This is a genomic window from Streptomyces sp. NPDC001781, assembly GCF_053596035.1.
This window is the reverse complement of the sequence record NZ_JBSFFI010000032.1, coordinates 1-57031: the sequence shown is the minus strand read 5'-3', so window position 1 is coordinate 57031 and position 57031 is coordinate 1. Positions and strand designations below refer to the sequence as shown.

The window sequence follows — 57031 nt, the reverse complement described above, 5'->3', positions numbered from 1 at the left end:
GACATGGACCTGGGCGGCGACGACATCACGTCCGTCCAGTACCAGAACGCCAACAACTCGGTCCGCGTGAACGACGAGTTCATGCGCGCGGTCGAGAACGGCACCGACTTCGGCCTGCGGGCCCGTATGACCGGTGAGGTCATCGAGGAGGTCGACGCCAAGGCGCTCTTCCGCAAGATCGCCGAGGCTGCCTGGGCCTGTGCCGACCCGGGCATCCAGTACGACGACATGATCAACAACTGGCACACCTGCCCCGAGTCCGGCCGGATCACCGCGTCGAACCCGTGCAGCGAGTACATGCACCTGGACAACACGTCCTGCAACCTGGCCTCGCTGAACCTGATGAAGTTCCTGAAGGACGACGGCAAGGGCAACCAGTCCTTCGAGACCGAGCGCTTCCAGAAGGTCGTCGAGCTGGTCATCACCGCGATGGACATCTCGATCTGCTTCGCGGACTTCCCGACCCAGAAGATCGGCGAGAACACCCGCGCCTTCCGCCAGCTCGGCATCGGCTACGCCAACCTCGGCGCCCTGCTGATGGCGACCGGCCACGCGTACGACTCCGACGGCGGCCGCGCCCTCGCCGGCGCCATCACCTCGCTGATGACCGGCACGGCCTACCGCCGCTCCGCCGAACTGGCCGCGGTCGTCGGCCCGTACGACGGCTACGCCCGCAACGCCGACGCCCACAAGCGCGTCATGAAGCAGCACGCCGACGCCAACGCCACGGCCGTCCACATGGACGACCTGGACAACCCGGTGTGGGCCGCCGCCACGGAGGCGTGGCAGGACGTGATCCGCCTGGGCGAGAAGAACGGTTTCCGTAACTCGCAGGCGTCCGTGCTCGCCCCGACCGGCACCATCGGTCTGGCGATGTCCTGTGACACCACCGGTGTCGAGCCGGACCTCGCGCTGGTGAAGTTCAAGAAGCTCGTCGGCGGCGGTTCGATGCAGATCGTCAACGGCACCGTGCCGCAGGCCCTGCGCCGCCTGGGCTACCAGGAGGAGCAGATCGAGGCGGTCGTCGCCCACATCGCCGAGAACGGCAATGTCATCGACGCCCCCGGTCTCAAGCCCGAGCACTACGAGGTGTTCGACTGCGCCATGGGCGAGCGCGCCATCTCCCCGATGGGCCACGTCCGCATGATGGCCGCGATCCAGCCCTGGATCTCCGGTGCCATCTCCAAGACGGTCAACATGCCGGAGACGGCGACCGTCGAGGAGGTCGAGGAGATCTACTTCGAGGCGTGGAAGCTGGGCGTCAAGGCGCTCGCGATCTACCGCGACAACTGCAAGGTCGGCCAGCCGCTCTCCGCCAAGAAGAAGGAGGAGGAGAAGGTCGAGGTCACCGGCAAGGCCGAGGCGACCATCCGCGAGGCCGTGGAGAAGGTCGTCGAGTACCGCCCGGTCCGCAAGCGCCTGCCCAAGGGCCGTCCCGGCATCACCACGTCCTTCACGGTCGGTGGCGCCGAGGGCTACATGACCGCCAACTCCTACCCGGACGACGGTCTCGGCGAGGTCTTCCTGAAGATGTCCAAGCAGGGCTCCACGCTCGCGGGCATGATGGACGCCTTCTCCATCGCCGTGTCGGTCGGCCTCCAGTACGGCGTGCCGCTGGAGACCTACGTCTCGAAGTTCACCAACATGCGCTTCGAGCCGGCCGGTATGACCGACGACCCGGACGTGCGGATGGCGCAGTCGATCGTCGACTACATCTTCCGCCGCCTGGCGCTGGACTTCCTGCCCTTCGAGACCCGCTCCGCGCTCGGCATCCACTCCGCCGAGGAGCGTCAGCGTCACCTGGAGACCGGTTCGTACGAACCGTCCCTCGAGGAGGACGAGGTCGACGTCGAGGGTCTGGCCCAGTCCGCTCCGCGTCACACCGAGCTGACGGCCGTCGCCCCGCCGAGGACCGAGCCGGAGGCCGCCAAGCCGGCCCCCAAGCAGGCCCACACCAGCGCCGAGCTGGTCGAGATGCAGCTCGGCATCCAGGCCGACGCCCCGCTCTGCTTCTCCTGCGGCACCAAGATGCAGCGCGCCGGCTCCTGCTACATCTGCGAGGGCTGCGGCTCGACCAGCGGTTGCAGCTGATCAACGGCTGAGCCCGTGACACGGGCCCGGTGAAGGGGCGTCGGCCGGTGGGCCGGCGCCCCCTTCGCCGTCAGGATCCTCAGATACGGCGTTTGGAGCCCATGACCCGGGTGAAGGTCGCCGGGTCCTCGTCGAAGCCGTGGACGCCCGCGCGGAGGGACCACTCACCGGAGGTGTCGCGGGTGAACTCGGCGACGACGGCCGCCGTGGCGTCCCGGGCGGCGGTGAAGTCGGCCTCGAAGAGGGTCGTGTGGCCCTCGGTGACACGCACCGCCGGGTTCAGGACCGAGGCGAACGTGGAGCGGCTCCGGCCCTGCTGTATGACGACACCGACCACCACGCGCGTGTAGCGGGCGTCCAGGCGGCCGAGTTCGAGCTTCATGACCTCGTCCCAGCCGAACCCCTTGCCGTCGGGGCTGTCCCGGTTGAGGAAGATCGTGCCGTCCGGGGAGCGGCTGTCGAAGTGCACCAGATAGGCCGGTTCCCCGTACGCGTCCGCCGCGGTGAACGTCGCGGCGACGATGTCCAGGTCGGCGGGCGGCCGCCCAGCCGGACTGGGGTCCCACTTGAGCGCGACCTCGACCTCGCGGATTCCCTTGCTGACCCCGGTCACCGGACCTCCCCTTCCCTCTGCAGCGCCATCGTCCCCAACTCCCTTGTCGCTGGGACCTTTTCCCATCGTGTCATGCATGCGGCACCGGTGCGCGGGCGAACTCCGCCAGAGCGTGACCGACGCCACGCCCGGTGGCCTTACGATGGCGCGGTGCTGGTCAAGTGGATTCGCTGCACCGTGGTGGACCGTCGCGGGTTCGAGCGCGGGCAGCGGAAATGGGCGGGGCTTCTGGGGGAGCCGGGGTTTCGGGGACAGGGCGGGGGCTGGAGCCGGCACCGGCCGGGAGTGGCGCACATCTTCGCCTTCTGGGAGAGCCGCGCCTTCTACGACTCCTTCATGGCCCGCTCGCACGACCGGCTGGCCGCGTCCCAGTCCGGGACGTTCAAGGACTCCCAGGCCAGGCTGTTCGAGTACCGCTTCGACGTGAAGACCGGCTTCGAACCCCGCTTCACCGACGCCGACCTGGTCCGGGTCGCCCTGTGCCGGGTCCACGAGGAGCGCGTCGAGCATTTCACGCTGATGCAGGAGAAGGTCTGGAACCCGGCGATGGCCGGATCGCCCGGCATGATCCGGGGCATGTTCGGGGAGGCGGAGCGCGACTTCCTGGTGCTGTCGATGTGGCGCGCGGCGGCCGAACACGGAAAGTACCGCACCGAACGCGTGGAGCGGCTGGCGCTGCGCGCCCAGACCGAGGCCGACATAGCCTCTCTCACCGGCGACATCGTGGAACTCGAGCCCTCCTGGACGGTCTGACCCCGGCGAGCGGTGTGACCTACGCTGTATGAGGGCCGTACGAGTGTCCGACCCCGTCCCGCTCCCCGTAGGGTTTCCGACATGGCACGACCACGGCGCATCGTCCTTGTCCGGCACGGGGAGTCAGTGGGCAACGTCGATGACTCCGTGTACGAGCGTGAGCCCGACCACGCCCTCGCGCTCACCGACCGCGGCCGGAAGCAGGCGGAGGAGACCGGCGAGCACCTGCGGGAGATCTTCGGCGACGAGCGCGTGAGCGTCTACGTCTCCCCCTACCGCCGCACCCACGAGACCCTGGACACCTTCCGGCTCGACCCGGACCTCATACGCGTGCGCGAGGAGCCCCGGCTGCGCGAGCAGGACTGGGGCAACTGGCAGGAACGCGACGACGTGAAGCTCCAGAAGGCGTACCGGGACGCGTACGGGCACTTCTTCTTCCGCTTCCCGCAGGGCGAGTCCGGTGCCGACGTGTACGACCGGGTCGGCGGCTTCCTGGAGAGCCTGTTCCGCAGCTTCGAGGAGCCCGACCATCCGCCGAACGTCCTCCTGGTGACGCACGGCCTGGCGATGCGGCTGTTCTGCATGCGGTGGTTCCACTGGACGGTGGCCGAGTTCGAGTCCCTGTCGAATCCGGGGAACGCCGAGGTGCGCACGCTCGTTCTCGGGGAGGACGGCAAGTACGCCCTCAACAGGCCCTTCGAGCGCTGGCGGGACCCGGTCCCGCACTGGATCGACCGATAGGCTGGCGGGAAGATGACCCCTGACTCCTCCCCCCTCCCCTCCGGGCGCCTGGAGCGCGCCCTGGCCAGCCTGCGCGGCCTCGCGGTGGGTGACGCGCTCGGCTCCCAGTTCTTCGTCCCGGTGAACCACCCGCTGCTCAAGCGGCGCGAGCTGCCCGCCGGGACCTGGCAGTGGACCGACGACACGGAGATGGCCTGCTCCGTCGTCTCGGTCCTGGTCACCCACCGGATGGTCCACCAGGACGAGCTCGCCCGGTCCTTCGCCCAGCACCACGACTTCGACCGGGGCTACGGTCCGGCCGTGAACCGCCTGCTCCGGCTCGTCCGCGAGGGCGCCGACTGGCGTGAACTCGCCGCCCAGCTCTTCGACGGCCGGGGCTCCTGGGGCAACGGCGCCGCGATGCGCATTGCGCCCCTGGGCGCCTGGTACGCCGACGACCCCGAGCAGGCGACCCATCAGGCCGAGATCTCCGCCTACACCACCCACCAGCACCGCGAAGCGGTGGCCGGCGCCATGGCCGTGGCCGCCGCCGCCGCGCTGGCGGCCGCTCCGGGCGGCCCGCCGGCTCCCGAGGCCCTCCTGGACGACGTGATCGCCCTGGTGCCCCGGAGCGCCGTGGGCGCCGGTCTGCGCCGTGCGCGGGACATGCTCGACTACGGGGACGCGGCCACCGTGGCGGCCGTCCTCGGCTGCGGGCGCCGGACCAGCGCGCACGACACCGTCCCGTTCGCCCTGTGGTCGGCAGCGCGAGCCCTCGGTGACTTCGAGCACGCCTTCTGGACCACCGCCGAGGCCGGTGGTGACGTGGACACGACGTGCGCGATCGTCGGCGGTGTCCTGGCCGCCGGCGCGGCGGGAACGCCGCCCGCGCGGTGGCTGGAACGGACCGAGTCGCTGCCGGCGTGGGTGCCGCACCGCGTGTGAGGCCCGGGCCTGGGATGTGACGTTCCCGGCTGGGAGGGACCGGGGTGTCGGGGTGGCAGCGGGGCGGCGTAGGCTGGGTGCGCCATGCCGTACGAACCACCCACTCATACCGTCGAGCGCTCCCTTCGCGCCACGACCGGGGCGAAGGTCATCGCCGGCGTCGACGAAGTGGGGCGGGGCGCCTGGGCCGGCCCCGTCACCGTCTGCGCGGCGGTCACCGGACTGCGCCGCCCGCCCGAAGGGCTCACCGACTCCAAGCTCCTGACGGTCAAGCGCCGTGCGGAACTGGACGGGATACTGCGCTCCTGGGTGACGGCCTTCGCCCTCGGTCACGCCTCCCCGGAGGAGATCGACGACCTGGGCATGACCGCCGCCCTGCGGCTGGCCGCCGTCCGTGCCCTTCAAGCCCTGCCGGTCAGGCCGGAGGCCGTCATCCTCGACGGCAAGCACGACTACCTGGGCGCGCCCTGGCAGGTGCGCACGGTGATCAAGGGTGACCAGTCCTGCGTGGCCGTCGCGGCGGCCTCGGTGATCGCCAAGGTGTACCGCGACAAAATGATGGCCGAACTCGGTGCCGGCCATGCAGACTTCGGATTCGCGGACAACGCCGGGTATCCGTCGCCGGTGCACAAGGCCGCACTGGAGGAGCGGGGCCCCACCCCGTACCACCGTCTGTCATGGGCGTATCTTGATGCGCTGCCCCGGTGGCGGCACCTCAAGAAGGTCCGCAGCCTCGTGGACGGCGGCGTTCCGGTGATCGAGGGCCAGCTCGGCTTCGATTTCTGACGCTTCCGCCCGCCGCCGATGTGCCACCCGGCCGTCGGCGTCGTACCAACGTTTGATAAAAATCAGCTCATGCCTCTCCTTCCCGAGGAGCCTCAGATTTACGAGAGTGCCCAGGGTCCCGTCGCGACTCCGGCCAGCAGCCGCGTCGCACCGACCCCTCGTCCCGTACCCGGCCCCCGCCCCGCGGCTCCGGCCCGCCCCGGCCGGCCCGGCCCCCCGCGGCCCGCGCCGCCGGCGCAGCGCGCGCCGCGTGACGTGGCCCCGGCCAAGCCGGGCCCGTCCGGCCCGGCCGTTCCCGCCACCCCCGCTGCCGGTCCCCAGATCCAGCTGATCCCGGCCTCGCCCGAGGGCGCGCTCGACGCCGCCGAGGAGGCGCTGGACCTGCTGCTCGACTCCGGCCGCGCCCCCGGCGAGGTGCTGGTGCTCACCACGGGTGCCAGGCACCCGTGGGCCGAGCACGAGCTGTCCTTCGGCGAGGCGTCCTACTGGGCGCAGCACGACGCCGGTGACGACGTGTTCTACGCCGACGGCGCCGTGGCCGCCCGGGCCTCCTCCCGGCCCGTGGTCATCGTCGCCGTCAACGGGGACGCCGCCGCTGCCGCCGCCGCCCTGCCGGTCGCCCTCACGCGGGCCGGAGTCCTGCTGATCGTCTGCGGTGACCCGCAGCAGATCAACTCGGTGCTGGGCGCCGGGGTCTGACCCCCTCGCACGACCGAAGGCGCCGCGCGCGCCGGACAGCCACTCTGCCGTGATGAAGCGGCGGGCGGCTGTTCGGTCCGCGCGGCGCCGTGTCGCGTGGAACAGCCGCTGCGGCGGGACCCGGTTCGCTCAGCGGGCCGCGGCCCGGCGCATGACCTCGGAGACCGGCCCTCCGGTGCGCGGCATCAGGGGCGGCGACCCGGACAGCGCGAAGGACTCCGGCGTGGAGTGCGCGTGGGGATGGCGTCCGCCGCGTCCCTCACCGAGCACCTGCCAGCCGTCGTGCGTCAGCGTGATGTACGCGCCGCAGCGCAGCCCGTGCAGCGTGCAGGCGTCGCGCAGCCCCCACATCCAGGCGCCGTCCTCCTCCGTCCAGCGTGCGTCGCCCTCGCGGCAGTACAGCAGTACGGCGGTGCGCACCGGGGTCCGGCGGCGCAGGTCGTGCGGGATGACCCGGCGCAACTGGTCCAGCAGCGCGTTGCGGAACATCCAGCCGTCCGCCGGGGCGGACCGCCGGGTGAACGAGGCGCTGGCCAGCAGCCGTTCTTCCGGATCCAGGACGGCCACGATCGCGGTGGACGGCCTCGGGCGATGGCGGACGTGCAGGCCGCCGACGACCTCGCGCGGATTGCGCAGCAGGGGGATTCCGGCGGCGGCCCACTCCGCGGGTTCGAGCAGGCGGCTGACGGAAGCGGTGGACGCGGACGTCGACAGCGAGGCCGCCGAGGACGAGGCGAATCCGAAGGTCACGTTCCTCCCTTCGGCTACGCGCCCACACTGCGGGCGAGGTCGGAATTCGGGGGAGCGCGCACCGCAGTGAAGCCCAGCCGGAACACGGCCGAGCCGTGCGGGGAGCGGACCTCAATTCTTCCTGGCGAACTTCGATGCGGCAACGAGCAATTGAGGCCGCCGACGTTTATCCGATGTTCCGGGGCTTATATCCCTACCCACGGAGACCGGTGACGACGCCTGGGACGCCGCGGTGTCGCCGGGAGGAGCGTTCAGGCGCTGATGCGGGCAGAGGATTCCCCCTCGTCGTCCTCACCGTCCTCGTCCTCCGCCTCCACCGGCCGCTGCGCCAGCAGGCGTTCGGCGCGGTCGGGCGCGAGATCCAGGGTGGGCATGAGCTGGGGCAGGGTGATGCTGGGCAGCAGATGTCTCAGCAGGACGGTAACCCGCTCGCTGAGGTCGGCGCGCTCGCACAGGATCTGCGACATCCACTGGACGCCGGTGAAGGAGCCGGCGAGCAGTTCGGCGGTCTCCGCGGGGTCGACGTGCGGGAGCAGCTCGCCCTGTTCCCGCGCCTCCACGAGCAGCTGGGTCAGCCGGTTCGCCCAGGACTGGAACGGCGTGCCGTGGAACGGGTTGCCGCGCTCCTGCCCCTCTCCCCACTGGTCCATCGCCAGACCCACGCTGGCCCGTGTCAACGGGTCGTGCCGTAGCTGGTGCGCGAACAGCAACCCCTGGTCGATGAGTTCCTGCATCTTGGTGCGCTGCGGGGGCAGGGGGCCCACTTCGAGCTGGGCCGCGATCACCCCGAGCGCCAGCTCCTCCTTCGAGGCGAAGTGGAAGTACAGGCCCCCCTTCGTGACCCTGGCGCGTGCGAGGATCTCGGTGATCGTGGCGGCGCTGTAACCGCGTTCGTCGAAGACGGCGGCCGCTGCCAGCAGGATCGTCTTGCGGGTCTGGATCGCGCGTGCTTGGCGTGCCATGGGCTGTCGCCCCTGTTCCTATGTCAGAGCTTGGTCAGGTTCGCACACGAAGAGAACCGGACTGTCAGTATTTTGTCGAGGGGGAACGAGCCTTGATCACACCGGACTCAAAGGGCAATCCATGTCTGAAGGCATTAGCTTCATAGCCGATCGCGTCGGCCTCGGCACCTCATCGGCCGTACGGACGGTCATGACACAGGCACCGGACCCCGCCGCACCGCCCGAAGACCAGACCGACCCGCAGGTTCTTGTACCCGACTCCGGCGACACCGGTCAACCTCCCGCACGCGGCGGCCGGGCCACCGTCGAACTCGTGCACCGGCCGGACGCCGAAGACGCCTTCCCCGTGGAATGGACCCGGTTGGCCGAGCACCGTTACCTGGTCACCGCCGACTGGCCGGCCGCCCACCGCTTCTTCGCCCCGCTCCCCGGCGGCGTCCAGGACCCGCTGCTGGTCGCGGAGACCATGCGGCAGACCGCGATGATGCTGGCCCACGCCGAGTACGGCGTCCCGGCCGACCATCACTTCGTCATGTGGGACATGGATTACGCCCTCACCGCGGCCGGCTTCGGCCTCGCGGACGCCTCCGGCCGCATCGACGTCTTCGTGGATTGCTCCGAGGTCCAGATGCGGGCCAGGAGCCTGGCCGGGATGAGGGTACGGCTCACCTTCGAGCGCGACGGGCGTCTGCTGGCCACGAGCACGGGCAGCCTGAGCTGCACCTCGGAGCGGGCCTACCGCAGGCTGCGCGGCGAAAAGCTGCTCGCCACCGGTGGCTCCGCGGCGCCGCCGGCCGGTGTACCGGCCGAGCGGGTCGGGCGCAACGCCCCCCGGGACGTCGTACTCGCCCCCTCGGAGGAGGGGGGCGCGTGGTGGCTGCGGCTGGACACCGCCCATCCCACGCTCTTCGCGCGGGCCAACGACCACGTCCCCGGCATGGTGCTCCTGGAGGCGGCCCGGCAGGCCGCTGTCGCGCTGGCCCCCGAGGGCCGCTTCCTGCCCGCCTCGCTGGCGATCGACTTCTACCGGTACGCCGAACTGAACGAGCCGTGTCTCGTCCGCGCCCGGTGTGAAACCTCCCCCAAGGGTGATGTCCGCGTCCACGTCGAGGGCGTCCAGGGCGACGAGACCGTCTTCACGGCCACCCTCGGCGACACCCCGGGGGTGGCCCGATGACCCGGCGCGTGCTCATCACCGGATCGAGCGGTTTCATCGGCGGACACGTGCTGAAGGCGGCCCGCGCCGCCGAGGACGTACGGCTCCGGCTGCTGGTCCGCACCCCGCCGCCCGCGCCCGACCCCGACATCGAGTACGTGCGGGGCGACCTCACCGATCCCGCCTCGCTGCGCGGTGCGTGCGCGGGCGTCGACGCCGTCCTGCACTGCGCCGGGATGATCGGCGGCGACGCGGAGCTGCTGCGCCAGGCCAACGACCTAGGCGCCCGTGCCCTGGCGGACGAGGTACGGCACGCCGGGGTCGCGAGGTTCGTTTACCTCGGCACGGCCGCCGTGCACGGACGGGGGCCCTTTCGCGACGTGCGGCCCGGTGAGGTGCCCGTCGCCCCCGCCTCCGACACCAGCCGCACCCGCGCGGCCGCCGAGGAGCACGTGCTCGCGGCGGGCGGAACGGTTCTGCGTCCCCATCTCGTCCACGGCAGGGGCGACCGCTGGGTGATCCCCGGCATCCTGGCCCTGCTGCGCACCCTGGGCGGACTGCCGGACGGCTGGGCCGGGCTCCAGTCGATGATCGACGCGGACACCCTGGGCCGGGCCGCGTTCGCGGCGGCCACGACGGGACCGGCGGACGGCGGGGCACGCGTCCACTACGTCACGCACCCCGAGCCCGTACCGGGGGAGCTGCTGCTGTCCACCGTGGCGGAGACCTTCGGGGTCTTCGCCAAGGACGCCCCGCGCGTCTCGGTCAGGACCGCCCGGCAGCGGGTGGCCGGCCACCCTGTCGCCGGCCACCACCTCGGCATGCTCGCCGTCGACCACTGGTTCACCGACGAGTCGCTCTGGAGCGTCTCCGGTGCCGAGCCGGGCCCCGGATTCGCCGCGCGCTTCCCGGCGTACGCCGACTGGTACCGCGGCCAGGCCGGTTTGCCGGGGCTGGAATCCGGGCGTCCACCGAAGTCGGCAGGGACGCCGTGATGTGAGGCGGCGTTTCCCGCCTCACCGCCACGCGCGTGTGGCCGGGATCCGGGAAACGCGCGGCGCGGCTCGTCCCACATCCGGGCGCCCCTGGTAGGACCGGATCATGACGCGAGGAACCGGCAGCCACCTGCTCGCCACCAGCCTGCGCTCCCTCAAGGTGCGCAACTTCCGGCTCTTCGCGGCGGGCCAGATCGCCTCCGCCACCGGCACCTGGATGATGGCCGTCGCCCAGGACTGGCTCGTACTCAAGCTGACCGGCGACTCCGGCGGGGCCCTCGCCACCGTCACCGCCCTGCAGTTCACCCCGGTCCTGCTGCTGACCCTCTACGGCGGCAGGCTCGCCGACCGGTACGACAAGCGAGCCCTCCTGACCGGGGCCAACATCGCCTCCGGCGCCTTCGCCCTGGCCCTCGGCCTGCTGGTCACCGCCGACGCCGCCCGGCTGTGGCACGTCCACGTCGCGGCGGTCGCGCTCGGCGTGGCCAACGCCGTGGAAGTGCCGGCCCGCCTGTCCTTCATCACCGAACTCGTCGGCCCCGAGCTGCTCCCCAACGCCTCCTCGCTGAGCGGTGCCTACTTCAACGCCGCGCGCGTTCTGGGTCCTTCGCTGGCCGGGCTGCTCATCCAGTGGTCGGGCACGGGGACCGTCATGCTGCTCAACGCCGCCAGCTACACGGCCACCGTCGCCGGGCTGCGTGCCATGCGCCCGGCGGAGCTGCACCGTGCGCCCCGCCCCGGCACGCCCGCGCGCGTGATCGACGGTCTGGCGTATCTGCGGACCCGGCCCGACCTGCTCGCGACACTCGCCCTGGTCGCGGCGGTCGCCCTCTTCGGCCTCAACCTCCCTCTGACGCTGCCGCTCATGGCCCGCGTCGTGTTCCACACCGACGCCGCCTCCTTCGGCCTCCTCACCGCCGCGCTCGCCGGTGGCTCCCTGCTGGCCGCACTGGTCGGCACCCTGCGGCGGAACCGCCCCTCCGCGCGGCTGGTGGCCGCCTGGGGATGCGCCTTCGGGGCACTGGAGCTGCTCACGGGGCGGGCACCTGACCTGCCCGTCGCGCTGGTGCTGCTGGTGCCGACCGGATTCGCCTCGCTGTACTTCGTCCAGGCGGCGAACCACCGCATCCAGCTGGGCGGCGACCCCGCTCACCGTGGCCGGGTGATGGCTCTCTACACCGTGATCCTGCAGGGCAGCACCCCGCTCGGCGCCCTCTTCGTCGGTGTCGCCACCCACACCCTCGGCGCCCGCTCGGGGCTGTGGGCGGGCGGGCTGATCGCGCTGACCGCCGCCCTCGTCGCGCTGGCCGGGGCACGCGCGGACGCACCGGTACCGGCTCCCGAGGACGAGCGGGTCGGGCCGGCCGGGAGCCGTCCCTGAGGCGAGTGGCCGGATGTCGGTGGGGTGCTGTTGCATGGGGGCATGAACGACCTGGAGCAGCTGCGCACCGAAGCCGACGCCGTCCTCGCCGAGCTGGTCGGCGCGCCGGAGGGTTCGGCACGGCTGCGGGAGGACCAGTGGGAGGCGGTCGAGGCCCTGGTGATGGACCGGCGCCGGGCCCTGGTCGTGCAGCGCACCGGGTGGGGCAAGTCGGCGGTGTACTTCGTGGCCACCGCGCTGCTCCGCCGTCGCGGCTCGGGTCCCACGGTGATCGTCTCGCCGCTGCTGGCGCTCATGCGCAACCAGGTCGAGTCGGCCGCCCGGGCCGGCATCCAGGCCCGCACCATCAACTCGGCCAACCCCGAGGAGTGGGACGCCATCCACGAGGAGGTGGAACGCGGCGAGGTCGACGTGCTGCTGGTGAGCCCGGAACGGCTCAACTCCGTCGACTTCCGCGACCGCATGCTGCCCAAGCTGGCGGCCACCACCGGCCTGCTGGTCGTGGACGAGGCGCACTGCATCTCGGACTGGGGCCACGACTTCCGCCCCGACTACCGCAGGCTGCGCACCATGCTCCAGGAGCTGGCGCCCGGCGTGCCGGTGCTCGCCACCACCGCCACGGCCAACGCGCGCGTCACGGCCGACGTCGCCGAGCAACTGGGCACCGGCGCGGGTGAGGCACTGGTGCTGCGGGGGCGGCTGGACCGGGAGAGTCTGCGGCTCGGCGTGGTGCGGCTGCCCGATGCGGCGCACCGGCTGGCGTGGCTGGCCGAGCACCTGCACGAGCTGCCGGGCTCCGGGATCATCTACACGCTGACCGTCTCGGCCGCCGAGGAGGTCACCGCCTACCTCCGCGCACGCGGTTTCGCCGTCGCTTCCTACACCGGCCGCACGGAGAACGCCGACCGCCAGCAGGCCGAGGCCGATCTGCTGGACAACCGGGTCAAGGCGCTGGTGGCGACCTCCGCCCTGGGCATGGGCTTCGACAAGCCGGACCTCGGCTTCGTGGTCCATCTCGGCTCGCCGTCCTCCCCGATCTCCTACTACCAGCAGGTGGGCCGCGCGGGCCGGGGCGTCGAGCACGCCGACGTCCTGCTGCTGCCGGGCAAGGAGGACGAGGCGATCTGGCGGTACTTCGCCGAGGTCGCCTTCCCGCCCGAGTCCCAGGTCCGCCAGACCCTGGCCGCCCTCGCGGGCGCGGGTCGCCCGCTGTCCGTGCCCGCGCTGGAGTCGCTGGTGGATCTCCGGCGCACCCGGCTGGAGCTGATGCTCAAGGTGCTGGACGTGGACGGTGCCGTGCACCGGGTGAAGGGAGGCTGGACGGCCACCGGGGCCGAATGGGTCTACGACGCCGAGCGCTACGCCTGGGTCGCCCGCCAGCGTGCCGCCGAACAGCAGGCCATGCGGGACTACGTCGGCACGGACGAGTGCCGGATGGCGTTCCTGCGCCGCCAGCTCGACGACGTGGAGATCACCCCGTGTGGGCGTTGCGACAACTGTTCGGGCGCCTGGATCGACGCGGCGGTCTCGGCCGAGGCGCTGACGGCCGCCGCCGGTGAGCTGGACCGGCCCGGTGTGGAGATCGAGCCGCGCCGCATGTGGCCCACGGGGATGCCCGCGCTGGGCATCGACCTCAAGGGCCGCATCCCGGCGAAGGAGCAGTGCGCCACCGGACGCGCCCTGGGCCGGCTCTCGGACATCGGCTGGGGCAACCGGCTGCGGCCGCTGCTGGCCGAGCAGACGCCTGACGGTCAGGTGCCGGAGGACGTGCTGAAGGCCGTCGTGGAGGTCCTCGCCGACTGGGCACGCTCGCCCGGTGGGTGGGCGTCGAACACTCCGGACGCCATGGCTCGTCCGGTCGGCGTCGTCGCCATGCCCTCGTCGAGCAGGCCGCGGCTCGTGGCCTCGCTCGCGGAGCGGGTGGCCGAGATCGGGCGCCTGCCGTATCTGGGCGCGCTCGCGTACACGAGGGAGGCAGGGGCGCATCAGGCGCGTCGCAGCAACTCCGCACAGCGGTTGCAGGCGCTGGCTCCGGCTTTCACGGTGCCGGGAGAGCTGGCGGCCGCTCTGGCGGACGCGCCGGGGCCGGTGCTGCTCGTCGACGACCGGACCGAGTCCGGGTGGAGTCTCGCGGTCGCGGCGCGGTTGCTGCGGCGGGCGGGAGCCGGGGAGGTTCTGCCCCTGGTGCTGGCCGCGACGGGGTGAGGCCGGTCTGCGCGGGGGCCGGTGCGCTCGGCCGAGTGGGCTGTCGTGTGCAGGTTTCGACTTGTCCACAGGGCAGTTGTCCACAGGGCCAGCGGGATTCTGAGATTCGCGGGATCGTCGGCGCATGACGAATCACGGCGAAACGACCGAACCCTTCGAGAACGGTGACATCGCGGCGGGAATGTCCTTCGAGGGGCAGCTCACGCCCGACACCCCGATCGCCCTGCGCACCCCCGCCGAGCTGGCCGACGCACTGCCGTACCTGCTGGGCTACCGCCCGGAGGACAGCATGGTCCTGGTCAGCCTGCTCGAACGGGGCAACCTCGGCGGGCGGGCACGCCTCGGCATTCCGGCCGGCGCCGAGGACTGGCAGGCGGCGGCGCGGCAGATCGCCAGAGGGCTGGTGATCGGGGCCCGACGACGGGGTTCCCCTCCCGAGCGGATCGTGGCCTACGTCTGCCAGGAGCCACGGCCGGGGGAGACGGGGCGGGACGTGATGCTCCGGCTCGCCCCGCTCGCTCAGTTGCTGCGCACCGAGTGCGGCAGTCTCGACGTACCGGTGATCGAGGCGCTGTGCGTCTCGGACACCCGCTTCTGGTCCTACGTCTGCCCGGTGGAGAGCTGCTGCCCGCCCGAGGGCACGCCGATGGGCATGCCGGGCACCTCGGCAATGGCGGCCGCGGCCACCTACGCGGGCATCCAGGTGCGGGGCTCGCTGCGGGAGCTGCGCGCGAGGATGCAGCCCTGGGAGACCTCGGCAGCGCTGGAGCAGGAGGTCGCACTGGACGCCGCCGGCATGTCGCTGGTGCCTCGCATCCTGGACGACGCGAGCCGTGCCGAGGTGGCCGAGGAAACGCTGGAGCTGGCCGGACGCGTCATCCGCCGGTTCGCCGAGGCCGTACCGGTGTCGGGCGTCCACCCCGCGGACGTCCGGGACGACGCGCTCGTCGGCCACGACGAGGCGGCCTCCCTCATCCTCGGCCTCCAGGACCGTACGACCCGTGACCGGGCGGCAGCCTGGATGGAGGGCGACGACGGCGCACCCGCCCTGCGGCTCTGGCGGGCCCTGGCCCGCCGCTGTGTCGGCCCGTACCGCGAACACGCGGCGGCTCCGCTGGCGCTGGCGGGCTGGGTCGCCTGGTCCACCGGCGACGACCTGGAGGCCCGGGAGGCCCTGGCCATGGCCCTGGGGGCCGACCCGCACTACCTCTTCGCCCAGCTCCTGCACCGGGCGTGCAACGAGGGCCTGGACCCGGAATCCATCCGCCGGTGCCTCCGGCGGGAACGCGACGGGCGGAGGCCGGGTGCGGTTCCGGCGTCGACCGCGCCGAACATCCCGGAGCAGCGATCCGGCTTCCGGCTCCCACCGGGTACGCCTCTCCCCGCGCAGGACGCGACCGTGGCGGACCCTGCCACGCCTGCGCCCCGCAAGCGCCGCTCCGCCGGCGCGGGCGAGACCGCCCCCGGTAACACCGGTCCTGGCAGGACCGCCTCCTGTGACGCCGGCCCCTGCGTCCGTCAGCCGCGAGTCCCGTCCAGGCGCCCGACCCGCGCGCGCTCCGCCCCCTCCGGAGCAGGCAGGACCCGCCGCGACAAGGGGAACGGCTGAGCAGGCACCCCGAACCGTCCGATACCACCGGTCCCACCGGATTCACCGATCCTCCCACCGAACGGAGTGTTTATCGTCAGGAAGACGACTATGATCGCGGCATGCCCTACGACCCGTCAGCGTTCCCGCCCTTCGCCGTCACCGTGGATCTGGTCGTGCTGACCGTGCGCCGCCACGCCCTGTGCGCGCTGGCGGTACGCCGGGGCGAGTCGCCCTTCCAGGGGCGGTGGGCGCTCCCGGGCGGCTTCGTGCGGGACGACGAGGACCTCGCCCAGGCGGCGGCGCGCGAGCTGGCCGAGGAGACCGGGCTCCGGGCCCACGACCCGGACACTCCTGCGCAGGACCACGGCGCCCATCTGGAGCAGCTCGCCACGTACGGCGACCCGAAGCGTGATCCGCGTATGCGTGTGGTCAGCGTCGCCCACCTCGCCCTCGCGCCCGACCTCCCCGCTCCGCGCGCGGGCGGTGACGCGAGCAACGCGCGCTGGGCGCCGGTGGAGGAACTGCTCCAGCAGGGGGGTCACGGCCGCGACGGCGAGGCGATGGCACCCCTGGCCTTCGACCATGCGTTGATCCTTTCCGACGGGGTGGAGCGCGCCCGCTCCAAGATCGAGTACTCCTCGCTGGCCACCGCCTTCTGCCCGCCGGAGTTCACGGTCGGGGAGCTGCGCCGGGTCTACGAGGCGGTCTGGGGGGTGGCTCTCGACCCGCGGAACTTCCACCGCAAGGTCACCGGCACGCCCGGCTTCCTCGTCCCCACGGGCGGCACCACAACCCGCCAGGGCGGCCGGCCCGCGCAGCTGTTCAGGGCGGGCGGGGCCACCCTGCTCAATCCCCCGATGCTCCGTCCCGAGGTCTGAGACCAGGCGTCCGGCCATCACGGGCGCGGCAGTTGGGAAACCGCCGTGGGCGGGACGCTCATCGGGCAAGTGAGCCATGCAGGTTGACCCTCCGCCGAACTATCACCGGACAGAAGAGGTGATACCCGAAAAACTGGACATGGCGCGCTATCTTCCGTCAGGTGATCCAGGCTGTCGGACTGACCAGTGATTCCCTCAAAGACCAGCCGCCCGCCGTCGAGGATGTCTCCTTCGAAGCGCGCTCCGGCCAGGTGACCGCCCTCCTCGGAGCGGCGGAGGCGGGCAAGACGACCGTGCTCCGGCTGATGCTCGAACTCCAGCGGGGCCGCGGCATCGCCTACTTCAGGGGCCGCCCCCTGCACTGCGTCGCCCACCCCTCACGCGAAGTCGGCGTACTCCTCGGCGACGTACCGGGCCACCCCTCCCGTACGGTCCGCAACCACCTGCGCATGCTCTGCGCTGCGGCCGGAGTTCCGGCCAGGCGGGCCGACGAGGTGCTGGAAGAGGTCGGCCTCGTCAGCCTCCGCGAGGAAAGACTCGGCACGCTGTCGCTCGGTATGGACCGCCGACTCGGCCTGGCCTGTGCCCTGCTGCCAGACCCGCACACCCTCGTGCTGGACGAACCGGCCGCCGGACTCTCCGCGCCGGAGGCCCGCTGGCTGCACGCCACCCTGCGGGAGTACGCCGACCAGGGCGGCGCCGTGCTCCTCACGACCGCCGACCCCAAGGAGGCCGCCCGGGACGCCGATCACGTCGTCACCCTCGAAGCGGGCCGTGTCGCCGCCGACCTGGAGGCGGCGGAGTTCGCCCGCACCCGGCTCCGGCCGCGCGTCGCCGTCCGCAGCCCCCACGCCGCGCGCCTGGCCGGCCTGCTCTCCCAGGAGGCCCGTACCGAAAGGCGCTCCGTGGAAGTCGTCCGGGAGGAGGGCAACCGCCTCTCGGTGTACGGGACCACTACCGCGGATGTGGGGGAGATCGCCTTCCGGAACGGCATCCTCATCCATCAACTCGCCGACGAGGTGGGTGACATGCGGCCGCAGTCCGAGGAGGAGCGGCCCGCGCCGGACGAAGGCGCACTGCCGGAGAGTGACGCGGAGCCGGAGGAGGCCGGAACCGCGGAGAAGGCCGGAATCGCGGAGGAAGCCGAACCCCTGCCGCTCCCCATCGCCGTCCGCTCCGTAAGCAGCCCCCTCCGCCCTCTGCGCTACGAGCTCCGGCGCGCCACCGGGATCAGCACCGGATTCGTCGTATGCGGGGCCGCGCTCGCCGTGTCCGCGATCACCGCCTTGATTCTGGCCCGTATCGGCCACACCCCGCAGGCACGCCTGTTCGGCGCCTGGCCGCGCGAACTGCCGTTGCCGCCGGTCGCGCTCGCGGCGGGGCTGCTCGGCGCGCTCGCTTTCGGGGACGAGTTCCGGCATCCCGCACTGGCGGCGGACAGGGGCACCGTTCCCCGCCGGCTGGGGCTGCTGACCGCGAAGCTCCTCGTCTCCGGAAGCATCGCCGCGATGCTGGCCTTTCTCGCGCTGGGCTGTGACGCGGAGCTTCTCTATTTGTTCTACGGCCGGGAATTGGTCCAGGTGCCCGGCGACTGGCTGCCGTTGTGCGTGAGTTGGCTGGCGCTCGTGGTCGGGTGTGCGTGGGCGGGTGTGCTGGCGGCCGGAGTGTTCCGTTCCACCGCGGCGGGGCTGGCCGCCGTCCTCGCGGTGCCGGTGGTGGTCGTGCCGCTCGTACACCGGTTGTTCGAAGGCTCGTATGTACGAGTCGCGACCGGGATCCATGTGCGGATGCGGGAGCTCCTCCTGCTCCAGTGGCCCTTCGGCGGGGAGCGCTATCTGCTGGGCCTCGCGCGGGTGATCGCTCAACCCGTGGGCGGAGCCATGACGTTGTCGCTCGCCGCGCTGCTGTGCGCGTACCTGATCACGACGCTGCGCGCCAGGGCGAGATGACGCCCTGAGGTGCGGTTTCCGAGCCGCTGTGCACACAACTCCCCACAGAAAGCCCGTTTATTTCCGATAAGGCGTCAATTGAGGCGGGGTGAGCGATCACCCTTTCGTGTGCTTTTCACCAAAGCCCTCAAGGCAGTTGGAGGCAACGCCGACAAATGATGCGTGAGTACCCTTGCGCACACCATGATGACCACCGCCCGCTCCGCCGACTCCGGCCTCGCCGGACCGGGCGAACTCGACCGCTACCCCTACGCCGAGGCCCCCATGGCCGACCGCGTGGCGGCGCCCGCCTGGGAGGGCACCGAATCCGATCTGGGCCGCGTGGGCCGGCGTGCCGCGGGCAGCCGCGGGCGCGGACTGCACGGCCAGCTCGTCCAGCAGCTCGGTCAGATGATCGTCTCCGGCGACCTGGGTGCCGACCGCCCGCTGGTACCGGAGGAGATCGGCCAGCGATTCGAGGTCTCCCGCACCGTCGTGCGCGAGTCCCTCCGGGTCCTGGAGGCCAAGGGCCTCGTCAGCGCCCGGCCGAACGTGGGCACCCGCGTGCGCCCGGTGAGCGACTGGAACCTGCTCGACCCGGACATCATCGAATGGCGCGCCTTCGGCCCGCAGCGCGACGACCAGCGCCGCGAGCTGAACGAACTGCGCTGGACGATCGAACCGCTCGCCGCCCGCCTCGCCGCCGGGCACGGCCGCGAGGACGTTCAGCAGCGCCTCGTCGACCTGGTCGAGATCATGAGCCACGCTCTCGCCCAGGGTGACGCGCTGACCTTCTCGCGTGCCGACGCCGAATTCCACGCGCTGCTCATCCAGGTCGCGGGCAACCGGATGCTGGACCACCTGTCCGGGATCGTCTCCGCCGCCCTCCAGGTCTCCGGCGGCCTCGCCACCGGCTGCGAGCGGCCGACCGAGGCGTCCGTCGCGCAGCACGCGCGGATCGTGGACGGGCTCGGCAGTGGCGACGGTGCCGTGGCCGAGGGTGCGATGCGCCAGCTGCTCACCGTCCACCCCGAGGTGGAGCGCGTGGTCCCCGCCCCGCGCGAGCACTGACCGGGAAACGGACGGCGCGCCCGGCCGTGGCGCGCCCCAGTGATCGAGATGGCGGTACCGCGACCGGGTCCCGCCGTCGCCGGACTCGGCCGGACTCCCCGGATTCCGGCCGAGTCCGGCGGCACGACAGGCCGTCCGGACCGGCGAGGCGATCAAGAGAAAATCGGCAGCGGACCGGTTCGTTCACATCTGACCGCATATGGCTGTTGACTGGGTGTGACTCGGGCCACGCGGATTGGGCGTAACGCTCCCGGAAACAGCGCGATGACCTAAGAGGTGAACAGCCGCGAAGGGAATACGGACGCCATGCCAGGCGCTGTGTCTCTTCCCGGCCCGCCCGCGCCGTCGGCCCATCCCCAGGCCGGTGGTCGGCTCCTGTCCATGAGGACGGTGCCGGAAGCCGCTTTCCAACGTTCCGAGAGGTTGTTCGTGTCGGCCAGCACATCCCGTACGCTCCCGCCGGAGATCGCCGAGTCCGTCTCTGTCATGGCGCTCATCGAGCGGGGAAAGGCTGAGGGGCAGATCGCCGGCGACGATGTGCGTCGGGCCTTCGAAGCTGACCAGATTCCGGCCACTCAGTGGAAGAACGTACTGCGCAGCCTCAACCAGATCCTTGAGGAAGAGGGTGTGACGCTGATGGTCAGTGCCGCAGAGCCCAAGCGCACCCGCAAGAGCGTCGCAGCGAAGACCCCGGCCAAGCGCACCGCCACCAAGACGGTCGCGGCGAAGACGGTGACCACCCGGAAGGCCGCGGCCGCCCCGGCCGCGTCCGCCGCCGTGGGCGAGGACACCGACGACGCCGCCTCCGTCACGAAGGCCGCTGCCAAGAAGACCACCGCCAAGAAGACGGCCGCCAAGAAGACGGCCGCCAAGAAGACGGCGGCGAAGAAGACCAGCGCCAAGAAGGACGACGCCGAGCTTCTCGAGGACGAGGTCGTCGAGGAGACGAAGACCGCCGACGAGCCCGAGGGCACCGAGGCCGCCGGATTCGTGCTGTCCGACGAGGACGAGGACGACGCGCCCGCTCAGCAGGTCGCCGCCGCCGGTGCCACCGCCGACCCGGTCAAGGACTACCTGAAGCAGATCGGCAAGGTCCCCCTGCTCAACGCCGAGCAGGAAGTCGAGCTGGCCAAGCGCATCGAGGCCGGCCTCTTCGCCGAGGACAAGCTCGCCAACTCCGACAAGCTCGCACCGAAGCTGAAGCGCGAGCTGGAGATCATCGCCGAGGACGGCCGCCGGGCCAAGAACCACCTGCTGGAGGCCAACCTCCGCCTGGTTGTCTCCCTGGCCAAGCGCTACACCGGCCGCGGCATGCTCTTCCTGGACCTGATCCAGGAGGGCAACCTCGGTCTGATCCGCGCGGTTGAGAAGTTCGACTACACCAAGGGCTACAAGTTCTCCACCTACGCCACCTGGTGGATCCGCCAGGCGATCACCCGGGCGATGGCCGACCAGGCACGCACCATCCGTATCCCGGTGCACATGGTCGAGGTCATCAACAAGCTCGCCCGCGTGCAGCGGCAGATGCTTCAGGACCTGGGCCGCGAGCCCACCCCGGAGGAACTGGCCAAGGAACTCGACATGACCCCCGAGAAGGTCATCGAGGTCCAGAAGTACGGCCGTGAGCCCATCTCCCTGCACACCCCCCTGGGCGAGGACGGCGACAGCGAGTTCGGTGACCTCATCGAGGACTCCGAGGCCGTCGTCCCCGCCGACGCCGTCAGCTTCACGCTCCTCCAGGAGCAGCTCCACTCGGTGCTCGACACCCTGTCGGAGCGCGAGGCCGGCGTCGTCTCGATGCGCTTCGGCCTCACCGACGGCCAGCCGAAGACGCTCGACGAGATCGGCAAGGTCTACGGCGTGACGCGTGAGCGCATCCGCCAGATCGAGTCGAAGACCATGTCGAAGCTGCGCCACCCGTCGCGTTCGCAGGTGCTGCGCGACTACCTCGACTAGGTCGGGTCCGCAGAGACGCACAAGGCCCGGTTCCCCCCGTGGGGGCCGGGCCTTCCGGCTGCGGGTCCCCGGGCGCTGGATGACTCTGGGTGTTCCAGAAGCACCCTGAGTGAGGAGTCCGCATGCGCCGTTCCGTCGTCCGCGCCCTGATCCGGCCGCTCTCCCTGGCGGCAACGCTGACCGCGACACCCCTGATCGGCGCCGCTCCGGCCATGGCCGGCAGCGTGGTGGTCGGCGGGTTCCCGATAGATGTCTCCAAGGCCCCGTGGACGGTGGCGCTCTCCAGCCGTGACCGGTTCGGAGGTAGCCGGGCGGGCCAGTTCTGCGGCGGGGTGGCGATCGCGCCGACCACCGTCCTCACGGCCGCCCACTGCGTCGCCGGCAATGTCCTCGGCACGCCTCCCGACCGGGTGCGCGATCTCAAGGTCATCACGGGCCGCACCGACCTGCTCGCCTCCGGCGGACAGGAGACGGGCGTGCGGGACATCAAGGTGAACCCGGCGTACGACCCCGCCACCAACGCGGGGGACTACGCCGTCCTCACCCTCGCCGAACCGTTGCCGCAGAGCGCCGTCGTGCCCATGGCGGCGGCCGGGGACCCGGTGTACGCGGCAGGCACGGAAGCGCTGGTCTCGGGCTGGGGCGACACCAGTGGCGGTGGTGCCTACACGAACCGGCTGCGCGCCGCGCGGGTGCACGTGCTGGCCGACCACCTGTGCGCCCGTGCCTATCAGGGCGGCCGGAACGGCACCTACCGTGCCACCTCCATGCTCTGCGCGGGAGAGGCCGCCGGAGGGCCGGACGCCTGCCAGGGCGACAGTGGCGGCCCTCTGGTGGCCGAGGGGCGCCTGATCGGGCTGGTGTCCTGGGGGAGCGGGTGCGGGCAGGCGGGAAGCCCGGGCGTCTACACGCGGGTGTCCGAGGTCGTGCGCACGCCGGACGCGGTCGAGGACGGCGCCGGGAGGCTCCCCAAGCGTTCCTGAGAGCTCGTTTCGCGCCCTCGCGGTTACAAGAACGGGCGGCCGCTTCCCTGGGGAAGCGGCCGCCCGTTCACCGGCCTGTGCCGGGGCTGGCTCGTCGGGTGGGTGCGAGATTCAGCGCTCTTCGGTGGCAGACGTGCCGGGAACGGACGTCAGCCGCTCCGTCTCGTCCTGTATCTCAGCGGCGATCTTCTTGAGTTCCGGCTCGAACTTGCGCCCGTGGTGGGCGCAGAAGAGCAGTTCTCCGCCGCTCAGCAGGACGACGCGCAGGTATGCCTGGGCGCCGCAGCGGTCGCAGCGATCGGCGGCCGTCAGCGGGCTCGCGGGGGTCAGAACAGTAGTCACGTCGCCTCTTCTCTAGCTCGACGAGCTGTCGTACCAGGGTCAACATCCAACCAGGCCGAATTCGTTCCCGCTCGGGGCTTTCCGTCGAAAATTTCTTTCGGCACGGCTGGGTGTTGCCGGTTGGCGGCGAATGTGCCGTAGTGCGTGGTCTGGTGCGTACGGTTTCGCGCGGTCTTCGGGGTCGGGTCCTCCCGGCTGGGTTGCCGGTCGTTGATGAGGACGTGCCCGGAGCCTAAATGGTTCATGCCTCGAAGGGAACGTGATGTGTGCTTCACTCCATCGAGGGATCGAACGTCCGTACGACCCTCGGCTACTCTGGGTTTCCCCGCCGAGGGTGGCGTTTCACCGGCTCTACCAGGCATCGGTACCCTCTGAGCGGCGACCGAAGCCGGCCCCGTACCCACCAGGGGCCCATCTGAAATTCAGCGAGGAGCGAACCGCGTGACCGCCGATACGTCCGTGCCGTCCACAGCGCTGCTGGCAGGAGCAGACCGGGACGGTTCCAACTACACCGCGCGGCACCTCCTCGTCCTCGAGGGCCTCGAAGCCGTGCGCAAGCGTCCGGGCATGTACATCGGCTCGACCGACAGCCGTGGCCTGATGCACTGCCTCTGGGAGATCATCGACAACTCCGTGGACGAGGCCCTCGGCGGTTACTGCGACCGCATCGAGGTGTTCCTCCACGACGACGGCTCCGTCGAGGTCCGGGACAACGGCCGCGGCATCCCCGTGGACGTCGAGCCCAAGACCGGCCTGTCCGGCGTCGAGGTCGTCATGACCAAGCTGCACGCCGGCGGAAAGTTCGGCGGCGGCTCCTACGCGGCCTCCGGCGGTCTGCACGGCGTCGGGGCGTCCGTGGTGAACGCCCTCTCCGCCCGGCTGGACGTCGAGGTGGACCGCGGCGGCAGCACCCACGCCATCAGCTTCCGTCGCGGTGTTCCGGGAGCGTTCGCGCGAGGCGGCGCCGAGGCCAAGTTCGAACCCGGGACCGGCCTCACCAAGACCAAGAAGATCCCGAAGAACCGCACCGGCACACGTGTGCGCTACTGGGCCGACCGGCAGATCTTCCTGAAGGACGCCAAGCTCTCCCTGGACAACCTCCACCAGCGTGCCCGCCAGACCGCCTTCCTGGTGCCCGGCCTCACCATCGTCGTGCGCGACGAGATGGGTCTCGGCGAGGGCGGCAGCAAGGGTGAGGAGTCCTTCCGCTTCGACGGCGGTATCAGCGAGTTCTGCGAGTACCTGGCCACCGACAAGCCGGTCTGCGACACGCTCCGCTTCTCGGGCCAGGGCACCTTCAAGGAAACCGTGCCCGTCCTCGACGACCACGGTCAGATGACGCCGACCGAAGTCACCCGCGAACTGGGTGTCGACGTGGCGCTGCGCTGGGGCACGGGCTACGACACCACCCTGAAGTCCTTCGTCAACATCATCGCCACCCCCAAGGGCGGCACCCACGTGGCCGGCTTCGAGCAGGCGGTCGCGAAGACGATGAACGAGGTGCTGCGCGCCAAGAAGATGCTGCGCGTCGCAGAGGACGACGTGGTCAAGGACGACGCCCTGGAAGGACTGACGGCGGTCGTCACCGTCCGCCTGGCCGAGCCGCAGTTCGAGGGCCAGACCAAGGAAGTGCTCGGCACCTCTGCGGCCCGCCGCATCGTCTCCACCGTGATCGCCCGGGAACTCAAGGCGTTCCTCACCTCCACCAAGCGGGACGACGCCGCGCAGGCCCGCACGGTCATGGAGAAGGTGGTCGCCGCCGCCCGCACCCGCGTGGCCGCCCGCCAGCACAAGGACGCCCAGCGCCGCAAGACCGCTCTGGAGTCCTCGTCCCTGCCCGCCAAGCTTGCCGACTGCCGCAGCGACGACGTGGACCGCAGCGAGCTGTTCATCGTCGAGGGCGACTCCGCGCTCGGTACGGCCAAGCTGGCGCGCAACTCCGAGTTCCAGGCGCTGCTGCCCATCCGGGGCAAGATCCTCAACGTGCAGCGCTCGTCCGTGACCGACATGCTCAAGAACGCCGAGTGCGGCGCGATCATCCAGGTCATAGGAGCGGGCTCGGGCCGCACCTTCGACATCGACGCCGCCCGTTACGGCAAGATCATCATGATGACGGACGCCGATGTGGACGGCTCCCACATCCGCTGCCTGCTGCTCACGCTCTTCCAGCGGTACATGCGGCCCATGGTCGAGGCGGGCCGGGTCTTCGCCGCGGTACCCCCGCTGCACCGCATCGAGCTGATCCAGCCTAAGAAGGGCCAGGACAGGTACGTCTACACGTACTCCGACCGTGAGCTGCGGGACACGCTTCTGGAGTTCCAGCGCAAGGGCGTCCGGTACAAGGACTCCATCCAGCGCTACAAGGGCCTCGGTGAGATGGACGCCGACCAGCTGGCCGAGACCACCATGGACCCGCGCCACCGCACCCTGCGCCGGATCAACCTCGCGGACCTCGAGGCCGCCGAGCAGGTCTTCGATCTGCTGATGGGCAACGACGTGGCGCCGCGCAAGGAGTTCATCTCCAGCTCCGCGGCGACGCTGGACCGGTCGCGGATCGACGCGTAGGCGTGTGCACCCGGGTTCGACCGGGTGCGGGCAGGACGACGGGAGTGCCGGCTTCGGCCGGTGCTCCCGTTTTTTCCGCTCTTTCCCTTGTTCCGCATGTGCCGCTGCCCGCGTCCTGGCGGGTTCGGCTCAGGGTTCCCCCAAGATCCCTCCACCCGTGGGTGGAGATCACGGGCTCTCGGAGATCCACCCGTGATCCACCCCCGCTCCGATCCCCTGGCCTGCGGATCTCCGTAGTTTCGAGGATGTCGGGAGCGACCGCCTCCGACGCCCCCTCTCGTACACGGAGGCTCGGATGTCCGGGTTCGTCGACGCGTTGGTGATCGTGGCCGTCGCCGTACTGGTGATCGCCAGGCAGTTCCGCACCCACGCCATCGACGCCGAGCGGCGCTGGTGGCTGGCGCCCGCGATACTCGCTGTCATGGCGCTGCGCGGGCCCGGCGCAGTCGACTCCCACCACCGCGTCGAATCGCTCGGACTGCTCGTCGCGGAAGTGGCCGTCGGGCTGGCCACCGGAGCGGGCTGGGCCTGGACGACGCGGATCTGGAGGGCGCCGGACGGGTCCGTGTGGAGCCGCAGCACCAATGCGAGCGCCGCCGTGTGGGCAGGCGGGATAGCCCTGCGGGGCGGTCTCTTCGGCCTGGGGCACGTCCTCGGGGTCCGGCAGGACAGTGCCGCCCTGATGCTGGGTCTCGCCGTGACCCTGCTGGTCCGCGGCGCGATCACCGCCCGGCGGGCGCGACTGCTGACCTCCGCGCCCGCCCCGGCCTCGACGTACGGTGACGGAACACTGTCGGCCCTGTCGGCACGGCCGGCCCGGAAGGAGCGGGTGTGAACAGGAATTCATGGACCCGCTGGCCCTCACGCGAGGCCCTCGGCAAGGAGGGCACGAGCCGCCCCCGGCGTCTGCTGGCTCAGGGCATCAGGGTGGTGCTGCTCGGGTTGCTGCTGTGGGCGGCCCTCGCACAGGACGACATCCCCCTGTGGGGCGAGTCCGCCGCCGTGGCGGGCGTGCTGCTGGCCTCCGGTGCGGCGTGGGGCTACTTCCGCACCACCTACGCGCACCGGCTGCTGCCCTCCCTGGCGCTCGTCGCCGTGCTGCAGGCTCTGGCGGTGGCCGCCCAGGTGACAGGTTTCGGGGGCCCCGCCCTGGTGCTCTGGTGCGGCTGCGGCATCCTCGCCCTGGAGCGGCTGCCCCTGGCGGCGGCGGTACCGGTGACCTCGGTCGCCCTGGCCTCCTTCGCGGTCTTCAACAAGGACGTGTGGCTCACCACCGCCTCCACCGTGGCCGGGCTGGCGCTTGCCGGCTACGTCGCTCGGCTGGACTCGGAGGCGCGGGGCAACGCGCAGCGGCTCCTCGTCCAGGAGCGGGCGGCGCGGGAGGCGGAGGCGGAGTCGGCCGCGCTGAGCGAACGGGCTCGGATAGCGCGGGAGATCCACGACGTACTGGCCCACAGCCTCTCGGCGCAGATGGTGCACCTGGAGGCGGCCCGGCTGCTGCTGGAGCGCGACGCGAGTCGTGAGCAGGTGCTGGAGCGAGTGGTGGCCGCGCGGGGCATGGCCCGTGACGGGCTCGCCGAGACCCGACAGGCGCTGTCGGCGCTGCGAGGCGAACTGACCCCGCTGGAGGAGTTCCTGACGGACCTCGTCAGCGCGACGGACGGCGGTGAGGTCACCGTCACGGGTGAGCGCAGGGTGCTGCCGGCCGAGGCGTCGCAGACGGTGCGCCGGGTGGCCCAGGAGGCGATGACGAACGTCCGCAAGCACGCCCAGGGCGCGAAGGTGCGGGTCCGGCTCGACTACAGCGGGGACCAAGTGACCCTCGACGTACGCGACAGGGGCGGACGTCCGGGCGAACTGGCCGCTTCCGGCGGCGGGTACGGTCTGCTGGGCATGCGGGAGCGCGCCGAACTGCTGGGCGGCTCGCTGGAGGCGGGACCGGGCGAGGAGGGATTCGTGGTGACGTTGAAGGTACCGGTATGACGGCGCCGGAGGAGGACCGGAAGCCCGCGCGGGTGGTGGTCGCCGACGACCAGACCGTGGTGCGGGAAGGCATCGTGATGCTGCTCGGGCTGTTGCCCGGCCTCGAGGTGGTCGGCGCGGCCGGAGACGGCGAGGAGGCGGTGCGTCTGGTCGGCGAACTGGCCCCGGACGTCGTGCTCATGGACCTGCGGATGCCCCGGTGCGACGGGGTGGAGGCCACCCGGCGCATCCGGGCCGAGTACCCGGGCACTCAGGTGGTGGTGCTGACCACGTTCGCGGACGACGAGTCGCTGTTCGCCGCGCTGCGTGCCGGGGCGCGGGGATACCTGACCAAGGACGCGGGCGGGGAGGAGATCGTGCGCGCGGTCCAGAGCGTGCTCTCGGGAGAGGCGGGTCTGGCGCCGGGCATCCAACTCCGGCTGTTGCAGAAGCTGTCCGAGGCCGAGGTTCGGACGGCCTCGGGACCGCCCGAACCTCCCGACGGGCTGACCACCCGGGAGAGCGAGGTGCTGGTGCTGATCGGCGAGGGCCTGAACAACCAGGAGATCGCCCGCACGTTGCACGTCTCCACCGCGACCGTGAAGACGCACATCAACAACCTCTTCGCCAAGACGGGCCTCAAGGACCGTGCGCAGGCGGTGCGTTACGCGTACGCGAAAGGCATGGTACGGCCGAGGGCGGAGTGACTCACCTGATGGGGTGAAGTGGTACGGGAAGGTGTGTCGGACATCTTCCTGATCTGTCCATCCTTGGGTATGCAGTCAAGCAATGGTCGACACTTCGGTGCCGGAGACGGTCCCGGACGTTCGGCCGACAACCAGGAAGATCAGAGCGTGACTTCCCGCGACGTGCGGCAAGAGGACCCCTGGCACGACACGCTGACCGCCGGCTGGGGCGAGCTGGACGGGGCGGGAAGGCCCGCGGCGGCGGGCGTACCCCGTCCCCGTCCCCGCCCAGAGGCCGAGCGGGAGATCGCGGAGGCTCGTGCCCGCGACGTGTACCTCGCCGTGCAGCAGAGCGAGGCGTTCCAGGAGGTGCGCGGCCGGTACCGGAGGTTCGTGGTGCCGGGAGTCGCCGCCTTCCTCGTCTGGTACGTCGGGTACGTGGTCACCGCGACGGCAGCGCCCGGACTGATGGCGCGGCCCGTCATAGGGGCGGTGAACGTGGGGATGCTCGCCGGGCTGGGGCAGTTCGCCAGTACCTTCCTGCTCACCTGGGCCTACGCACGGCACGCGCGACTGAGGCGGGACCGCCCCGCGATGGAACTGCGCTGGGACACCCAGGAGCTCACCCGTGGCATCCGGGGAGGCTCCTCGTGACCAGCCACCACCAGATGCTGGCGCTGCTGCTGTTCAGTGCGTTCGTGGCCGTGACACTGGGCATCACCACCTGGGTGAGCCGCCGCAGGCAGGGTTCGGCGGAGGAGTTCTACGCCGGCGGGCGGCTCTTCACCCCGCTGGAGAACGGGTTCGCCATCTCCGGCGACTACCTCTCGGCGGCCTCCTTCCTCGGCGTGAGCGGCCTCATCGCGCTGTACGGCTACGACGGGCTGCTGTACGGCGTCGGGTTCCTCGTGGCGTGGCTGGTCGTGCTGTTCGTCGCGGCCGAACTGGTCCGCAACTGCGGCCGGTTCACCCTGGCCGACGTGGTCGCCACGCGGATGGCCGAGCGGCCGGTGCGGATCGCCACCGGCACCGCCTCGGTCACCGTCTCCGTCATGTACCTGGTCGCCCAGATGGTGGGTGCCGGAAGCCTGGTGGCGCTGCTGCTCGGCGGCTCGGGCGGGGCCGCGCAGGCGTGGACGGTCATCGGCGTCGGCGCGCTCATGGTCATCTACGTGTCACTGGGCGGGATGCGGGCGACGACCTGGATCCAGATCGTGAAGGCCGTCCTGATGCTGGTCGGGACGGTCGTGATGACCGTGCTGGTCCTGGTGCGGTTCCACGGGAACATCAACCGCTTGCTGCTGACGGCGGCCGAGCGCAGTGGGCACGGGGCGTCGTTCCTGGCGCCGGGGCTCAAGTACGGCGGTGACTGGACCGCGCGGATGGACTTCATCAGTCTCGGGCTGGCGCTGGTGCTGGGGACCGCGGGCCTGCCGCACATCCTGTCCCGTTTCTACACGGTGCCGACCGCGCGGGCCGCCCGGCGTTCCACCGTGTGGTCGATCGGGCTGATCGGCAGCTTCTACCTGATGGCGATCGTCCTCGGCTTCGGGGCGACCGCCGTGGTCGGCGCCGACGCGCTGCGGCAGTCCAACGCGGCCGGGAACACCGCGATCCCGCTGCTGGCGCTCGACCTGGGCGGTGGCGCCTCCTCCACCGGGGGCACGGTGCTGTTCGCCGTCGTGGCCGCCGTCGCCTTCGCCACCATCCTCGCGGTGGTCGCCGGGATCACCCTCGCCTCCTCGGCGTCGGTCGCCCACGACCTGTACGCGTCGCTGCGGCGCAGGCCCACCACCCCGCGCGGCGAGGTGGCGGTGGCGCGGGTCGCGGCGGCCGCCATCGGTGTCGTGGCGATCGCGCTCGGACTGCTGGCCCGGGACCTGAACGTGGCGTTCCTGGTCGGCCTGGCCTTCGCGGTGGCCGCGTCGGCGAACCTGCCCACACTGCTGTACTCGCTGTTCTGGCGGAACTTCACCACGCGCGGCGCGGTCTGGGCGGTGTACGGCGGGCTGCTCCCTGCGGTGATCCTGGTGCTGCTGTCGCCCGTGGTGTCGGGGAGCTCCGGCTCGCTCTTCCCGGGTGTCGACTTCCAGTACTTCCCGCTCCAGAACCCGGGCATCGTCTCCATCCCGCTCGGCTTCCTCGCGGGCTGGCTGGGCACGGTCACCTCCGACGAGGTGCCGGACGAGGCCAAGTACGCGGAGACCGAGGTGCGTTCGCTGACCGGCGCGGGAGCCGTATAGGCACGTCGGGCCTGGGCGGCGTCACGGCGTCACCCAGGCGTACCGGTGCTCGGGCCGCCCGGTGTCCCCGTATCTGAGGGACAGCCGCAGGCGGCCCGCCTGTTCCAGGTGGCGGAGGTAGCGCTGGGCGGTGGAGCGGCTGAGCCCCGTGCGGGAGGCCACCTCGTGGGCGGACAGGGGCTGCTCCGCGCCGTGCAGGACTCCGCAGATCAGGTCCGAGGTCGGCTCCGTGTGACCGCTCGGCAGGCCCGGGGCCGAGGGGGCGGGAGCGGTGCGCAGGGCGCCGAAGATGCGGTCGACCTGTTCCTGTCCGGTCACCCCGTGTCCGCCCACCCGGTCGACGGTGCGGCGCAGGGCGGCATAGGAGTCGAGGCGGCAGCGCAGCGCGTTGAAGGTGAAGGGCTTGACCAGGTAGTGCAGGGCGCCGAGACGCATCGCCTGCTGGACGGTCGTCACATCGCTGGCCGCTGTGATCATGATGACGTCGGTGCCGTGACCGTGCTGGCGCATGAGGTGGACGAGTTCGAGGCCGGTGCGGTCCGGCAGATAGTGGTCGAGCAGCACCAGGTCGACGCCACCGCGTTCCACGGCGGCCAGTGCCTGGGCGGCACTGTGCGCGCGGGCGGCCACCCGGAAGCCGGGAACCTTGCCCACGTACCTGGCGTTGATCTCGGCGACACGGAAATCGTCGTCCACGACCAGCACGTCAATCATCGGGCCTCTCCTTCAAGGCCGGCGGGCTTCCCGGTTCTGTCCTCCGGACCTGCCGGGGCCGGTCGGCGGGGTGCCGTCGGCCCGAGCCGGCCTGATCCGGAAGACAGGCGTGAAGCCCGTGTTTCGGCTCCGCAGTTGTAGCGTGAGCAAAACGAGCACAACAGGTTCTTGCGAGCAAAAGAAGGGGTTGCGCGCACAAGACTGCTGTCGGAGCGGCGCCGCCCCTACCGTCCCGGTGCATGAGCGCAGACACCAGCCCCGCCATCGAGCTGAGGGGCGCGAGCAAGATCTTCAGAACGCCTTCCGGTGATCCGCACACCGCGGTGCGCGGCCTCGATCTCACCGTCGGACGCGGTGAGTTCGTCGCCGTCGTCGGTCCGACGGGCTGTGGCAAGTCCACCACGCTGACGCTGGTCAGCGGGCTGGAGGAGCCTTCTGAGGGCGAGGTGCTGGTGGCCGGGCGGCCGGTCGACGGTGTCGGCGACCGGGTCGGTTTCGTCTTCCAGCAGGACGCCACCTTCCCCTGGCGCACCGTGCTGTCCAACGTGATGGCCGGCCCGCGCTTCCGGGGGGTGCCCAAGGCGGAGGCCAGGCAGAAGGCCCGCGAGTGGCTGGCCCGCGTCGGGCTCGCCGCCTTCGAGGACAGGTACCCGCACCAGCTCTCCGGTGGCCAGCGCAAGAGGGTCGCCCTCGCCGCGACCTTCGTCAACGACCCCGAGATCCTGCTGATGGACGAGCCGTTCTCCGCGCTCGACGTGCAGACGCGGGCCCTGATGTCGGACGAGCTGCTGGAGCTGTGGGAGGGCACCGGCGCCTCCGTCGTCTTCGTCACCCATGACCTGGAGGAGTCGATCGCGCTGGCCGACAAGGTCGTCGTGATGACCGCCGGGCCCGCGACGGTCAAGCAGGTGTTCACCATCGACCTGCCCCGGCCGCGCAAGGTCGAGTCGATCCGGCTGGAGCCGAGGTTCATCGAGATCTACCGCGAGATATGGGAGTCCCTCGGTGAAGAGGTCCGCATCACCCGCGAGCGAGGTGCCGCCGATGTCGCCTGAGACCGCGACCCCGCCGCTCGCCGACCCCGTCGAGCCGAAGGATCCGGCGCCGTCCCGTTCGCGGGCGCAGGCCGCCCGCAGGCGCCGCGTGATCGTGGTGGTGGCCCGCGTACTGCTGCTGGTCGGCGTGCTCGGCCTGTGGGAGGCGCTGTCCCGCGCCCAGGTCATCGATCCGTTCAACTTCTCGATGCCCTCGGAGATCTGGGACCAGATCACCTCCTGGATGCTGCACGGCACCGCGCTCGGCTCCCTGGGCGAACAGATCTGGTACACGCTGTACGAGGCGCTGCTGGGCTGGGTCATCGGCGTGGTGGCCGGTGTCGTCCTCGGCATCGCGCTCGGCCGGATCGCCTTCCTGGCGGACCTGTTCGGCCCCTACATCAAGGTGCTGAACTCCATCCCGAGGATCGTGCTCGCCCCGATCTTCCTCATCTGGTTCGGCCTCGGCCCGGCCTCCAAGGTCGCCTCGGCCGTCGTCCTCGTGTTCTTCCCGGTGTTCTTCAACGCCTTCCAGGGCGCACGCGAGGTCAACCGCGACCTGGTCGCCAACGCGCGCATCCTGGGCGCCAGCGACCGGCAGGTCACCCTCCAGGTGGTCATCCCGTCGGCCACCTCCTGGATCTTCACCAGCCTGCACGTCAGCTTCGGCTTCGCGCTGATCGGTGCCATCGTGGGCGAGTACATCGGTGCCACCCGGGGCATCGGCCTGCTCGTCGCCCAGTCGCAGGGCACCCTCAACTCCGCCGGCGTGTACGCCGCGATGGTGATCCTCGCGGTCGTGGCGCTCCTCGCCGAGGGACTGCTGACCTTCGCCGAACGCCGCGTCTTCCGCTGGAAGTCCTCGGACTCCGGGCACTGAACAGCCTTTTGGCGCACCGAAAACCCCCGCACCCGCACAGTCCCAAGGACGTGACTCGTCATGCGCAAGCGCACCAGAATCGCCTCGCTCACCACCGCCTGCCTGCTCTCCCTCGCCTCGCTCACCGCCTGCGCCAACGAGGTGTCCGGCCACGCCGGTGCCGAGGGCGGCGGCAAGGGCACCAAGGTCAAGATCATGGTCGGTGGTCTCGACAAGGTCATCTACCTGCCCGCCATGCTCACCCAGCGGCTCGGCTACTTCGACGCCGAGGGCCTGAACGTGGAGCTGCTGACCGAGCCCGCCGGGGCCCAGGCGGAGACCGCGCTGGTCTCCGGCCAGGTCGAGGGCGCCGTCGGCTTCTACGACCACACCCTCGACCTCCAGGTGAAGGGCAAGTCGGTCGAGTCCGTCGTGCAGTTCTCGCACGCGCCCGGCGAGGTGGAGGTGGTGTCCGCGAAGAAGACGGGTGACATCCACTCGCCCTCCGACTTCAAGGGCCGCAAGCTCGGGGTCACCGGGCTCGGCTCGTCGACCGACTTCCTCACCAAGTACCTCGCGGTCAAGCACGGCGTCCAGGTGAACCAGTTCAGCCCGGTCGCCGTAGGGGCCGGGCCGACCTTCATCGCGGCGCTCCAGAAGGGCTCCATCGACGCGGGCATGACGACCGACCCGACCGTCGCCACGATCCTGGCCAAGAAGGCCGGCCGCGTCCTCATCGACATGCGGACGCCCGAGGGCTCGCAGGAGGCGCTCGGCGGGCCGTACCCCTCGTCGAGCCTGTACATGAACACGGACTGGGTCGACGGTCACAAGGACACCGTCCAGAAGCTCGTCAACGCGTTCGTCAGGACGCTCGGCTGGATGTCCACCCACAGCGCCGACGAGATCGCGGCCAAGATGCCGTCCGACTACTCCCAGGGCGACGAGAAGACCTACGCGGCCGCCATCAAGAGCACCCTGCCGATGTTCACCAAGGACGGCATCATGCCGGCACAGGGACCGGAGACCGTCGAGAGGGTGCTCAAGGCGTTCAGTCCCAACATCAAGAACGCCGACGTCGACCTCGACAAGACCTACACCACCGAGTTCGCGGAGAAGGCCGCCAAGTAGCCGCCCAGGAGGCGCGGGGTGCTCAACGCCCCCGCGCCTCCTCCGTGCCCGGGGGCACCGGGTCGCCCAGCGCGTCCGGCAGCACCACCGTGAACTCGGCGCCGCCGCCCGCCGCCGCGTCCACCGAGGCCGAGCCGCCCTGGCGTTCGGCCAGGCGCCGCACCAGCGACAGGCCGATGCCGCGCTTGCCGTGCGCGGGTGGCTCCTTGGTGGACCAGCCCTCCGTGAACACCGACTCCCGCTGCTCCTCGGGCACGCCCGGACCGGTGTCCCGTACCCGCAGCACCAGGGTGCGGCCCTCGGGGCGCAACTCGGCCTCCACGCGCGCGTGCGGGGTGCCCGCGACCGCGTCGAGCGCGTTGTCCACCAGGTTGCCCAGCACCGTGACGAGCCCGCGCGGGTCGATCAGCCGGTCGGGCAGCCAGGTCTCCTCCGACAGCCTGAGCGCCACCCCCCGCTCGGCGGCGACGGTCGCCTTGCCCACCAGCAGTGCGGCCAGCAACGGGTCCTCGATCCGCTCCGTGACCTGCTCGGCCGTCACCCGGTGCTCCCCGACCAGTTCCCCGATGAACTGCGCCGCGTCGTCGTACATCTCCAGCTCCAGCAGCCCGAGCAGGGTGTGCATCCGGTTGGCGTGCTCGTGGTCCTGGGCGCGCAGGGCGTCGATCAGGCCGTGCGTGGAGTCGAGTTCGCGGCCCAGGCGCTCCAGTTCGGTGCGGTCGCGCAGGGTGGCCACCGCACCGCCGTCCTCGGTCGGCATCCGGTTGGCCACCAGCACGCGCCGGCCCCGCACGGTCAGCAGGTCGGTGCCGGTCACCCGGCCGGCCAGCACGTCCGTCGTACGGCCCGCGCCGAGCGCCTCGTCCGGGGAGCGCCCGACCGCCTCGTCACCGATGCCGAGCAACCGGCCCGCCTCGTCGTTGAGCAGCCGTATGCGGCCGCTGTGGTCGAGTGCGACCACACCTTCCCGGATGCCGTGCAGCATCGCCTCGCGTTCCGCGAGCAGCGCCGAGATGTCGGAGAAGGCCAGGTCACGGGTCTGCCGGTGCACCCGGCGGGAGATCAGCCAGGCGGCCAGCGCGCCCACCGCCAGCGCGCCCCCGGCGTACGCCAGCAGACCGGGGATCGCGCCGAGCAGCCCGGCGCGCACGCTGTCGTACGCGATGCCCACCGAGACCGCGCCGACGATCCGGTGCCCGGCGTCGTACAACGGCACCTTGCCGCGTGCGGAGCGGCCCAGGGTGCCGCGGTCGATCTCCATGACCTGGCGTCCGGACAGGGCGCGGCTGGGGTCGGTGGAGACGCGGCGGCCGACCTCCCTGGTGGTCGGGTGGGACCAGCGCGTCCCCTGCGCGTCCATCACCACGATGTACTCGGCCTGTGTGGCCCGCCTGATCCGCTCGGCCTCCCGCTGCACCGGCCCGTCGGGGGTGGGCCGGGTGTGCAGGACGCCCTCGGCGATCGCCGGGTCCTGGGCGGTGGTCTGCGCGATGACCAGGGCCCGGCGCATCGCCTCCTGGTCCAGCTGTCCGCTGAGCGGCGCCAGGAAGAGCCCGGTGGCCAGGACCGCGACCCCGGCCGCGATCGTCACCTGGGTGAGCAGGACCTGCGCGAAGGCCCGCCGTGGCAGACCGAGACGGGAACGGCGGACCGGGGGAGTGGGAGGCATGCCGAGACGGTACGCGGGATCGCGCACGCCTCCCAGGGGGATGCCTGGTCAGCCCGCCAGGGCCGCCGTGTGCAGCGCCCGGACGCCGACGACGTCCATCCGCGCCGGGGTACCCAGGACATCCACCCCGCAGCTCTCCGGGCGCGGCGGCAGCGCGGCGGTCTGCTCCACGGTCACCTGCCAGCACCGGCCGTCCGCGTGGCCGACGGTGACCTCCCAGCGGGGTGCGGCGCCCTCGGTGCGGACCAGGTGCAGCGCGTCAGCCGCGTACTCGGCCGTCGCCGCCCGTACGGCCAGTTCGGCTGCCTGGCCGGGACGGTCCCAGGCGGAGCGGCCGCGGCAGTCATCCAGCAGCACCTGCCCGTCCCGGGCGCGGTGCAAGGCCTCCTTGACCGTGTGCGCCTCGGCGCGGGCGTAGGCGTAGCCGTACGGCAGCACGAGTACGGTCGGGGCGAAGCGATGACCGCCCAGATGAGTGACCTCCCAGACGCCGGGCACGTCGGACGCGGTCAGTTCGGCGGCCAGCGGTCGGCCCAGCAGGGCGCAGCAGCGGTCGCGTTTGCCGTTGGTGCACACCAGGGCGAGCGGGTCACCGGTCTGCGGACACCCGGAGAGCACCGAGGCGAAGGAGTGGGGATCGCCCGCGCCCAGGGCCGCGAAGTCCAGGTCGAGGAGGTGCCGCGGATCGCGGGTGGTGGTGCCGTACAGCCACACGTTTCCCGGAACGGTGTGGGCCACGTACACCTGTCGTACCGGCGGGGTGCCGTGGTCGGCGTGCCGGCCGGGACGTCGGATCAGTGCCACGCGTACGCCGGTGTCCTTGGCGGCGGCATCCAGGGCGCGGCCCAGCACGGGGTCCAGGTGGCTCGCGGTCAGCGCTTTCGCGCCCCAGGGGCCCGGCTGTTCCAGCAGCAGCCACGTCGTCGCCGTGGCCGCCGTACCGGAGACGGGCTCGTCGAGGTTCCGGGAGACGGTCGCACACCTACTCACACAGGTGAGCCTAACCTGACTTGGGGGCGGATACGACCCTGCGCCGACGGGGATTCGGCCCCGGCAGGGGGCGGCGCACCCGGACATCCTCCGGCCGGGGGCCCGCCACGCCCGCCGCCGGGCATCCGGCACCGGCTCGGGCACCCGCCGGTGTCCGGAGCCCGCCCCCTCGTGCCGCCGCGGACCGCCGCCCCCTTCGTATCCTGTTCGGACAGTCCGTCCGCCGGGCGCCGCACGCCGGGTGCGGCGCCCGGCGAGAAGCGTGGGAAGGGTGCCACCCGTTGGCGAACAGCCGTAGTGCGCAGATTCCGGTCGTCGTGCTGGCCGGGTTCCTGGGATCCGGGAAGACGACGCTGCTCAACCATCTGCTGCACCGCAGCGGGGGCAGCCGGATCGGGGCCGTCGTCAACGACTTCGGGGCGATCGAGATCGACGCCATGGCCGTCTCCGGTGCGCTGGGGGACTCCACGGTCTCACTCGGCAACGGCTGCCTGTGCTGCGCGGTCGACGCGAGCGAGCTGGACAGCTACCTGTCCCGGCTCGCCGCCCCCGCCACCGGGACCGACGTGATCGTCATCGAGGCCAGCGGGCTCGCCGAGCCGCAGGAGCTGGTGCGGATGGTACTGGCCAGCGAGCAGCCGGAGATCATGTACGGCGGGCTCGTCGAGGTGGTCGACGCCGCCGAGTTCGACGACACCCGCGCCCGGCACCCGGAGATCGACCGGCATCTCGCCCTGGCCGACCTCGTGGTGGTCAACAAGCTCGACCGGGCACCCGACGCCGACCGCGTCCTCGGCCTGGTCCGCGAACTCACCGAGGGCGCCGTGCTCCCCGCCACCCACGGCCGTGTCGACCCCGAGTTCCTCTTCGACTGCCGGCCCGGCGAGGAGCGCGTCGGCCAGCTCTCCTTCGACGACCTGCACAGCCATGGCGGCCCGAGCGGCGGCGGCGCGCACCTGCACGCCGCCTACGACACCGTGTCCTTCACGTCGGACACCCCGATGGACCCCCGCGCCCTGATGCGCTTCCTGGACAGCCGCCCGGAGGGCCTGTACCGCATCAAGGGATACGTGGACTTCGGCGGCCACGACCCCGCCAACCGCTACGCCGTACACGCCGTCGGCCGCTTCCTGCGCTTCGAGCCCGAGCCCTGGCCGCCCGGCGCCGACCGGGTCACCCAGCTCGTCCTGATCGGCACCGGCATCGGCGCCGACGCCCTCGGCAAGGAGCTGGACGTCTGCCGGGGTGCCGCCGACGAGACCGACGAGCAGGCCATGTGGGGCGTGCTCCGCTACGTGCCGGGCTCCGAGGACTAGGGCCTGTCCGGCGGAACACGGCGCGGACGCGGAGCCCCGCACGCCCGTACGCGGCGTTGCCGTCACTCGCCGACGCCCCGCGCCGACTCCCTCCTCCGCCCTGCACCCGGACGCACCGGACCCCGCTCACCGGGATCGACCGGCACCGCCGCTTGCCCGCACCACGATCCGCCGGACAGGCCGCAGTGCCCCGCGTTCGGGTCAGGCCGGGCCCCGCGGGTCCCGGCCTGACCCGAACGAAGCGGCCTAGGCCACCGGCCCGGCCACCACCGACACGGTCTTCGCCAGCGACGTCCCCGATCCGTCGCGGCGCGGGTCCGGCTCCGGCAGTTCCACCGGCAGCCCGGTCCTCTGCGCCGCCCGCGCCGGGGCGGGACCCGCCCAGGCCAGCGCGAGGCAGTCCTCGCCCTTCAGGAACCGCTGGCAGCGCACACCGCCGGTCGCCCGGCCCTTGCGCGGGAACTGGTCGAACGGGGTCAGCTTGGCAGTCGTCTGCACCGAGTCGTCGAGCGTGCCCCGCGAGCCCGCCACAGTGAACACCACCGCGTCGACGGCCGGGTCGACCGCCGTGAACGAGATCACCTTCGCGCCCTCGGTGAGCTTGATGCCCGCCACACCGCCCGCCGGACGGCCCTGCTGGCGCACCTGGGCCGCCTGGTAGCGCAGAAGCTGGGCGTCGTCGGAGATGAACACCAGGTCCTCCTCGCCGGTGCGCAGCTCCACCGCGCCGACGATCCGGTCACCCTCCCGAAGGGTGATGACCTCTAGCTCGTCCTTGTTGGACGGGTAGTCGGGAAGCACCCGCTTGACCACGCCCTGTTCCGTGCCGATCGCCAGTCCCGGTGACGTCTCGTCCAGCGTGGTCAGGCAGACCACGGTCTCGTCGCCCTCCAGGGACACGAACTCCGCCAGCGGCGCCCCTCCCGAGACGTTGGGCGCGCTCGCGGTGTCCGGCAGCTGGGGCAGGTCGACCACGTTGATCCGCAGCAGGCGCCCGCTCGACGTCACGGCGCCGATCTCCCCCCGCGCGGTCGCCGGCACCGAGGAGACGATCACGTCGTGCTTGGCCCGGCCGCCCTCCTGCGGAACCGGCTCGGCGCCGGTCGTACGGGCCAGCAGCGCGGTCGAGGACAGCAGCACCCGGCACGGGTCGTCGGCCACCTGGAGAGGCACGGCCGCCACCTGGGAGGCCGCCGACTCCAGCAGCACCGTACGCCGGTCGGAGCCGAACTTCTTGGCCACGTCCGCCAGTTCGCCCGAGACCAGCTTGCGCAGCTCCGCGTCCGACTCCAGGATGCGGGTCAGCTCCTCGATCTCCTGCTCGAGCCGGTCCTTCTCCGCCTCCAGCTCGATCCGGTCGTACTTGGTGAGGCGGCGCAGCGGCGTGTCGAGGATGTACTGGGTCTGGATGTCGCTCAGGCCGTAGCGCTCCATCAGGCGCTCCTTGGCCTGCGCGGAGTTCTCGCTGGACCGGATCACCCGGATGACCTCGTCGATGTCGACGAGCGCGGTCAGCAGGCCCTCGACCAGGTGCAGCCGGTCACGCCGCTTGGTGCGGCGGAACTCGCTGCGCCGGCGCACGACCTCGAAGCGGTGGTCGAGGTAGACCTCCAGCAGCTCCTTGAGGCCCAGCGTGAGCGGCTGGCCGTCCACCAGCGCCACGTTGTTGATGCCGAAGGACTCCTCCATGGGGGTCAGCTTGTAGAGCTGCTCCAGGATCGCCTCCGGCACGAAGCCGTTCTTGATCTCGATGACCAGACGCAGGCCGTGCTCGCGGTCGGTCAGGTCCTTGACGTCCGCGATGCCCTGGACCTTCTTCGCGTTGACCAGGTCCTTGATCTTCGCGATGACCTTCTCCGGGCCGACCGCGAAGGGCAGTTCGGTGACGACCAGGCCCTTGCGGCGAGCGGTCACCGCCTCGATCGCGACCGTGGCACGCATCTTGAAGGAGCCGCGGCCGCCGGCGTACGCGTCCCGGATGCCGTCGAGGCCGACGATCCGGCCGCCGGTGGGCAGGTCGGGGCCGGGGACGTGACGCATCAGGGCGTCCAGGTCCGCGTTCGGGTGCTTGATCAGGTGGCGGGCGGCCGCGACGACCTCGCGCAGGTTGTGCGGCGGCATGTTCGTCGCCATGCCGACCGCGATGCCGGAGGAGCCGTTGACCAGCAGGTTCGGGAAGGCGGCGGGGAGCGCGACCGGCTCCTGCTCCTGGCCGTCGTAGTTCGGGGCGAAGTCGACCGTGTCCTCGTCGATGGACTCCGTCATCAGGCTCGCCGCGGCGGCCATCCGGCACTCGGTGTACCGCATGGCGGCCGGCGGGTCGTCGTTGCCCAGGGAGCCGAAGTTGCCGTGTCCGTCGACCAGCGGGACGCGCATCGAGAAGGGCTGCGCCATGCGCACCAGCGCGTCGTAGATCGACGAGTCGCCGTGCGGGTGCAGCTTGCCCATGACCTCGCCGACCACGCGGGCGCACTTCACATAGGCGCGCTCGGGGCGCAGGCCCATCTCGTTCATCTGGTAGACGATGCGCCGGTGAACCGGCTTCAGACCGTCACGGGCGTCCGGCAGGGCACGCGAGTAGATGACCGAGTACGCGTATTCGAGGTAGGAGCCGCGCATCTCGTCCACGACGTCGATGTCGAGGATCTTCTCCTCGTACGAGTCGTCGGGCGGCGGGGTCTTGGTGCTGCGGCGGGCCATCGCTGCCGGCTCCTTGCTGAAGGCGTGGGACGGATCGGACGCGGACCATTGTGGACCTGGGCACTGACAACACGGGCCGCGACCCGGTCCGCGCGGGTCCGCCCCCGGTGCTCGGCGGCCCGGCGCTCCACCGCCGTACGCCGGCCGGGAGCACGCTCGCCATGAGCACGCCTGACGCAGGCTAGTCGATCCGCTGTGGGCGTACGTCGGGCGGGAACTCCGCCGGGGCCTCCCACGCTTTGCATACAGTGGCAGGAACGGCAGGAAAACCGCGGTTTCTCTCGACCGCCACCGCTTGCGAAGGGACGTACATGCCCATGGGTCACACGACCACAGCCCAGGCAGGCTCCGGGGGCCTGACAGCGACCGAGCACCGCCTGGCCAACGGTCTGCGCGTGGTGCTCTCCGAGGACCACCTGACCCCGGTCGCGGCGGTCTGCCTCTGGTACGACGTCGGCTCCCGCCACGAGGTCGCCGGCCGCACCGGCCTCGCGCACCTCTTCGAGCACCTCATGTTCCAGGGCTCGGGCCAGGTCAAGGGCAACGGCCACTTCGAGCTGGTCCAGGGCGCAGGCGGCTCGCTCAACGGCACCACCAGCTTCGAACGCACCAACTACTTCGAGACGATGCCCGCCCACCAGCTCGAACTCGCCCTGTGGCTCGAGGCCGACCGGATGGGCTCCCTGCTGGCCGCGCTGGACGACGAGTCGATGGAGAACCAGCGCGACGTCGTCAAGAACGAGCGCCGCCAGCGCTACGACAACGTCCCCTACGGCACCGCCCTCGAGAAGCTGACCGCCATGGTCTACCCCGAGGGCCACCCCTACCACCACACCCCGATCGGCTCCATGGCCGACCTGGACGCGGCCACGCTGGAGGACGCCCGGGCGTTCTTCCGCACCTACTACGCGCCCAACAACGCGGTGCTCTCCGTGGTCGGCGACATCGACCCCGAGCAGACGCTGGCCTGGATCGAGAAGTACTTCGGCTCCATCCCCGGCCACGACGGCAAGCCCGCCCCGCGCGACGGCTCGCTGCCCGAGGTCATCGGGGACGAGCTGCGCGAGGTCGTCGTGGAGGAGGTCCCGGCACGCGCGCTGATGGCCGCCTACCGGCTCCCGGAGGACGGCACGCGCGCGTCCGACGCGGCCGACCTCGCCCTCACCGTCCTCGGCGGCGGCGAGTCCTCCCGTCTCTACAACCGCCTGGTGCGCCGCGACCGTACGGCCGTCGCCGCCGGTTTCGGTCTGCTCCGGCTGGCCGGCGCGCCCTCGCTGGGCTGGCTGGACGTGAAGACCTCCGGCGACGTCGAGGTCCCGGTCATCGAGGCCGCCATCGACGAGGAGCTGGCCCGCTTCGCGCAGCAGGGCCCCACCCCGGAGGAGATGGAGCGCGCCCAGGCCCAGCTGGAGCGCGAGTGGCTGGACCGGCTCGGCACCGTCGCGGGCCGCGCCGACGAACTGTGCCGGTACGCCGTCCTGTTCGGCGACCCGCAGCTCGCCCTGTCCGCCGTCCGGCGCGTTCTCGACATCACCCCCGAGGAGGTCCGCGAGGTCGCGGCGGCCCGCCTCCGCCCGGACAACCGCGCCGTGCTCGTCTACGAGCCGAAGTCCCCGGAGGCGGTCGAGGACACCGGCCTGCCCGACGACCCGGAGCACGAGGCCACCGTAGAGGCCGGCAACGACGACGAGGAGACGGCCAAGTGACCGAGCTCGCCCCCATGGAGTTCCACCCCCAGCCGCAGGCCGGCGAGGCCAGGCCCTGGGCGTTCCCGGCGCCCGAGCGCTCCACGCTGGACAACGGTCTGACCGTGCTGCGCTGCCACCGCCCCGGCCAGCAGGTCGTCGCCGTCGAGGTGCTGCTCGACGCCCCCCTGGACGCCGAGCCGGCCGGTCTCGACGGTGTCGCCACGATCATGGCGCGCGCCTTCTCCGAGGGCACTGACAAGGACTCCGCAGAGGAGTTCGCCGCGGAACTGGAGCGGGCCGGCGCCACGCTGGACGCGCACGCCGACCACCCCGGCGTCCGGCTCAGCCTGGAGGTGCCCGCCTCCCGTCTGGAGAAGGGCCTCACCCTGCTGGCCGACGCCCTGCGCGCCCCGGCCTTCGCGGAGAGCGAGATCGAGCGGCTGGTCCGCAACCGCCTGGACGAGATCCCGCACGAGCTGGCCAGCCCGGCCCGCCGCGCCGCGAAGGAGCTGTCCAAGGAGCTGTTCCCGGCCTCCGCGCGCATGTCCCGGCCGCGCCAGGGCACCGAGCAGACCGTCGCGAAGATCGACGCGGGCGCCGTCCGTGCCTTCTACGACCGCCATGTCCGCCCCGCCACCGCCACCGCGGTGGTCGTCGGCGACCTGGACGGCATCGACCTCGACGCGCTGCTCGCCGAGACCCTGGGAGCCTGGACCGGCACCCCCGGCCAGGCCCGCCCGGTGCCGCCGGTGACCGCCGACGACACCGGCCGCGTGGTCGTCGTGGACCGGCCCGGCGCCGTGCAGACCCAGCTCCTCATCGGCCGGATCGGCTCCGACCGGCACGACCGGGTGTGGCCCGCCCAGGTGCTCGGCACGTACTGCCTCGGCGGCACGCTCACCTCCCGCCTGGACCGCGTCCTGCGCGAGGAGAAGGGCTACACCTACGGCGTGCGCGCCTTCGGCCAGGTGCTGCGCTCCGCCCCGGACGGCACCGGCGCCTCGATGCTCGCCATCAGCGGCTCCGTGGACACGCCGAACACCGGTCCCGCGCTGGCGGACCTGTGGACCGTGCTGCACACGCTGGCCGCCGAGGGCCTGACCGACGCCGAGCGGGACGTGGCCGTGCAGAACCTCGTCGGCGTGGCCCCGCTGAAGTACGAGACGGCCGCGGCCGTCGCCGGCACCCTCGCCGACCAGGTCGAGCAGCACCTGCCGGACGACTTCCAGGCGGAGCTGTACCGCACGCTCGCCGCCACCGGCACCGTGGAGGCCACCGCCGCCGTGGTGAACGCCTTCCCGGCCGACCGGCTGGTCACGGTCCTGGTCGGCGACGCCGCCCGGATCAAGGAGCCCGTCGAGGCGCTCGGCATCGGTGAGGTGAAGGTCGTGTCCGCCGAGTAACGGACCAGGTGGGCGCGTGTGGGCCCTGACGGCGCATGAGCCGTCGGGGCCCACATCCGTGTTCGGAAGTCGTATCGAACGCCGGTCGTCAAATGTCCGGATTGGGGCGGAGGTTACCCCTCTGGAGTGTGGGATGCGCTACAAAAGTCCGGACCCGTTTGAAGATCCGCTCCCGTCCCCTTTAGCTTCTTCCGGGCTGTTCGTCAGGCAGTGCGCCGCGCCCGCGGCACCGGACAGCCATCGCCGAGTCCCCCGCAGGGGGAGCCGGGGACCCACCGCAGTCCCTGGGGTGAATCGGGCGCCCGCGCGCGAGCGAGGGCGGCCGTAGGAGACCTTCCTGCTCCGAACCCGTCAGCTAACCCGGTAGGCGAGAGGGAAGGAAAGGAACAGCCTGCTCATGGCGTTCATGTGCGCCACCGGGAAGCACCGCAAGCCCGGCCGGGTCAAGCGCACCACCGCGACTGCGGCCGGTGTGGCGGCCCTCACCACCGGTGTCGTCGGCACCCTCGCGGCCTCCCCGGCGATCGCCGCGGACAACTCCGTCGAGAACACCGGCCTCACCCCCGTCATCGCCGTCAGCGACACCCTCGCCGACGAGATCGCCGCGCAGGCCACCGCCCAGAAGGCGACCGCCGAGCGCAGGGCCGCCGAGGAGGCCGCCGAGCGCGCCGCCGCCGAGCGGGCCCGCGAGGCCAAGGAGCGCGCCGCCCGCAAGGCCGAGCGCGAGCGTCTCAACTCCTTCGTCATGCCGATCACCGGCTCCTACGTCTCCACCGCCTACCAGTCCTCCAGCTCCCTGTGGTCGTCCGGTTCGCACACCGGCATCGACTTCCACGCCGCCAGCGGCACCACGGTCCACGCGGCCGGGGCGGGCACCGTGGTCTCCACCGGCTGGGGCGGCGCCTACGGCAACGAGATCGTGATCAGGATGGCCGACGGCATGTACACCCAGTACGGCCACCTGTCGTCCATCGGCGTCACCGTCGGCCAGCGCGTCATCCCGGGCCAGCAGATCGCCCTCTCCGGCGCCACCGGCAACGTCACCGGCCCGCATCTGCACTTCGAGGCCCGCACCGGCCCCGACTACGGGTCCGACATCGACCCCGTCGCCTACCTCCGCAAGCACGGCGTGAACGTCTGACCCCCGGTCCCGTGAAAGCCCCGGCCCAACCCGGCCGGGGCTTTTCGCTGAACTTTCCCGCGGACGCTGTCCAAAAACCAGCCATGGATTTCGGTACGCCGTCGGAAATCCTCGCGCATTGCCATAGAGTCACGGGAAAGGCGCTGTGGTCGGCGTTTCACGGGCATTGAGGCGGAGGTGGGTCATGCGTATTCCGGCGCACTCGGTGTGCACGGCGATCCGGGACGACATCGTCGCCGGAACCCACGAGCGCGGCGGCCGGCTCACCGAGGAGGTGCTCGCCCGCCGCTACGGCGTCTCCCGCGTCCCCGTCCGCGAGGCGCTGCGCACGCTGGAGGCCGAGGGCTTCGTGGTCACCCGGCGCCACGCGGGCGCCTGTGTGGCCGAGCCCTCCGAACAGGAGGCCGCCGACCTGCTGGAGATGCGCCTGCTGCTGGAGCCCCTCGGTGCCGCGCGGGCCGCCCAGCGACGCACCGAGGCCCATCTGAAGGTGCTGCGTGGCCTGGTCGGACTGGGCAGGGAGCGGGCGAGGCTCGGCGGCAGCGGCGACCTGCGCGCGCTGGACGGCTGGTTCCACGAGACGCTCGCCCAGGCGTGCGGCAGCCACGCGCTGACCTCGGCGCTCACCCTGCTCCGCCACAAGATCGCGTGGATGTACGTCGAGGAGAGCCCGGCCGGCCCGCCGGAGACCTGGGCGGAGCACGGCGCGATCGTGGACGCCGTGGCACGCGGTGACGGCGAACGCGCGCGGGCGGTCATGGCGCTGCACACCGAGCGCGCGACCCCGGCCCACCGGTTGCGCACCCCCGCCGCCAGCCGGGCCCGGCGCGCGCAACATGCTGTAAACACAGCGGAACTCCGGAATTAACACGGGCGCTGTATACAAGGGGGATATTCGCGTGCCGGGTAATTGTGCTGCCTTGTTCCGGGGTGCCGGCAATTTTTGACGGCACCCCGTTCGGTGCTCCCCCCTGTACGCCGCGCCCGTGAAAGCGAAAAGCCGCGCCGCCCGCTGAAGGGGGCGACGCGGCTTTTCGCCGAGAACGGGGTCAGACCGTCTCGGGCAGCTCGTCCAGACCCTCGGCGACCAGCTTGGCCAGCCGGTCCAGCGCGGCCTCCGCGTCGTCGGCGTCGGAGGCCAGGACGATCTCCTCGCCACCCTGGGCGCCCAGGCCCAGGACGGCCAGCATCGAGCCCGCGTTGACCGGGATGCCGCCGGACTTGGCGATCGTGACCGGGACGCCTGTGGCCGTGGCGGCTCGGACGAAGATGGAAGCGGGGCGGGCGTGGAGGCCCTCGGCCCAGCCGACGTTGACGCGGCGCTCAGCCATGTGATGCTGCCCTTCAGTCTCAGGTTGTCTAGACCAGTTTCCCACACGGGGAACCGTGTCCGGAGCGGCACTTCACCGTTCCGGAACCTCTCCGTACCGGCCGTCGGGCCGCGGCCTCGCTCCGGCTTCCGTGTCCCGCGCACCGCCTCGCGCCGTACGCCCGTGCGAGCCGTACCCTGGGCCCATGCAGACCCCGGCGGACCGGCAGGACCGGCACGATTATCCCGCCCACTGGGAGGCGGACGTGGTGCTGCGCGACGGCGGTACCGCGCGCATCCGGCCCATCACCGCCGACGACGCCGACCGTCTCGTCAGCTTCTACGAGCAGGTGTCCGACGAGTCGAAGTACTACCGCTTCTTCGCGCCGTACCCGCGCCTGTCCGCCAAGGACGTGCACCGCTTCACGCATCACGACTTCGTGGACCGGGTGGGGCTCGCCGCCACCGTCGGAGGCGAGTTCATCGCCACCGTACGCTACGACCGCATCGGCGCCGACGGCATGGCCGCCTCGGCCCCGGCCGACGAGGCCGAGGTCGCCTTCCTGGTGCAGGACGCCCACCAGGGCCGGGGTGTGGCCTCCGCGCTGCTGGAGCACATCGCGGCCGTCGCCCGTGAGCGCGGTATCCGGCGCTTCGCCGCCGAGGTGCTGCCCGCCAACACCAAGATGATCAAGGTGTTCACCGACGCCGGTTACACCCAGAAGCGCAGCTTCGAGGACGGCGTGGTCCGGCTGGAGTTCGGGCTCGAACCGACCGACCGCTCGATGGCCGTGCAGCTCGCGAGGGAGCAGCGCGCCGAGGCCCACTCGGTGCGGCGGCTGCTCGCCCCCGGTTCCGTGGCCGTGATCGGGGTGGGCCGTGCGCCCGGCGGGGTCGGCCGCAGCGTCCTCGGCAACATCCGGGCCGCGGGGTACGCGGGCCCGCTGTACGCGGTCAACAACGCCTTCGCGGAAGACTGTCACGAGATCGACGGGGTGCCCGCCCGCCGCTCGGTCCGGGGGATCGAGGGCCCGGTGGACGTGGCCGTGGTCGCCGTGCCCGCCGACGTGGTGCCCGCGGTGGTCGCCGAGTGCGGTGAACACGGGGTGCAGGGACTCGTCGTGCTGTCCGCCGGGTACGCGGAGAGCGGGCCCGAGGGGCGGGAGCGCCAGCGGGCGCTGGTCCGGCAGGCGCGGGCTTACGGCATGCGGATCATCGGCCCCAACGCCTTCGGCGTCATCAACACCGCCGAGGAGGTACGGCTCAACGCCTCCCTCGCGCCGGAGATGCCCCGGCCCGGCCGTATCGGGATGTTCGCCCAGTCCGGTGCCATCGGCATAGCCCTCCTCTCCCGGTTGCACCGGCGCGGGGGAGGGGTCACCGGGGTCACGGGCGTCTCCACCTTCGTCTCCTCGGGCAACCGCGCGGACGTCTCCGGCAACGACCTCCTCCAGTACTGGTTCGACGACCCCGACACCGATGTCGTCCTCATGTACCTGGAGTCCATCGGCAACCCCCGCAAGTTCACCCGGCTCGCCCGGCGCACCGCCGCCGCCAAGCCGCTCGTCGTGGTGCAGGGCGCGGGATCCGCGCCGCAGGGGCACGCCGTACAGGCCACCCGGCTCCCGCACGCCACCGTGTCCGCGCTGCTGCGGCAGGCCGGGGTGATCCGGGTCGACACCATCACCGAACTGGTCGACGCCGGGCTGCTGCTGGCCCGCCAGCCGCTGCCCGCCGGGCCGCGCGTCACCATCCTCGGCAACTCCGAGTCCCTCGGCGTCCTCACCTACGACCGCTGCCTCGCGGAGGGGCTGCGGCCCTCCCGCCCGCTGGACCTGACCACCGGCGCCACCGCCGCCGACTTCCACCGGGCGCTCGCCCACGCCCTCGCGGACGACACCTGCGACGCCGTCGTGGTCACCGCCATCCCCGCCATCGGTGAGGGCTCGCCGGACGACGCCGAACTGGCGGAGGCGCTGCGCTCGGCCGCCGCCGCGGTGCCGGGCAAGCCGGTGCTGGTCGTGCACGTCGAGCTGGGCGGGCTGGCGGAGGCGCTGTCCGCCGCCACCAGCACCGCCCCGAAGGCGGGCGCGCCCGTACTGCCTCCCTTGCCGGTGCCGGACGGCGCCGCCCGGCAGGACGGGCCCCGGCTGATCCCGGCCTACCCCGCCGCCGAACGCGCGGTCCGCGCGCTGGCCGAGGCCGTCCGGTACGGGCAGTGGCGCCGGGAGGCCGCCGACCCCGGCAAGGTGCCGGAGTACGACGACATCGACGAGCGCAAGGCCGCCGAGATCATCGCCGGGCTGCTGGAACGCGGCGAGGGGTTCGCCGTCGGCCCCGAGGACACCCGTGAGCTGCTCGCCACCTACGGCATCCACGTCCGGCCGGCGCTGCCCGCGCCCACCCCGGACGCCGCCGCGTCCGCCGCCCGCTGTCTCGGTTACCCGGTCGTCCTCAAGGCCACCGCGCCCCACCTGCGGCACCGCGCCGACCTGGGCGGGGTCCGGCTCGATCTCGCGGACGAGGAGCAACTACGGCGTGCGTACGGCGAGTTGACCGAACTGTTCGGCCCGCCCGAGCAACTGCGGCCGGTGGTGCAGGCCATGGCTCCGCGGGGCGTGGACACCGTCGTGCGGGCGGTCATCGACCCGGCGGCCGGTGCGGTGCTGTCCTTCGGCCTGGCCGGGGCGGCCTCGCAGCTCCTGGACGACATGGCGCACCGCATCGTCCCCGTCACCGACCGGGACGCCACCTCCCTGATCCGCTCCATCCGCACCGCCCCCCTCCTCTTCGGGTGGCGCGGCTCCACCCCCGTCGACACCCCGGCCCTGGAACAACTCCTCCTGAGGGTCTCCCGCCTGGTCGACGACCACCCCGAGGTGGTCGCCGTCACCCTGGAGCCCGTAGTGGTGGCCCAGCGGGGCATCACCGTCCTCGACGCCACCATCCGCCTGGCCCCCCCGCCGGCCCGCAACGACCTGGGGCCGCGCACCTTGCCGGCGTACTGAGGGGGGGGAGCCCGACGGAGATCGCCGGCCGGGCGCCGCCCGGGGGGAGCCGGTGGGACCGGGAGGTGCTCGGTGGGACGCCGGGCGGTTCCGGCTCGCCGCCGGGCACGACCTCACCCACCACCAGGGCCTGGAGGCGCACTTCCTCCCCGGCCCTGGTGTCCTGTCCGTTCGCCTTCCAGGACCCCGTCTTCCGTCCCGCCCACGCCCGAGGAGCGGGCCCGGGCGGTGCGGTCCCCCGGCGAGGAGCCGCCGGTGATCGTGGCCTTCGAGGCCGACGGCGGCGGCGGACCGGTCTCCTGCCTCGTCGCGGCCGGCGGCGTCGAGATACGGCCGGGACTGGTCCGGCGGGAGGTGCCGGGTCGTCCCGACTGGCCCGGAGTGCACCTGGTCACGGATTAGGATGGACCCCATGGCCAAGACCAGTACGACGACCCAGGGGCTCCGCGCGGCGATCGAGCGCAGCGGCTACTACCCGGCCCTCGTGGCCGAGGCGGTGGAGGCCGCCGTCGGCGGCGAGGCCGTCCGGTCGTACCTGGTCCACCAGGAGACCACGTTCGACCAGAACGAGGTCCGCCGCCACGTCACCGTCCTCGTCCTGACCGCCAACCGCTTCATCGTCAGCCACACCGACGAGCAGGCCGCCGACGGCACCTCCCCGACGCCGTACGCCACCACGTCCACCGAGTCCGTGAAGATCGGCCGCATCTCCTCGGTCGTGGTCAGCCGGGTCGTGGCCAACCCCGAGCAGTACACGCCGGGCACCCTGCCCCGCGAGGTCGTCCTCACCATCGGCTGGGGCGCGGTCAGCCGACTCGACCTGGAACCCGCCGCCTGCGGCGACCAGAACTGCGAGGCCGACCACGGCTACACCGGCAGCTCCACCGCCGACGACCTCAGCCTGCGGGTGAGCGAGGCCGGGGACGGCCCGGAGACCGTGCGCCAGGCGCTCGCCTTCGCGCAGTCCATCTCCGAGGCGACCGCGGACGTCACCCGCTGATGTCCCAGCCCGCTGCCTGGGACGCCCTGGAACCCCTCGCCCTGTCCTCCGCTCCGCTGCCCGAGTACGGCCACGGCTCCCTCGCCGACCTGCTGCCCACCCTCGCGGCCGGCCTGGGCGTTCCCGGTCTGACCCCGGCCATCACCGAGCTGACCCCCGCCGACCGGGTCTGCGTCTTCCTCGTCGACGGCCTCGGCTGGGAACTGCTGCGCGCCCACCCCGACGAGGCGCCGTTCCTGAACTCCCTGCTCGGCAGCTCGCGCGGCGGCACCGGCCGCCCCCTCACCGCCGGATACCCGGCGACCACCGCGACCTCGCTGGGCTCCGTCGGCACCGGCCTGCCGCCCGGCGCGCACGGCCTGCCCGGCTACACCGTGCGCGACCCAGACACCGGCCAGTTGATGAACCAGCTCCGGTGGCAGCCCTGGACCCCGCCGCACGCCTGGCAGCCGTACCCGACCGTGTTCGAGCTGGCCGACCGTGCCGGGGTGCACGCCGCCCAGGTGTCCTCGCCCCACTTCCAGAACACCCCGCTGACCAAGGTCGCGCTCAGCGGCGGCACCTTCGTCGGCAGCCTCGCCGCCGAGGAGCGCATGGACCTCGCGGCCGAGCAGCTCGCCGCCGGGGACCGCTCGCTGGTCTACACGTACTACGCCGAACTCGACGGTGCCGGCCACCGCTACGGCATCGGCTCCGACACCTGGCGCGGCCAGCTCATGTACGTCGACCGGCTCGCCCAGCGCCTGGCCGGACAGCTCCCTCCGCGCAGCGCGCTCTACGTCACCGCCGACCACGGCATGCTCGACATCCCCTTCGACGAGGAGCACCGCATCGACTTCGACGAGGACTGGGAGCTGCGCGCCGGCGTCTCCCTCCTCGGCGGCGAGGGCCGAGCCCGGCACGTGTACGCGGTGCCCGGCGCGGCCAACGACGTACTGACCTGCTGGCGCGAGGTCCTCGGCGACCGCTTCTGGATCGCCTCCCGCGACGAGGCGGTCCAGGCCGGCTGGTTCGGCCCGCACGTCGACGAGCGGGTGTACCCGAGGATCGGCGACGTGGTCGCCGCCGCGTACGACGACGTGCTGATCACCGCCTCCGAGCGGGAGCCCAAGGAGTCGCTGATGGTCGGCAACCACGGCTCGATGACCCCGGCCGAGCAGCTCGTCCCCCTCCTCGAAGTCCGTTCCTGACCCCGACCCTCAACTCGCCGAAAGGTGCTCAACCCCTCATGTCCGAGCTGGTGTTCTTCTCCGGAACGATGGACTGCGGGAAGTCGACCCTGGCTCTGCAGATCGAGCACAACCGCTCGGCGCGAGGACTCCAGGGCCTGATCTTCACGCGGGACGACCGTGCCGGCGAGGGCAAGCTGTCCTCCCGCCTCGGCCTGGTCACGGACGCGGTGGAGGCGATGCCGGGCATGGACCTGTACGGCCATGTCGTCGCCTTGATGTCGCGCGGCGGCAAGGTGGACTACGTGATCGTGGACGAGGCCCAGTTCCTCGGCCCGGAGCAGATCGACCAGCTCGCCCGCGTCGTGGACGACCTGGACCTCGACGTCTTCGCCTTCGGTATCACCACCGACTTCCGCACCAAGCTCTTCCCCGGCTCCCAGCGCCTGATCGAACTCGCGGACCGGATAGAGACGCTCCAGGTGGAGGCGATGTGCTGGTGCGGCGCCCGCGCCACGCACAACGCCCGCACGGTCGGCGGCGAGATGGTCGTGGAGGGTGAGCAGGTGGTGGTCGGCGACGTCAACCGCCCCGCCACGGCCATCGGTTACGAGGTCCTGTGCCGCCGCCACCACCGCCGCCGGATGACCGCCGCCGGGGCCCAGGCCGGCGCCCTCTCCCCGGACGTCCTGCCGGTGACCTCGGGCTGACGGCCGCTCGCCCGGACCAGCGGCGCCGCCCGCCCGCATGTCCCGCGGTGGCCGTCACCTCTCCCAGGTGCGGCCGCGGGGCATTCCCGAGGCCGCCCCGTTGAGGGCACCGGCCGCGGGAGGAGGCGGTGTGCGGACCGCGCCCTTCGGTGCAGTCGTGCTCCGCGGGCGGTCTCCCGTGGCCTCAGCGGGCCTGGGTGACGCCCGTCCGGCGCCCGGTGATCGCGGCCAGCGCCGACGCCGGCAGGAACGCCACCGCCGCGATCACCGCTGACGTGTGCAGCCCGCCGGTCATGCCGCCCGTCGAGCCGAGGAGCGTGCCGAAGAGGGCGACACCCAGGGCGCAGCCCACCTGCCGGGAGACGTTGAACACCGCCGACGCCACCCCGGCCTTCTCCGCGGGGCTCGCCTCCATGATCGCGACGGTGGCGGCGACGACGGTGACGGGCGTCGCCAGGCCGGTGGCCATGAGCGCGAAGAGCAGTACGGGGTACGGCGTGTCGGGACCGGCCGCCAGCCAGCCCAGGAAGCCGGCGCTGCCGAGCAGCAGCGCGCCGGCCATGGGCGGGTAGGGGCCGCCGCGGGCGGTCAGACGGCTCGACAGCGGCGCCGCGAGGAAGCCCATGCAGACCGACGGCAGCAGGGCGAATCCCGTTGCCAGCGGGCTGAGGTGACGTTCCTGCTGGAAGTACAGAGTGGCGACGAAGAGCAGTCCGTAGTAGCCGAAGCTGAGCACCAAGCCGATGACGTTCGTCGCGGTGAGCCGGATCTCGCGGAAGAGCGACAGCGGAAGCAGCGGCCGCCTGCCCTCCGGTCGCAGGGCGGCAGCCCTCTCCAGGCGCAGTTCGAGGGCGACGAAAGCGGCCAGGGCCACGGCGCCCCCCGCGAAAAGCGTCAGCACCTCCGGCGAGGACCACCCCGCGGTGCCCGCCTCGTTGAGGCCGCCGGCCACCCCGAGCAGCCCGGCCACGCCGAGCAGCAGACCGGCCGGGTCCATCCGGCCGGGCCGGGCCCGCTCGGTGGGGGCGGGAACGTGACGCAGAGTCAGCAGCACCGCCACCGCGGCCACGGGCAGGTTGACCCAGAACACCGAGCGCCAGCCGAAGCCCGATACCAGCAGGCCGCCGACCGCGGGTCCGGCTCCGAAGGCCACCGCCGAGACGAGTCCCCAGCGGCCGACCGCCCGGGCACGCTGGGCCCGGTCCGGATAGGCGGCCTGCAGCAGGGCGAAGGAAGCGGGAACCAGGAGCGCGGCTCCGGCGCCCTGAGCCGGCCGTGCCGCGATGAGGACCTGTGCCGAGGGCGCCACCCCGCAGCCCACCGAGGCGGCCGCGAAGACTCCCAGGCCCGCGAGAAAGAGGGTGCGGTGCCCGAAGCGGTCACCGAGTCCACCGCCGAGCAGCAGCAGACCGGCGAAGAAGGCGCTGTAGCCGTCGACGATCCACTGCATGTCGGACGGACCTGCGTGCAGCGAGCCCTGGATGGAGGGCACGGCCACGTTCACGACCGTGACGTCCAGCATCACCAGGAAGTAGCCGAGGCTCAGCGCGATGAGCGGCGCCGGCGAGGGGAGCGGCCCGACCGGGGGCGGGGCGGCGGCGACGGCCGCCTGCGCGGACGAGACGGAGGGCTCGGTGGAGGGCATGTGGTCCAGTCTCGGGCCGCGAAACTTCGTCACCCGTCGAAGTGTCACCGGACCAAGGGCCGGCCCGTGATCCCCGGTTCAGCAGCGCGCGGCGCAGGGATGCGGTGCGTCGCAAGGCGGAGGGTCGTCCTCGTGCTGGGCGTACGCGGACGATCCGGCAACGCGGCGAGGCGCCGTAGCCGCCGCCGCGCGCACGCCGGGGATCGCGGGACAGCCCTTAGGCTCGCCGTATGGCCAGGACGACTACCGGTCGGAACCGGGACCGAGTGCACCACCAGCCCGACATCGCCCGTGCCGCCGCGCTGATCGCCGATCCCTCCCGCGCACGGATGCTGAAGGCGCTCGGCGACGGCCGCGCGCTGCCCGCCGGTCTGCTGGCCGCCGAGGCGGGCGTGAGCGCCGCGACGGCCAGTGCCCACCTGGGCAAACTCGTGGCGGCGCGCATGGTCACGATGGAGAGCGCGGGCCGGTGCCGCTACTACCGCCTGGCCGGCCCCGACATCAGCCTCGCCCTGGAGGCGCTGGCCGTCATCGCGCCGCCCCTGCCGGTCACCTCCCTGCGGGAGAGCAGCACCGCCGGTGCCCTGCGCCGCTCCCGCACGTGTTACGACCATCTCGCCGGACGGCTGGGCGTGGGCCTGCTGGAGTCCCTGCTCGCGGGCGGCCTTCTGACCGGGCACGACGGCACCCACCGGCCCGGCGAGGCGGTGCGGGACGGCGCGACCGGATACGGACACGACGTCGACTACCGGCTCACCGAGACCGGCCGGCGGACGCTGGTCCGGTTCGGCCTCGACCTGACCCGGCTGCCGGCCCGCCGCCCCCTGATCCGCTACTGCGTGGACTGGAGCGAGCAGCGCCACCATCTCGCCGGGGCGGTGGGCGCGGCCCTGACCGCCCGGCTCTTCGAGCTGCGCTGGCTGCGCCACGGCTCGAGCCCCCGGGTCGTCCATGTGACCGAGGCCGGCGCCGAGGGCCTGGCCGCAACCTTCGGGCTGCGTCCGGCGGACTGACCGCCCGGCCCCGTCGCCACCTCGGCCGACCGGTAGACGCCTGCGGAGGGGTGGACCCCCTCGGTTCCTCCGGCGAGCGATGACGAGCCGCCCGCCTCCGACGGGCCCGGCTCCGGCTCATCGGCAGAAGTAGGAGGAGATCACCGGCGTGCACGCGGTTCTGGCGGACCTCGCGCCGTTCCCGCCGCTCGTCCCGGCGGGCGATGCGACCATCTGCGCGTGCGTCAGGCGGGTGCCTGGAGCACCGCGAAGACCGCTCCTTGCGGGTCCGTCACCGTCGCCGACCGGCCGGCCGCGGTGTCCCGGACCGCTTCCCGTACCAGGCCGCCGAGCGCCGGCACCCGGGCGAGTGCCCGGTCCACGTCCGCGACCCGGAAGTAGGTGAGCCAGTGGGCGCCCCGGTCGCGGAGCGCCGCGCGTCCCGCGCCGCGCAGCGCGACCGCCGGCCGCCCGGCGCTGTGCAGGGTCACCCGGTCGACGCCGTCCGCCCCCGGCTCCCGCTCGAAGCCGCACACCGCCTCGTAGAACTTGACGACGCGTCCGGTCTCGTAGGTGATCAGCTCGGTCCATACCGGCAGCCCGTGTCCGTCCTCACCCGGCGCCGCGGACGGGCCCGCGAACTCGCCGAGACCGAACACCGCACCCGCCGGGTCGGCGGCCACGACCGTGCGGCCCTCCCCGGCGCAGTCGAGCGGTCCGACGGCCACCGTGCCACCGTGGAGCCGTACCTGATGCGCTGTCAGGTCGATGTCGGACGAGGTGAAGAACGGTGTCCAGGCGGCCGGGAACTGGCGGTCCGGAGGTGACTGGCCGATGCCCGCCACCTCCTGGCCGTCCAGCAGGGCTCGCGCGCGACGCCCGGATCCGGGCCCGAACTCCCAGCCGAAGAGCGCGCCGTAGAACTCCTCGGCGGCGGCCGGCCGGTGTGTCAGCAGGCTCACCCGCCAGGGTGCGCCGGGCGCCCGCGTCGCCCGGGGGATCGCCGCCTGCCGTACCTGAGTCATCCGCCACTCTCCCTCCGGTCCCTCTTGGGGGCCGTGTCGCATCCGCTCCCCGCGGCCCCGTGCCGCCACCGGTACGTGGCGGCGCGCGGTCCGGGCGGAAGGTCCGGACGGCCGCCGTCCGCCCTCCGGGCGATGACCGGCGTGTGCCGCCGGACGCACACTGTGTGCCCGACACCGTACGCCGTGTGACCGGCGCTGTCCGGCCGAGCCGGGTAGTGGCAGCCGGGCGTGGCGGCCACCCCGTGCGCGAGGATGGCGCCATGACAGTCATCATCACCGCCGCCGAACTGGCCCGGGACATGGCCGGGCCCACCCCGCCGACACTGCTCGACGTGCGCTGGCGGCTGAGCGCGCCGGACGCTCCCGCCTTCGACGCCCGCGCGGCCTACGAGTCCGGACACCTCCCCGGCGCGGTCTTCGTCGATCTGGACCGGGAACTGGCCGCGCCCCCCGGACCGAGCGGTCGGCATCCCCTGCCGGACATCGCCGAGTTCGGCGCAGCCATGCGCCGCGCGGGTGTCTCCGCCGGCACCCCGGTCGTCGTGTACGACGGCGGCCAGGGCTGGGCGGCCGCCCGCGCCTGGTGGCTGCTGCGCGCGACGGGGCACCCGAACGTGAGGGTGCTCGACGGCGGATTGACGGCGTGGGAGGGCCCGCAGGCCACGGACGTGCCCACCCCGGTCCAGGGCGACTTCGAGCCCCTGCCGGAGCCGGCCGGCGTCCTCGACGCGGACGGCGCGGCCCGGCTCGCGGACTCCGGTGTGCTGCTCGACGCCCGCGCGGGAGAGCGGTACCGGGGTGAGGTGGAGCCCATCGACCGGGTCGGCGGCCACATTCCGGGCGCGCTGTCGGCCCCCACCATGGAGAACGCCGGCCCCGACGGCCGCTTCCTCCCCGCCGCCGACCTGCGCGACCGCTTCAAGGCCATCGGCGTCTCCGGTGACGCCCCGGTCGGCGTCTACTGCGGCTCCGGCGTCTCCGCCGCCCACGAGGTCCTGGCCCTGGCCATCGCGGACATCCCCGCCGCGCTGTACGTCGGTTCGTGGTCGGAGTGGTCCGGCGACCCGACCCGCCCGGTCGCGCTGGGGCCGGACCCGCGCTAAGGGCTGTCCCGTAATCCACGGTGGATCAGCGCGCGGCGTCGGATGCGGTGCATCGCAAGGCGGAGGGTCGTCCGCATACTGGGCGTATGTGGACGATCCGACAACGCTGCGAGGTGCCGTAGCTGTCGTCGCGCGCCCGCCGGGGATTGCGGGACAGCCCTTAG

Annotated in this window: 48 protein-coding genes and 1 riboswitch (1 of these 49 cut by a window edge); of the genes, 37 read left to right on the top strand and 11 right to left on the bottom strand. The window is 72.1% G+C overall.

Annotated elements, in window-relative coordinates; genetic code table 11:
* Positions 1 to 2091: the 3' portion of a vitamin B12-dependent ribonucleotide reductase gene (locus tag ACWCV3_RS24665; protein WP_451228077.1), read on the top strand. It extends 810 nt beyond the left edge of the window; only the last 2091 of its 2901 coding nucleotides appear in the window; its start codon lies beyond the left edge, outside the window; its stop codon occupies positions 2089 to 2091.
* A 79-nt stretch (positions 2092 to 2170) separates the two neighbouring features.
* On the opposite strand, the gene ACWCV3_RS24660 is transcribed toward ACWCV3_RS24665, so the two are convergent.
* A complete protein-coding gene (locus ACWCV3_RS24660; RefSeq protein WP_451228074.1) occupies positions 2171 to 2704 on the bottom strand; it encodes a TerD family protein in 534 nt (177 codons plus the stop codon).
* Between the two features lie 150 nt (positions 2705 to 2854).
* Between ACWCV3_RS24660 and ACWCV3_RS24655 the strand changes: the two genes are divergently transcribed.
* The 5 genes from ACWCV3_RS24655 to ACWCV3_RS24635 all read left to right on the top strand — a co-directional run bounded on the left by ACWCV3_RS24655 (position 2855) and on the right by ACWCV3_RS24635 (position 6607).
* Positions 2855 to 3457 carry a YdbC family protein gene (locus ACWCV3_RS24655; RefSeq protein ID WP_451228071.1) on the top strand — a complete coding sequence of 201 codons (603 nt, stop codon included), beginning with the start codon at positions 2855 to 2857 and terminating at the stop codon, positions 3455 to 3457.
* A gap of 81 nt (positions 3458 to 3538) precedes the next feature.
* A complete protein-coding gene (locus ACWCV3_RS24650) occupies positions 3539 to 4198 on the top strand; it encodes a histidine phosphatase family protein (RefSeq protein ID WP_451228068.1) in 660 nt (219 codons plus the stop codon).
* Between the two features lie 12 nt (positions 4199 to 4210).
* A complete protein-coding gene (locus ACWCV3_RS24645; protein WP_451228065.1) occupies positions 4211 to 5122 on the top strand; it encodes an ADP-ribosylglycohydrolase family protein in 912 nt (303 codons plus the stop codon).
* 84 nt (positions 5123 to 5206) lie between these two features.
* Positions 5207 to 5908 (top strand): ribonuclease HII, encoded by a 702-nt coding sequence (locus tag ACWCV3_RS24640; RefSeq protein ID WP_451228062.1) that lies wholly within the window; start codon positions 5207 to 5209, stop codon positions 5906 to 5908.
* A gap of 69 nt (positions 5909 to 5977) precedes the next feature.
* Complete coding sequence (locus ACWCV3_RS24635; protein ID WP_451228059.1) at positions 5978 to 6607, top strand: hypothetical protein; 630 nt, start codon at positions 5978 to 5980, stop codon at positions 6605 to 6607.
* A 129-nt stretch (positions 6608 to 6736) separates the two neighbouring features.
* On the opposite strand, the gene ACWCV3_RS24630 is transcribed toward ACWCV3_RS24635, so the two are convergent.
* Complete coding sequence (locus ACWCV3_RS24630; protein ID WP_451228056.1) at positions 6737 to 7357, bottom strand: hypothetical protein; 621 nt, start codon at positions 7355 to 7357, stop codon at positions 6737 to 6739.
* A 251-nt stretch (positions 7358 to 7608) separates the two neighbouring features.
* Positions 7609 to 8319, bottom strand: coding sequence for a ScbR family autoregulator-binding transcription factor (locus ACWCV3_RS24625; protein WP_451228053.1), 711 nt, complete (start codon positions 8317 to 8319; stop codon positions 7609 to 7611).
* Between the two features lie 190 nt (positions 8320 to 8509).
* On the opposite strand from ACWCV3_RS24625, the gene ACWCV3_RS24620 reads away from it, so the two are divergent.
* The 10 genes from ACWCV3_RS24620 (at position 8510) to ACWCV3_RS24575 (ending at position 22463) form a co-directional block, all read left to right on the top strand.
* Entirely contained in the window at positions 8510 to 9496 is a 987-nt protein-coding gene (locus ACWCV3_RS24620) for a ScbA/BarX family gamma-butyrolactone biosynthesis protein (RefSeq protein ID WP_451228050.1), read from the top strand.
* Entirely contained in the window at positions 9493 to 10470 is a 978-nt protein-coding gene (locus ACWCV3_RS24615; RefSeq protein WP_451228047.1) for an NAD-dependent epimerase/dehydratase family protein, read from the top strand. The genes ACWCV3_RS24620 and ACWCV3_RS24615 overlap by 4 nt, the downstream gene beginning before the upstream one ends.
* A gap of 106 nt (positions 10471 to 10576) precedes the next feature.
* Positions 10577 to 11851, top strand: coding sequence for an MFS transporter (locus ACWCV3_RS24610; RefSeq protein ID WP_451228044.1), 1275 nt, complete (start codon positions 10577 to 10579; stop codon positions 11849 to 11851).
* Positions 11852 to 11893: 42 nt separating this feature from the next.
* Positions 11894 to 14056: a RecQ family ATP-dependent DNA helicase gene (locus ACWCV3_RS24605; protein ID WP_451228041.1), complete on the top strand. Its 2163-nt coding sequence runs from the start codon at positions 11894 to 11896 to the stop codon at positions 14054 to 14056.
* A 124-nt stretch (positions 14057 to 14180) separates the two neighbouring features.
* Positions 14181 to 15665: a DUF4192 family protein gene (locus ACWCV3_RS24600; RefSeq protein ID WP_451228038.1), complete on the top strand. Its 1485-nt coding sequence runs from the start codon at positions 14181 to 14183 to the stop codon at positions 15663 to 15665.
* A 101-nt stretch (positions 15666 to 15766) separates the two neighbouring features.
* A complete protein-coding gene (locus tag ACWCV3_RS24595; protein WP_451228036.1) occupies positions 15767 to 16525 on the top strand; it encodes an NUDIX hydrolase in 759 nt (252 codons plus the stop codon).
* A gap of 161 nt (positions 16526 to 16686) precedes the next feature.
* Complete coding sequence (locus tag ACWCV3_RS24590) at positions 16687 to 18474, top strand: ABC transporter ATP-binding protein (RefSeq protein ID WP_451228033.1); 1788 nt, start codon at positions 16687 to 16689, stop codon at positions 18472 to 18474.
* Between the two features lie 162 nt (positions 18475 to 18636).
* Entirely contained in the window at positions 18637 to 19524 is an 888-nt protein-coding gene (locus ACWCV3_RS24585; RefSeq protein ID WP_451228030.1) for a FadR/GntR family transcriptional regulator, read from the top strand.
* 429 nt (positions 19525 to 19953) lie between these two features.
* Positions 19954 to 21480 carry an RNA polymerase sigma factor gene (locus tag ACWCV3_RS24580; protein WP_451228028.1) on the top strand — a complete coding sequence of 509 codons (1527 nt, stop codon included), beginning with the start codon at positions 19954 to 19956 and terminating at the stop codon, positions 21478 to 21480.
* Between the two features lie 122 nt (positions 21481 to 21602).
* Positions 21603 to 22463: a serine protease gene (locus ACWCV3_RS24575; RefSeq protein ID WP_451228025.1), complete on the top strand. Its 861-nt coding sequence runs from the start codon at positions 21603 to 21605 to the stop codon at positions 22461 to 22463.
* A gap of 111 nt (positions 22464 to 22574) precedes the next feature.
* Here ACWCV3_RS24575 and ACWCV3_RS24570 read toward each other — a convergent pair whose 3' ends face one another.
* Entirely contained in the window at positions 22575 to 22805 is a 231-nt protein-coding gene (locus ACWCV3_RS24570; protein WP_086691807.1) for a DUF7455 domain-containing protein, read from the bottom strand.
* Positions 22806 to 23246: 441 nt separating this feature from the next.
* Here ACWCV3_RS24570 and ACWCV3_RS24565 point away from each other — a divergent pair, with 441 nt between their 5' ends.
* The 6 genes from ACWCV3_RS24565 (at position 23247) to ACWCV3_RS24540 (ending at position 30261) form a co-directional block, all read left to right on the top strand.
* Positions 23247 to 25370, top strand: a complete 2124-nt coding sequence (locus ACWCV3_RS24565; RefSeq protein ID WP_451228021.1) for a DNA gyrase/topoisomerase IV subunit B — start codon at positions 23247 to 23249, stop codon at positions 25368 to 25370.
* A gap of 295 nt (positions 25371 to 25665) precedes the next feature.
* Positions 25666 to 26205, top strand: coding sequence for a DUF1453 domain-containing protein (locus ACWCV3_RS24560; RefSeq protein ID WP_451228018.1), 540 nt, complete (start codon positions 25666 to 25668; stop codon positions 26203 to 26205).
* Positions 26202 to 27353, top strand: coding sequence for a sensor histidine kinase (locus ACWCV3_RS24555; protein ID WP_451228016.1), 1152 nt, complete (start codon positions 26202 to 26204; stop codon positions 27351 to 27353). Before ACWCV3_RS24560 ends, ACWCV3_RS24555 begins: the two co-directional genes overlap by 4 nt.
* Complete coding sequence (locus ACWCV3_RS24550; protein ID WP_451228013.1) at positions 27350 to 28039, top strand: response regulator transcription factor; 690 nt, start codon at positions 27350 to 27352, stop codon at positions 28037 to 28039. The genes ACWCV3_RS24555 and ACWCV3_RS24550 overlap by 4 nt, the downstream gene beginning before the upstream one ends.
* 69 nt (positions 28040 to 28108) lie before the next feature.
* The gene (locus tag ACWCV3_RS24545; RefSeq protein WP_451228010.1) at positions 28109 to 28672 is read left to right on the top strand and encodes a DUF485 domain-containing protein; all 564 of its coding nucleotides are present in this window, start codon (positions 28109 to 28111) and stop codon (positions 28670 to 28672) included.
* A complete protein-coding gene (locus ACWCV3_RS24540; protein WP_451228007.1) occupies positions 28669 to 30261 on the top strand; it encodes a solute symporter family protein in 1593 nt (530 codons plus the stop codon). Before ACWCV3_RS24545 ends, ACWCV3_RS24540 begins: the two co-directional genes overlap by 4 nt.
* Before the next feature lie 21 nt (positions 30262 to 30282).
* Here the strand turns inward: ACWCV3_RS24540 and ACWCV3_RS24535 are convergent, their stop codons facing one another.
* The gene (locus tag ACWCV3_RS24535) at positions 30283 to 30975 is read right to left on the bottom strand and encodes a response regulator (RefSeq protein WP_451228004.1); all 693 of its coding nucleotides are present in this window, start codon (positions 30973 to 30975) and stop codon (positions 30283 to 30285) included.
* 239 nt (positions 30976 to 31214) lie between these two features.
* Between ACWCV3_RS24535 and ACWCV3_RS24530 the strand changes: the two genes are divergently transcribed.
* The 3 genes from ACWCV3_RS24530 to ACWCV3_RS24520 are packed head-to-tail and all read left to right on the top strand — an operon-like array spanning position 31215 to position 33999.
* Complete coding sequence (locus tag ACWCV3_RS24530; RefSeq protein ID WP_451228001.1) at positions 31215 to 32030, top strand: ABC transporter ATP-binding protein; 816 nt, start codon at positions 31215 to 31217, stop codon at positions 32028 to 32030.
* Positions 32020 to 32889 (top strand): ABC transporter permease, encoded by an 870-nt coding sequence (locus ACWCV3_RS24525; protein WP_451227998.1) that lies wholly within the window; start codon positions 32020 to 32022, stop codon positions 32887 to 32889. The genes ACWCV3_RS24530 and ACWCV3_RS24525 overlap by 11 nt, the downstream gene beginning before the upstream one ends.
* A 60-nt stretch (positions 32890 to 32949) precedes the next feature.
* Positions 32950 to 33999 carry an ABC transporter substrate-binding protein gene (locus tag ACWCV3_RS24520; RefSeq protein ID WP_451227995.1) on the top strand — a complete coding sequence of 350 codons (1050 nt, stop codon included), beginning with the start codon at positions 32950 to 32952 and terminating at the stop codon, positions 33997 to 33999.
* A 22-nt stretch (positions 34000 to 34021) separates the two neighbouring features.
* On the opposite strand, the gene ACWCV3_RS24515 is transcribed toward ACWCV3_RS24520, so the two are convergent.
* Together ACWCV3_RS24515 and ACWCV3_RS24510 are read right to left on the bottom strand one after the other, a co-directional pair.
* Positions 34022 to 35668: a sensor histidine kinase gene (locus ACWCV3_RS24515; protein ID WP_451227992.1), complete on the bottom strand. Its 1647-nt coding sequence runs from the start codon at positions 35666 to 35668 to the stop codon at positions 34022 to 34024.
* Positions 35669 to 35716: 48 nt separating this feature from the next.
* Complete coding sequence (locus ACWCV3_RS24510) at positions 35717 to 36658, bottom strand: sucrase ferredoxin (protein ID WP_451227989.1); 942 nt, start codon at positions 36656 to 36658, stop codon at positions 35717 to 35719.
* 281 nt (positions 36659 to 36939) lie between these two features.
* On the opposite strand from ACWCV3_RS24510, the gene ACWCV3_RS24505 reads away from it, so the two are divergent.
* A complete protein-coding gene (locus ACWCV3_RS24505; RefSeq protein WP_451227986.1) occupies positions 36940 to 37974 on the top strand; it encodes a CobW family GTP-binding protein in 1035 nt (344 codons plus the stop codon).
* 246 nt (positions 37975 to 38220) lie between these two features.
* Here ACWCV3_RS24505 and ACWCV3_RS24500 read toward each other — a convergent pair whose 3' ends face one another.
* Positions 38221 to 40674 carry a DNA gyrase/topoisomerase IV subunit A gene (locus tag ACWCV3_RS24500; RefSeq protein WP_451227983.1) on the bottom strand — a complete coding sequence of 818 codons (2454 nt, stop codon included), beginning with the start codon at positions 40672 to 40674 and terminating at the stop codon, positions 38221 to 38223.
* 311 nt (positions 40675 to 40985) lie between these two features.
* On the opposite strand from ACWCV3_RS24500, the gene ACWCV3_RS24495 reads away from it, so the two are divergent.
* The 4 genes from ACWCV3_RS24495 (at position 40986) to ACWCV3_RS24480 (ending at position 45774) form a co-directional block, all read left to right on the top strand.
* Positions 40986 to 42380, top strand: a complete 1395-nt coding sequence (locus tag ACWCV3_RS24495; RefSeq protein WP_451227980.1) for a M16 family metallopeptidase — start codon at positions 40986 to 40988, stop codon at positions 42378 to 42380.
* Complete coding sequence (locus tag ACWCV3_RS24490) at positions 42377 to 43765, top strand: M16 family metallopeptidase (RefSeq protein WP_451227977.1); 1389 nt, start codon at positions 42377 to 42379, stop codon at positions 43763 to 43765. Before ACWCV3_RS24495 ends, ACWCV3_RS24490 begins: the two co-directional genes overlap by 4 nt.
* A gap of 231 nt (positions 43766 to 43996) precedes the next feature.
* A riboswitch (cyclic di-AMP (ydaO/yuaA leader) is annotated at positions 43997 to 44150 on the top strand.
* A 12-nt stretch (positions 44151 to 44162) separates the two neighbouring features.
* On the top strand, positions 44163 to 44906 hold the full coding sequence (locus ACWCV3_RS24485; protein WP_451227974.1) for a M23 family metallopeptidase: 744 nt from the start codon (positions 44163 to 44165) through the stop codon (positions 44904 to 44906).
* 184 nt (positions 44907 to 45090) lie between these two features.
* Positions 45091 to 45774, top strand: coding sequence for a GntR family transcriptional regulator (locus ACWCV3_RS24480; RefSeq protein WP_451227971.1), 684 nt, complete (start codon positions 45091 to 45093; stop codon positions 45772 to 45774).
* Between the two features lie 181 nt (positions 45775 to 45955).
* Here ACWCV3_RS24480 and ACWCV3_RS24475 read toward each other — a convergent pair whose 3' ends face one another.
* The gene (locus ACWCV3_RS24475; protein WP_451227968.1) at positions 45956 to 46237 is read right to left on the bottom strand and encodes an HPr family phosphocarrier protein; all 282 of its coding nucleotides are present in this window, start codon (positions 46235 to 46237) and stop codon (positions 45956 to 45958) included.
* A 184-nt stretch (positions 46238 to 46421) separates the two neighbouring features.
* Between ACWCV3_RS24475 and ACWCV3_RS24470 the strand changes: the two genes are divergently transcribed.
* From ACWCV3_RS24470 to ACWCV3_RS24450, 5 genes are all read left to right on the top strand, one after another.
* Entirely contained in the window at positions 46422 to 49223 is a 2802-nt protein-coding gene (locus ACWCV3_RS24470) for a bifunctional acetate--CoA ligase family protein/GNAT family N-acetyltransferase (RefSeq protein WP_451227965.1), read from the top strand.
* 228 nt (positions 49224 to 49451) lie between these two features.
* The gene (locus ACWCV3_RS24465) at positions 49452 to 49625 is read left to right on the top strand and encodes a hypothetical protein (RefSeq protein ID WP_451227962.1); all 174 of its coding nucleotides are present in this window, start codon (positions 49452 to 49454) and stop codon (positions 49623 to 49625) included.
* Between the two features lies 1 nt (position 49626).
* Complete coding sequence (locus tag ACWCV3_RS24460) at positions 49627 to 50223, top strand: DUF5998 family protein (protein WP_451227959.1); 597 nt, start codon at positions 49627 to 49629, stop codon at positions 50221 to 50223.
* Positions 50223 to 51413 carry an alkaline phosphatase family protein gene (locus ACWCV3_RS24455; protein ID WP_451227956.1) on the top strand — a complete coding sequence of 397 codons (1191 nt, stop codon included), beginning with the start codon at positions 50223 to 50225 and terminating at the stop codon, positions 51411 to 51413. The genes ACWCV3_RS24460 and ACWCV3_RS24455 overlap by 1 nt, the downstream gene beginning before the upstream one ends.
* A gap of 38 nt (positions 51414 to 51451) precedes the next feature.
* On the top strand, positions 51452 to 52102 hold the full coding sequence (locus tag ACWCV3_RS24450; RefSeq protein ID WP_399571610.1) for a thymidine kinase: 651 nt from the start codon (positions 51452 to 51454) through the stop codon (positions 52100 to 52102).
* A gap of 184 nt (positions 52103 to 52286) precedes the next feature.
* Here the strand turns inward: ACWCV3_RS24450 and ACWCV3_RS24445 are convergent, their stop codons facing one another.
* The gene (locus ACWCV3_RS24445; RefSeq protein WP_451227952.1) at positions 52287 to 53747 is read right to left on the bottom strand and encodes an MFS transporter; all 1461 of its coding nucleotides are present in this window, start codon (positions 53745 to 53747) and stop codon (positions 52287 to 52289) included.
* A gap of 230 nt (positions 53748 to 53977) precedes the next feature.
* Here ACWCV3_RS24445 and ACWCV3_RS24440 point away from each other — a divergent pair, with 230 nt between their 5' ends.
* Complete coding sequence (locus ACWCV3_RS24440) at positions 53978 to 54760, top strand: ArsR/SmtB family transcription factor (RefSeq protein ID WP_451227949.1); 783 nt, start codon at positions 53978 to 53980, stop codon at positions 54758 to 54760.
* 224 nt (positions 54761 to 54984) lie between these two features.
* Here the strand turns inward: ACWCV3_RS24440 and ACWCV3_RS24435 are convergent, their stop codons facing one another.
* Positions 54985 to 55764: a VOC family protein gene (locus ACWCV3_RS24435; RefSeq protein WP_451227946.1), complete on the bottom strand. Its 780-nt coding sequence runs from the start codon at positions 55762 to 55764 to the stop codon at positions 54985 to 54987.
* A 260-nt stretch (positions 55765 to 56024) separates the two neighbouring features.
* Between ACWCV3_RS24435 and ACWCV3_RS24430 the strand changes: the two genes are divergently transcribed.
* The gene (locus tag ACWCV3_RS24430; RefSeq protein WP_451227943.1) at positions 56025 to 56867 is read left to right on the top strand and encodes a sulfurtransferase; all 843 of its coding nucleotides are present in this window, start codon (positions 56025 to 56027) and stop codon (positions 56865 to 56867) included.
* Positions 56868 to 57031 lie beyond the last annotated feature (164 nt).

What these genes read in the sequence shown, in the direction of transcription:
- ACWCV3_RS24650 (WP_451228068.1), top strand. Translation starts at nt 3,539, where the DNA reads ATGGCACGACCACGGCGCATCGTCCTTGTCCGGCACGGGGAGTCAGTG.
- ACWCV3_RS24645 (WP_451228065.1), top strand. Translation starts at nt 4,211, where the DNA reads ATGACCCCTGACTCCTCCCCCCTCCCCTCCGGGCGCCTGGAGCGCGCC.
- ACWCV3_RS24640 (WP_451228062.1), top strand. Translation starts at nt 5,207, where the DNA reads ATGCCGTACGAACCACCCACTCATACCGTCGAGCGCTCCCTTCGCGCC.
- ACWCV3_RS24635 (WP_451228059.1), top strand. Translation starts at nt 5,978, where the DNA reads ATGCCTCTCCTTCCCGAGGAGCCTCAGATTTACGAGAGTGCCCAGGGT.
- ACWCV3_RS24625 (WP_451228053.1), bottom strand. Translation starts at nt 8,319, where the DNA reads ATGGCACGCCAAGCACGCGCGATCCAGACCCGCAAGACGATCCTGCTG.
- ACWCV3_RS24620 (WP_451228050.1), top strand. Translation starts at nt 8,510, where the DNA reads ATGACACAGGCACCGGACCCCGCCGCACCGCCCGAAGACCAGACCGAC.
- ACWCV3_RS24615 (WP_451228047.1), top strand. Translation starts at nt 9,493, where the DNA reads ATGACCCGGCGCGTGCTCATCACCGGATCGAGCGGTTTCATCGGCGGA.
- ACWCV3_RS24610 (WP_451228044.1), top strand. Translation starts at nt 10,577, where the DNA reads ATGACGCGAGGAACCGGCAGCCACCTGCTCGCCACCAGCCTGCGCTCC.
- ACWCV3_RS24605 (WP_451228041.1), top strand. Translation starts at nt 11,894, where the DNA reads ATGAACGACCTGGAGCAGCTGCGCACCGAAGCCGACGCCGTCCTCGCC.
- ACWCV3_RS24600 (WP_451228038.1), top strand. Translation starts at nt 14,181, where the DNA reads ATGACGAATCACGGCGAAACGACCGAACCCTTCGAGAACGGTGACATC.
- ACWCV3_RS24595 (WP_451228036.1), top strand. Translation starts at nt 15,767, where the DNA reads ATGCCCTACGACCCGTCAGCGTTCCCGCCCTTCGCCGTCACCGTGGAT.
- ACWCV3_RS24575 (WP_451228025.1), top strand. Translation starts at nt 21,603, where the DNA reads ATGCGCCGTTCCGTCGTCCGCGCCCTGATCCGGCCGCTCTCCCTGGCG.
- ACWCV3_RS24560 (WP_451228018.1), top strand. Translation starts at nt 25,666, where the DNA reads ATGTCCGGGTTCGTCGACGCGTTGGTGATCGTGGCCGTCGCCGTACTG.
- ACWCV3_RS24550 (WP_451228013.1), top strand. Translation starts at nt 27,350, where the DNA reads ATGACGGCGCCGGAGGAGGACCGGAAGCCCGCGCGGGTGGTGGTCGCC.
- ACWCV3_RS24545 (WP_451228010.1), top strand. Translation starts at nt 28,109, where the DNA reads ATGCAGTCAAGCAATGGTCGACACTTCGGTGCCGGAGACGGTCCCGGA.
- ACWCV3_RS24535 (WP_451228004.1), bottom strand. Translation starts at nt 30,975, where the DNA reads ATGATTGACGTGCTGGTCGTGGACGACGATTTCCGTGTCGCCGAGATC.
- ACWCV3_RS24530 (WP_451228001.1), top strand. Translation starts at nt 31,215, where the DNA reads ATGAGCGCAGACACCAGCCCCGCCATCGAGCTGAGGGGCGCGAGCAAG.
- ACWCV3_RS24525 (WP_451227998.1), top strand. Translation starts at nt 32,020, where the DNA reads ATGTCGCCTGAGACCGCGACCCCGCCGCTCGCCGACCCCGTCGAGCCG.
- ACWCV3_RS24520 (WP_451227995.1), top strand. Translation starts at nt 32,950, where the DNA reads ATGCGCAAGCGCACCAGAATCGCCTCGCTCACCACCGCCTGCCTGCTC.
- ACWCV3_RS24515 (WP_451227992.1), bottom strand. Translation starts at nt 35,668, where the DNA reads ATGCCTCCCACTCCCCCGGTCCGCCGTTCCCGTCTCGGTCTGCCACGG.
- ACWCV3_RS24500 (WP_451227983.1), bottom strand. Translation starts at nt 40,674, where the DNA reads ATGGCCCGCCGCAGCACCAAGACCCCGCCGCCCGACGACTCGTACGAG.
- ACWCV3_RS24495 (WP_451227980.1), top strand. Translation starts at nt 40,986, where the DNA reads ATGCCCATGGGTCACACGACCACAGCCCAGGCAGGCTCCGGGGGCCTG.
- ACWCV3_RS24485 (WP_451227974.1), top strand. Translation starts at nt 44,163, where the DNA reads ATGGCGTTCATGTGCGCCACCGGGAAGCACCGCAAGCCCGGCCGGGTC.
- ACWCV3_RS24480 (WP_451227971.1), top strand. Translation starts at nt 45,091, where the DNA reads ATGCGTATTCCGGCGCACTCGGTGTGCACGGCGATCCGGGACGACATC.
- ACWCV3_RS24475 (WP_451227968.1), bottom strand. Translation starts at nt 46,237, where the DNA reads ATGGCTGAGCGCCGCGTCAACGTCGGCTGGGCCGAGGGCCTCCACGCC.
- ACWCV3_RS24470 (WP_451227965.1), top strand. Translation starts at nt 46,422, where the DNA reads ATGCAGACCCCGGCGGACCGGCAGGACCGGCACGATTATCCCGCCCAC.
- ACWCV3_RS24460 (WP_451227959.1), top strand. Translation starts at nt 49,627, where the DNA reads ATGGACCCCATGGCCAAGACCAGTACGACGACCCAGGGGCTCCGCGCG.
- ACWCV3_RS24455 (WP_451227956.1), top strand. Translation starts at nt 50,223, where the DNA reads ATGTCCCAGCCCGCTGCCTGGGACGCCCTGGAACCCCTCGCCCTGTCC.
- ACWCV3_RS24450 (WP_399571610.1), top strand. Translation starts at nt 51,452, where the DNA reads ATGTCCGAGCTGGTGTTCTTCTCCGGAACGATGGACTGCGGGAAGTCG.
- ACWCV3_RS24445 (WP_451227952.1), bottom strand. Translation starts at nt 53,747, where the DNA reads ATGCCCTCCACCGAGCCCTCCGTCTCGTCCGCGCAGGCGGCCGTCGCC.
- ACWCV3_RS24440 (WP_451227949.1), top strand. Translation starts at nt 53,978, where the DNA reads ATGGCCAGGACGACTACCGGTCGGAACCGGGACCGAGTGCACCACCAG.
- ACWCV3_RS24435 (WP_451227946.1), bottom strand. Translation starts at nt 55,764, where the DNA reads ATGACTCAGGTACGGCAGGCGGCGATCCCCCGGGCGACGCGGGCGCCC.
- ACWCV3_RS24430 (WP_451227943.1), top strand. Translation starts at nt 56,025, where the DNA reads ATGACAGTCATCATCACCGCCGCCGAACTGGCCCGGGACATGGCCGGG.